50 protein-coding genes and 1 riboswitch (2 of these 51 only partly in view) are annotated in these 56717 nt (G+C 67.9%); of the genes, 21 read left to right on the top strand and 29 right to left on the bottom strand.

The genetic code is table 11. The features are described 5' to 3' along the window. Positions 1-276, top strand: partial view of a Glu/Leu/Phe/Val dehydrogenase dimerization domain-containing protein gene (locus tag BIZ42_RS04365; protein WP_026069816.1) — the 3' end only. Its footprint begins 822 nt before the window's first position; only the last 276 of its 1098 coding nucleotides appear in the window; its start codon lies beyond the left edge, outside the window; the stop codon is at positions 274-276. A gap of 77 nt (positions 277-353) precedes the next feature. On the opposite strand, the gene BIZ42_RS04370 is transcribed toward BIZ42_RS04365, so the two are convergent. Next, positions 354-3296, bottom strand: coding sequence for an autotransporter serine protease (locus tag BIZ42_RS04370; protein WP_070425653.1), 2943 nt, complete (start codon positions 3294-3296; stop codon positions 354-356). Positions 3297-3471: 175 nt separating this feature from the next. Between BIZ42_RS04370 and BIZ42_RS04375 the strand changes: the two genes are divergently transcribed. The 3 genes from BIZ42_RS04375 to BIZ42_RS04385 all read left to right on the top strand — a co-directional run bounded on the left by BIZ42_RS04375 (position 3472) and on the right by BIZ42_RS04385 (position 5670). Then, positions 3472-4647: a thiolase family protein gene (locus BIZ42_RS04375; RefSeq protein ID WP_019183429.1), complete on the top strand. Its 1176-nt coding sequence runs from the start codon at positions 3472-3474 to the stop codon at positions 4645-4647. Positions 4648-4771: 124 nt separating this feature from the next. Then, the gene (locus tag BIZ42_RS04380; RefSeq protein ID WP_019183430.1) at positions 4772-5113 is read left to right on the top strand and encodes a hypothetical protein; all 342 of its coding nucleotides are present in this window, start codon (positions 4772-4774) and stop codon (positions 5111-5113) included. Between the two features lie 152 nt (positions 5114-5265). After that, positions 5266-5670 (top strand): hypothetical protein, encoded by a 405-nt coding sequence (locus BIZ42_RS04385; protein ID WP_070425654.1) that lies wholly within the window; start codon positions 5266-5268, stop codon positions 5668-5670. A gap of 74 nt (positions 5671-5744) precedes the next feature. On the opposite strand, the gene BIZ42_RS04390 is transcribed toward BIZ42_RS04385, so the two are convergent. After that, complete coding sequence (locus tag BIZ42_RS04390; RefSeq protein ID WP_070425655.1) at positions 5745-7376, bottom strand: isovaleryl-CoA dehydrogenase; 1632 nt, start codon at positions 7374-7376, stop codon at positions 5745-5747. Between the two features lie 109 nt (positions 7377-7485). Between BIZ42_RS04390 and BIZ42_RS04395 the strand changes: the two genes are divergently transcribed. The 4 genes from BIZ42_RS04395 to pdeM are packed head-to-tail and all read left to right on the top strand — an operon-like array spanning position 7486 to position 13190. After that, on the top strand, positions 7486-8493 hold the full coding sequence (locus BIZ42_RS04395) for a ligase-associated DNA damage response exonuclease (RefSeq protein WP_046273294.1): 1008 nt from the start codon (positions 7486-7488) through the stop codon (positions 8491-8493). Further along, complete coding sequence (locus BIZ42_RS04400) at positions 8490-10094, top strand: ATP-dependent DNA ligase (protein ID WP_070425656.1); 1605 nt, start codon at positions 8490-8492, stop codon at positions 10092-10094. The genes BIZ42_RS04395 and BIZ42_RS04400 overlap by 4 nt, the downstream gene beginning before the upstream one ends. A gap of 14 nt (positions 10095-10108) precedes the next feature. Then, the gene (locus BIZ42_RS04405; RefSeq protein WP_070425657.1) at positions 10109-12556 is read left to right on the top strand and encodes a ligase-associated DNA damage response DEXH box helicase; all 2448 of its coding nucleotides are present in this window, start codon (positions 10109-10111) and stop codon (positions 12554-12556) included. Next, complete coding sequence (gene pdeM / locus BIZ42_RS04410) at positions 12546-13190, top strand: ligase-associated DNA damage response endonuclease PdeM (RefSeq protein WP_070425658.1); 645 nt, start codon at positions 12546-12548, stop codon at positions 13188-13190. Before BIZ42_RS04405 ends, pdeM begins: the two co-directional genes overlap by 11 nt. A 44-nt stretch (positions 13191-13234) precedes the next feature. Here the strand turns inward: pdeM and BIZ42_RS04415 are convergent, their stop codons facing one another. The 8 genes from BIZ42_RS04415 to BIZ42_RS04450 all read right to left on the bottom strand — a co-directional run bounded on the left by BIZ42_RS04415 (position 13235) and on the right by BIZ42_RS04450 (position 18992). Continuing rightward, on the bottom strand, positions 13235-13504 hold the full coding sequence (locus BIZ42_RS04415) for a hypothetical protein (RefSeq protein ID WP_019183437.1): 270 nt from the start codon (positions 13502-13504) through the stop codon (positions 13235-13237). A gap of 256 nt (positions 13505-13760) precedes the next feature. Next, complete coding sequence (locus BIZ42_RS04420) at positions 13761-15017, bottom strand: NAD(P)/FAD-dependent oxidoreductase (protein ID WP_070425659.1); 1257 nt, start codon at positions 15015-15017, stop codon at positions 13761-13763. Between the two features lie 63 nt (positions 15018-15080). After that, the gene (locus tag BIZ42_RS04425; RefSeq protein WP_019183439.1) at positions 15081-15287 is read right to left on the bottom strand and encodes a cold-shock protein; all 207 of its coding nucleotides are present in this window, start codon (positions 15285-15287) and stop codon (positions 15081-15083) included. Between the two features lie 88 nt (positions 15288-15375). Further along, positions 15376-16122, bottom strand: a complete 747-nt coding sequence (locus tag BIZ42_RS04430; RefSeq protein WP_070425660.1) for an S-methyl-5'-thioinosine phosphorylase — start codon at positions 16120-16122, stop codon at positions 15376-15378. After that, a complete protein-coding gene (locus BIZ42_RS04435) occupies positions 16122-16676 on the bottom strand; it encodes a hypoxanthine-guanine phosphoribosyltransferase (RefSeq protein ID WP_019183441.1) in 555 nt (184 codons plus the stop codon). The genes BIZ42_RS04430 and BIZ42_RS04435 overlap by 1 nt, the downstream gene beginning before the upstream one ends. Then, positions 16676-17683: a beta-N-acetylhexosaminidase gene (gene nagZ / locus BIZ42_RS04440; protein ID WP_019183442.1), complete on the bottom strand. Its 1008-nt coding sequence runs from the start codon at positions 17681-17683 to the stop codon at positions 16676-16678. The genes BIZ42_RS04435 and nagZ overlap by 1 nt, the downstream gene beginning before the upstream one ends. Before the next feature lie 67 nt (positions 17684-17750). Next, positions 17751-18443, bottom strand: a complete 693-nt coding sequence (locus tag BIZ42_RS04445) for a DsbA family oxidoreductase (RefSeq protein WP_070425661.1) — start codon at positions 18441-18443, stop codon at positions 17751-17753. 45 nt (positions 18444-18488) lie between these two features. Further along, the gene (locus BIZ42_RS04450; RefSeq protein WP_070427444.1) at positions 18489-18992 is read right to left on the bottom strand and encodes a CYTH domain-containing protein; all 504 of its coding nucleotides are present in this window, start codon (positions 18990-18992) and stop codon (positions 18489-18491) included. 80 nt (positions 18993-19072) lie between these two features. On the opposite strand from BIZ42_RS04450, the gene BIZ42_RS04455 reads away from it, so the two are divergent. Further along, positions 19073-19684: a hypothetical protein gene (locus BIZ42_RS04455; RefSeq protein WP_070425662.1), complete on the top strand. Its 612-nt coding sequence runs from the start codon at positions 19073-19075 to the stop codon at positions 19682-19684. On the opposite strand, the gene rlmD is transcribed toward BIZ42_RS04455, so the two are convergent. Next, positions 19685-21019, bottom strand: coding sequence for a 23S rRNA (uracil(1939)-C(5))-methyltransferase RlmD (gene rlmD, locus BIZ42_RS04460; RefSeq protein WP_070425663.1), 1335 nt, complete (start codon positions 21017-21019; stop codon positions 19685-19687). A gap of 137 nt (positions 21020-21156) precedes the next feature. Between rlmD and BIZ42_RS04465 the strand changes: the two genes are divergently transcribed. Next, a complete protein-coding gene (locus tag BIZ42_RS04465) occupies positions 21157-21891 on the top strand; it encodes a response regulator (protein ID WP_070425664.1) in 735 nt (244 codons plus the stop codon). 69 nt (positions 21892-21960) lie between these two features. Here BIZ42_RS04465 and recO read toward each other — a convergent pair whose 3' ends face one another. The 9 genes from recO to rpoE form a co-directional block, all read right to left on the bottom strand. Further along, on the bottom strand, positions 21961-22686 hold the full coding sequence (recO, locus tag BIZ42_RS04470; RefSeq protein WP_070425665.1) for a DNA repair protein RecO: 726 nt from the start codon (positions 22684-22686) through the stop codon (positions 21961-21963). Between the two features lie 31 nt (positions 22687-22717). Continuing rightward, positions 22718-23614, bottom strand: a complete 897-nt coding sequence (era, locus tag BIZ42_RS04475; RefSeq protein WP_019183449.1) for a GTPase Era — start codon at positions 23612-23614, stop codon at positions 22718-22720. Next, entirely contained in the window at positions 23611-24291 is a 681-nt protein-coding gene (rnc, locus tag BIZ42_RS04480) for a ribonuclease III (RefSeq protein ID WP_070425666.1), read from the bottom strand. Before rnc ends, era begins: the two co-directional genes overlap by 4 nt. Continuing rightward, positions 24281-24664 (bottom strand): DUF4845 domain-containing protein, encoded by a 384-nt coding sequence (locus tag BIZ42_RS04485; protein WP_046273302.1) that lies wholly within the window; start codon positions 24662-24664, stop codon positions 24281-24283. Before BIZ42_RS04485 ends, rnc begins: the two co-directional genes overlap by 11 nt. A 32-nt stretch (positions 24665-24696) precedes the next feature. Beyond that, positions 24697-25491, bottom strand: coding sequence for a signal peptidase I (lepB, locus tag BIZ42_RS04490; protein WP_019183452.1), 795 nt, complete (start codon positions 25489-25491; stop codon positions 24697-24699). Between the two features lie 100 nt (positions 25492-25591). Continuing rightward, positions 25592-27382 (bottom strand): translation elongation factor 4, encoded by a 1791-nt coding sequence (gene lepA, locus BIZ42_RS04495; RefSeq protein WP_070425667.1) that lies wholly within the window; start codon positions 27380-27382, stop codon positions 25592-25594. A gap of 167 nt (positions 27383-27549) precedes the next feature. After that, positions 27550-29076 (bottom strand): DegQ family serine endoprotease, encoded by a 1527-nt coding sequence (locus BIZ42_RS04500; protein ID WP_019183454.1) that lies wholly within the window; start codon positions 29074-29076, stop codon positions 27550-27552. A gap of 84 nt (positions 29077-29160) precedes the next feature. Next, positions 29161-30063, bottom strand: coding sequence for a sigma-E factor negative regulatory protein (locus BIZ42_RS04505; protein ID WP_070425668.1), 903 nt, complete (start codon positions 30061-30063; stop codon positions 29161-29163). Further along, complete coding sequence (rpoE, locus tag BIZ42_RS04510) at positions 30060-30680, bottom strand: RNA polymerase sigma factor RpoE (RefSeq protein WP_019183456.1); 621 nt, start codon at positions 30678-30680, stop codon at positions 30060-30062. The genes BIZ42_RS04505 and rpoE overlap by 4 nt, the downstream gene beginning before the upstream one ends. A gap of 238 nt (positions 30681-30918) precedes the next feature. On the opposite strand from rpoE, the gene BIZ42_RS04515 reads away from it, so the two are divergent. The 4 genes from BIZ42_RS04515 to BIZ42_RS04530 all read left to right on the top strand — a co-directional run bounded on the left by BIZ42_RS04515 (position 30919) and on the right by BIZ42_RS04530 (position 35534). After that, on the top strand, positions 30919-32982 hold the full coding sequence (locus BIZ42_RS04515; RefSeq protein WP_070425669.1) for a 3-hydroxyacyl-CoA dehydrogenase NAD-binding domain-containing protein: 2064 nt from the start codon (positions 30919-30921) through the stop codon (positions 32980-32982). Positions 32983-33141: 159 nt separating this feature from the next. Beyond that, on the top strand, positions 33142-34005 hold the full coding sequence (locus BIZ42_RS04520; RefSeq protein WP_070425670.1) for a pirin family protein: 864 nt from the start codon (positions 33142-33144) through the stop codon (positions 34003-34005). Positions 34006-34118: 113 nt separating this feature from the next. After that, entirely contained in the window at positions 34119-34841 is a 723-nt protein-coding gene (gene aqpZ / locus BIZ42_RS04525; protein ID WP_019183459.1) for an aquaporin Z, read from the top strand. A 231-nt stretch (positions 34842-35072) separates the two neighbouring features. After that, a complete protein-coding gene (locus BIZ42_RS04530) occupies positions 35073-35534 on the top strand; it encodes a hypothetical protein (RefSeq protein ID WP_070425671.1) in 462 nt (153 codons plus the stop codon). Positions 35535-35658: 124 nt separating this feature from the next. Here the strand turns inward: BIZ42_RS04530 and BIZ42_RS04535 are convergent, their stop codons facing one another. Then, positions 35659-36510, bottom strand: a complete 852-nt coding sequence (locus BIZ42_RS04535) for a pirin family protein (RefSeq protein WP_070425672.1) — start codon at positions 36508-36510, stop codon at positions 35659-35661. Between the two features lie 227 nt (positions 36511-36737). On the opposite strand from BIZ42_RS04535, the gene BIZ42_RS04540 reads away from it, so the two are divergent. Both BIZ42_RS04540 and BIZ42_RS04545 read left to right on the top strand, forming a co-directional pair. Beyond that, positions 36738-38819 (top strand): carbon starvation CstA family protein, encoded by a 2082-nt coding sequence (locus BIZ42_RS04540; protein ID WP_070425673.1) that lies wholly within the window; start codon positions 36738-36740, stop codon positions 38817-38819. Further along, the gene (locus tag BIZ42_RS04545) at positions 38819-39043 is read left to right on the top strand and encodes a CstA-like transporter-associated (seleno)protein (RefSeq protein WP_070425674.1); all 225 of its coding nucleotides are present in this window, start codon (positions 38819-38821) and stop codon (positions 39041-39043) included. The genes BIZ42_RS04540 and BIZ42_RS04545 overlap by 1 nt, the downstream gene beginning before the upstream one ends. A gap of 120 nt (positions 39044-39163) precedes the next feature. On the opposite strand, the gene BIZ42_RS04550 is transcribed toward BIZ42_RS04545, so the two are convergent. From BIZ42_RS04550 to BIZ42_RS04565, 4 genes are all read right to left on the bottom strand, one after another. Continuing rightward, the gene (locus tag BIZ42_RS04550) at positions 39164-39754 is read right to left on the bottom strand and encodes a dihydrofolate reductase family protein (RefSeq protein ID WP_315985449.1); all 591 of its coding nucleotides are present in this window, start codon (positions 39752-39754) and stop codon (positions 39164-39166) included. A 52-nt stretch (positions 39755-39806) separates the two neighbouring features. Next, positions 39807-41057, bottom strand: coding sequence for a DUF819 family protein (locus tag BIZ42_RS04555; protein ID WP_019183465.1), 1251 nt, complete (start codon positions 41055-41057; stop codon positions 39807-39809). Positions 41058-41171: 114 nt separating this feature from the next. Continuing rightward, the gene (locus BIZ42_RS04560) at positions 41172-42503 is read right to left on the bottom strand and encodes a HAMP domain-containing sensor histidine kinase (protein ID WP_070425676.1); all 1332 of its coding nucleotides are present in this window, start codon (positions 42501-42503) and stop codon (positions 41172-41174) included. Next, positions 42490-43191, bottom strand: coding sequence for a response regulator transcription factor (locus tag BIZ42_RS04565; RefSeq protein WP_070425677.1), 702 nt, complete (start codon positions 43189-43191; stop codon positions 42490-42492). The genes BIZ42_RS04560 and BIZ42_RS04565 overlap by 14 nt, the downstream gene beginning before the upstream one ends. A 130-nt stretch (positions 43192-43321) precedes the next feature. Between BIZ42_RS04565 and BIZ42_RS04570 the strand changes: the two genes are divergently transcribed. The 4 genes from BIZ42_RS04570 (at position 43322) to BIZ42_RS04585 (ending at position 49719) form a co-directional block, all read left to right on the top strand. Continuing rightward, on the top strand, positions 43322-45031 hold the full coding sequence (locus tag BIZ42_RS04570; protein ID WP_070425678.1) for a glycosyltransferase family 39 protein: 1710 nt from the start codon (positions 43322-43324) through the stop codon (positions 45029-45031). Between the two features lie 101 nt (positions 45032-45132). Then, the gene (locus BIZ42_RS04575) at positions 45133-45903 is read left to right on the top strand and encodes a phosphatase PAP2 family protein (RefSeq protein WP_172838031.1); all 771 of its coding nucleotides are present in this window, start codon (positions 45133-45135) and stop codon (positions 45901-45903) included. Beyond that, positions 45900-47552 (top strand): phosphoethanolamine--lipid A transferase, encoded by a 1653-nt coding sequence (locus BIZ42_RS04580; protein ID WP_070425680.1) that lies wholly within the window; start codon positions 45900-45902, stop codon positions 47550-47552. Before BIZ42_RS04575 ends, BIZ42_RS04580 begins: the two co-directional genes overlap by 4 nt. A 172-nt stretch (positions 47553-47724) precedes the next feature. After that, positions 47725-49719: a M2 family metallopeptidase gene (locus tag BIZ42_RS04585; RefSeq protein WP_070425681.1), complete on the top strand. Its 1995-nt coding sequence runs from the start codon at positions 47725-47727 to the stop codon at positions 49717-49719. A gap of 141 nt (positions 49720-49860) precedes the next feature. Here the strand turns inward: BIZ42_RS04585 and BIZ42_RS04590 are convergent, their stop codons facing one another. The 3 genes from BIZ42_RS04590 to BIZ42_RS04600 form a co-directional block, all read right to left on the bottom strand. Continuing rightward, the gene (locus BIZ42_RS04590; RefSeq protein ID WP_070425682.1) at positions 49861-50271 is read right to left on the bottom strand and encodes a hypothetical protein; all 411 of its coding nucleotides are present in this window, start codon (positions 50269-50271) and stop codon (positions 49861-49863) included. An 80-nt stretch (positions 50272-50351) separates the two neighbouring features. Then, positions 50352-51245: a siderophore-interacting protein gene (locus BIZ42_RS19965; protein WP_070427445.1), complete on the bottom strand. Its 894-nt coding sequence runs from the start codon at positions 51243-51245 to the stop codon at positions 50352-50354. Between the two features lie 157 nt (positions 51246-51402). Next, positions 51403-52626 (bottom strand): multidrug effflux MFS transporter, encoded by a 1224-nt coding sequence (locus BIZ42_RS04600; RefSeq protein ID WP_070425683.1) that lies wholly within the window; start codon positions 52624-52626, stop codon positions 51403-51405. A gap of 294 nt (positions 52627-52920) precedes the next feature. Further along, positions 52921-53022, top strand: a riboswitch (glycine riboswitch). 88 nt (positions 53023-53110) lie between these two features. On the opposite strand from BIZ42_RS04600, the gene gcvP reads away from it, so the two are divergent. Further along, positions 53111-55990: an aminomethyl-transferring glycine dehydrogenase gene (gene gcvP, locus BIZ42_RS04605; protein ID WP_172838032.1), complete on the top strand. Its 2880-nt coding sequence runs from the start codon at positions 53111-53113 to the stop codon at positions 55988-55990. Between the two features lie 173 nt (positions 55991-56163). Here the strand turns inward: gcvP and BIZ42_RS04610 are convergent, their stop codons facing one another. Next, positions 56164-56717, bottom strand: the final stretch of a protein-coding gene (locus tag BIZ42_RS04610; protein ID WP_167390317.1) for an amino acid permease. The gene runs 847 nt beyond the window's last position; only the last 554 of its 1401 coding nucleotides appear in the window; its start codon lies beyond the right edge, outside the window; its stop codon occupies positions 56164-56166.

A 56717-nucleotide genomic window follows, 5' to 3' on the forward strand; every position in this document is an offset into this window, starting at 1 on the left:
CGCGGCATCCTCTATGCACCGGATTACGCGGTCAACGCCGGTGGCGTGATGAACGTTTCGCTGGAGATCGACGGCTACAACCGTGAGCGCGCGATGCGCCTGATCCGCAGCATCTACCACAACCTCGGCCGCATCTTCGCGCTGTCGCAGAGCGAGGGCATCGCCCCGCAACGCGCCGCCGACCAGATCGCCGAGTCGCGCATCCTCTCCATCGGCAAGCTGAAAATGCCGCTGGGGCGCAGCACGCCGCGGCGGGGCACGCTGCGCGGCAACTGAGCCGGCGTGACAAACGAAGAGGGCGCGATCATCGATCGCGCCCTCTTTTTTCATACACCTCGCAGTGAGACCGGCCGTCAGAACCCGGCCGAGTAGCGCAGCTGCACCTGGCGCAGATCGCCGCGCGGGCCGAAGCGCTGGTCATAGCCGAACGCCAGGCGACTGCTGCGGCTCAGCCACGACTCCACCGAGAGCCCGAACAAGCCGCCCGAGCGGGCCGGCTGCAGGCCTGCCAACGGTGCCCAGGCCTCCACGCCGACGAAGCTCGCCTGCGGATCCAGCCCGGTGCTGGACAGCAGTTGCTGCCACTCCGCGTAACCGCGCAGCGACCAGCTGCCCCAGCGCGTCTCCGCCCGCAGGCCGGCCAGCGCCTGGCTGCGGCTGGCAACGTTGCCTTCGGCGCGCAGGCCGAAGCCAAAGCCGCCGTCCTCGCTGAAGCTGTCGCTGTCCACGCGGGCATATTCCGCGCCCAGGTAGGGCGTCAGCCCCGCCCCCGCCGAGCCGAAGCGGTAGCCGGACTCCATGCTGGCGGTGCTGAAGTGGCCGCCGTAACGCGCGTTGACGCCGTACTGCCCAGCGCCCAGCAGCAGTTGCCGGTCGATGTTGCGGGTGAACTGACCGACCCCGACCTGGCCGATGGCATAGCCGTTGCCGACATTCCAGCCGGCATATACCTGCGCCTGCGACTGACGATCGCGGCCACGGTCACCGCCCCAGTCACGACTGCTGTTGCTGCGCGTCTCGCCGAAGGCGACGCCCATCATGCCGCTGCTGCCCAGGGCCAGATCCTGACCCATCATCCAGCCTTGGGTCTGCGCCCCCGTGCCGGCGAAGCTGCCCTGCCCCGCCTCGCCCAGCGCGCTGTGCCATGCGCCGCGCAGACGGGGCGTGGCCATCGCTGCATCCAGACGCGCCGACAGACCGCGACGGTTCATGTCGATCGCATCGAACGTCATCGCAGCGGCCAGCCCGTGCGCCTTGCCGGACAGGCTGTCCAGCGTCTGGCTCAACGCCTGGTCGGTGGGCGTTTGTTGGATGGCCCCCGCCGCTGCGGTCAGGTCGGGATCCAGCACGATCGCGGTCGAGGGTGCCGACGGCTGCAGGCGCGCATCGAGCGCCTGGAACGCCGCTTCCACACGTGCGGCCGAGGCCAGTGTGCCGACATCGGACGTGCGGGCCGCTGCAGCAGTGGTGACCGACGTAGGCTCCACGTCCAGATACACGCGGTTGGGGTCGTAGTGCACGGTCGCCTGCAGCAGTGGCAACGTGGCCGCATTGAAGCCCAGCGAGGAAAACTGCCCGTTGACGCCCCCGTCGGCCACCAGCACCTCATGCTCCCGCCGTGCGACGTAGCCCTCCGCCAACCCATAGACGAACAGTCCGCCATCCAGCGTCGCCCGGCCGCCGATGTGGAGCGGATCGGTGCCCAGCAACATCCAGAACTCACCCGTCGCGCTCTGGATGAAGTTGCCGTTGAGGGTGCTGTTGGCGTGGTCGCGGTTGAACAGGATGCCGTTGTTGTACAGATCGCCGTTGTACTGCGTGGCGATCCGCGGGTTCGCGTTGGAGTTGATCTGCATGACGCCGTTGTTGGTGATCGTCCCGTTGGTGATCACATCCCAGGCGTAAAGATAGGAGTCGGCGTCCACCACGATGTCGGATTGATACAGGTCGTTGATGGCTACGGTCGCCCCGCCGGTGATGCGCAGTTGCCCGGCATTGCGGTTCTCCCCGCCGAGCGTCATGCCCGGATCATCGATCCCGTCGACCACGTTGCCACCGCCGTCAACGACCACCCCGCCCGCGCCCGACAGGCCTCCCCACCAGACGGTGTAGGCGGTGCCGAGCGCCGCATGGAAGTCGCCCCAGTCCAGCCGACCCGGCCCGCGCACGGCGCGACCCACGTTGAGCAGGCCATGCCCGAAGACCGCATCGGTACCGGCCGCGCCCAGGTCGGTCGCGGTGCCCAGCAATACCTGCCGGACCTGGTCCGTGGTCAACGTCGGGAAGGCTTCCCAGACCAGCGCGGCGGCCCCGGAGACCAGCGGCGCCGCGTAAGAGGTGCCAGACCCGTACAGCAACGGACCGCCAGGGTTCTTGGGATCGAGGAAGACGGCCGTGCCTGGCGCGGCCAGGCAGTAATTGGCTGCCACACCACAGGCATTGGCGTAGGACGCGAGGGTATCGGGCTTGTTGGTGTCCACGGCGGTCACCGCAAGCCACCCGCGCTCCAGATCCGCCGCCGGCCGGGTATTGCCCGGGCCCGGCTGGCTGGGCAGTGCGGCCATGCTGGACGGATTGGCGCGGCTCTCGTTGCCTGTCGCGAACACCACCAGGCCGTTGTGGCCAACGATGAACGGGCGATACTCCGCGGCGATCGGTGCGGTGGCGGCCGTGTTGGTCCAATACAGCCCGCCCCACGAATTGTTCATGATCCGCACACCGTCGGTGATCAGATCCTGGTGGACGCCGGCCAGACCGAGCGCGCCGGTCACTTCGTTGCCATTGCCCGAGCCATCGTCGGCAGGCCGCTTGTCGGCGATGATCCGTGCCGAGACGATCAGCGCCTCCGGCGCGACGCCGCCCGGCCAGGCGCCGAACGCGCGTCCCGCCGCCAGCGAGGCCACCGTCGTGCCATGGCCGACCACGTCATCGATGTTGAGATTGTTGACCAGCGGATCGATGTAGGCGCGGCTGGACACCACCCGCCCGGACACCGCCGGATGGGTGCGGCTTACGCCGGAATCGACAACGCCGATGCGGATGCCCTTGCCGGTGAACTGCGCATCGCGCGCATTGATCACCGTCAGGTGTGCATCGACGGCCGGAGGCGGAGGCGTTACCGGTGGCGTTACGGGCGGCGTTGTGGGGGGCGTCGTTGGCGGCGGCGACGGGGGCGTGGTCGGGGGCGGCGACGGCTCCAGATCCCCCCGGACATTGCTGCCACCACCTCCGCAGGCACTCAGTGCCAATGCCAATGCCGCGGCCAAGGCCGACCTGCCGATCACAACCTGCTTCATCCCTGTTCCCCTAGTGAATGGACCTTCCCCACCTGCCTGCCCCCGGGCAGACACCGGCAGTCAATGCCGACCCTCTATACTGGGCCGACCCCCACGCAGTCTGCCGGGAAATGCGTCGGCTTCCAACGCCCGCGTTCCCATTCCGCTCTTAGCTCACGCACCAAAGAGATTGCACATGTCCAACATCGTCATCGCCGCCGCCAAGCGCACCGCCATCGGCTCCTTCCTGGGCCAGTTCAACGGCGTGCCCTCCCCGACCCTGGGCTCCACCGTGATCGCTGCGGCCCTGGAGCAGTCCGGAGTACCGGCCGCGGATGTTTCCGAAGTGATCATGGGCTGCGTGCTGCCGGCCAACCTCGGCCAGGCGCCGGCCCGCCAGGCCGCGATCGCCGCCGGGATTCCGGTGTCCACCGGCGCCACCACCCTGAACAAGGTGTGCGGTTCGGGCATGAAGGCCATCATGCTGGGGCATGACCTGATCAAGGCCGGCTCGGCCAGCATCGTGGTCGCCGGCGGCATGGAATCGATGTCCAACGCCCCGCACATGATCCCCAACTCGCGCACCGGCAACCGCTTCGGCAACTTCCAGGCCGTGGATCACATGGCCCACGACGGCCTGGTCAACGCGTACGACGGCAAGGCCATGGGCGAGTTCGCCGAATGCACCGTGGAGAAGTACCAGGTCAGCCGCGAGGACCAGGATGCCTTCGCGATCGAGTCGGTCCGCCGCGCGCAGGCCGCGCAGGCCAATGGTGCCTTCGATGGCGAAATCGTCGCGGTCAAGGTCAGCACCCGCAAGGGCGAGGTCGAGTACGCGCAGGACGAACAGCCCGGCCGCTCGGACATCGCCAAGATTCCGACCCTGCGCCCGGCCTTCAAGAAAGACGGCACGGTGACCGCCGCCAGCTCCTCGAGCATCTCCGACGGCGCCGCTGCCGTGGTGCTGCTCTCCGAGGACGATGCCGCCGCCCGCGGCCTGCAGCCGCTGGCGCGCATCGTCGGCCACGCCACCCACTCGCAGGCGCCGGAGTGGTTCACCACCGCGCCGATCGGTGCGATCCAGAAGCTGATGGACAAGACCGGCTGGACGCTGGACCAGGTGGACCTGTTCGAGATCAACGAAGCCTTCGCCGTGGTTGCGATGGCGCCGATCCGCGAGCTGGGCATCCCGCACGACAAGGTCAATGTCAATGGCGGGGCCTGCGCATTGGGCCATCCCATCGGTGCCTCGGGCGCACGCTTGGTGGTCACGCTGGTGAACGCGTTGCGCACGCGTGGGGCCAAGCGCGGAATTGCTACCCTGTGCATCGGCGGCGGCGAAGCGACCGCCATCGCTATCGAATTGATTTGATTTGGTTTAACGCGCATTTCTCAAAACTGAATGCGCGATCGCTTGACAGCCAATCGTGGCTTGTCATCATGTTGCCGGGCGCGCAATAGCGCGTTGCCTAATCTAACGACGAGGATTCACAACAATGAGCATCAACAAGCTGCTGATCGCAATGGCCCTGGGCCTGGCTCTGACCGCCTGCTCGAAGCAGGAGCAGGCTGCTGACGCCGCCGCTTCGGCCAACGAAGCCGCCGCTGACGCCCAGGCCGCTGCTGACCAGGCCGCTGCTGCTGGCGCCCCGGCTGCTGACGCTGCCCAGGCTGCTGCTGACACCGCCACCACCGCTGCTGACGCTTCGGCTGATGCCGCTGCCCAGGCTGCTGGCGCTGCCACCGACGCTGCTGCTGAGCAGGCCAAGGACGCTGCCAAGACTGCGGAAAACACCGCTGAGCAGGCCAAGGACGCTGCTGAAGAAGCCAAGAAGTAATCACTTCTTTCTTCAAGCAAGTCTGAAGAAGCCGCTGGTTCGCCAGCGGCTTTTTCTTTGGGCGCGTTTTGGTGGCCGTGCCGCCACCCACCGGTTCTTCACAGGCGCATGAATAGGCTGGCCTCCCATCCATCGCCGTTCTGGAGCGCCACATGAAGATCCGTCCGCTGACCACCTCCCTGCTGGCCGCTTCCCTGCTGCTCGGCCTGGCCGCCTGCAAGGGCCCGGAAGCCGAACAGGCGCGCCGTGATGCCGCCCAGGCCGCCGACAGCACCAACGCTGCCGCCCGCGAAGCCGTCGACAAGGCCGCTGCGGCGACCCGCAGTGCCGCCGACGATGCCGCCGCCGCCTCCGAGCGCGCTGCCGCCGATACCCAGCAGGCACTCGACCGTGCTGCCGCCGCCACCTCCGAAGCCGCCGGCGAAGCCAAGGTCGCGGCCAAGGATGCCGCGGCCCACGCAAGCGATTCCACCGCCGATGCCGCGCAGAAGGTCGCCGACAAGGCGCGCGACGTGGCCGATGATGCCAAGAAGAACGCCAACGAAGCCAAGCGCTGAATCGGCGTTACGCACCGCCACAGCGTGGTGACCAACGCCCCCTCTCCGGAGGGGGCGTTTTCATTGGCGGCCGCTTACGGCAGAGCGCGGCCCAGCACGGCCGCGAAGTCCCCGTCGGCCGGCAGCGTGCCGAAGGCCATCCCATGCTCGGCCCCCAGCCGTGAGCGGATGAAGGCGGACGCGTTCGGGCTCTGCGCGCGCAGCAGCACCGCGGCCTGCAACAACAGCGCCAGGCGCTCGGTGACCCGGCGTGCCTGCGCCTGCTCTGGTGGCACCGCCAACTGCGCCCGCAGTGCCCGCAACGCGGCGTCATAGAGGGCATCGGTCCCGGCCACCGCGTCCAGCTCAGCCTGCAGCGCCTGCAGTACCTGCGGCTCGCGCGACAGCGCACGCAGCACGTCCAGGCACTGGATGTTGCCGCTGCCTTCCCAGATCGAATTCAACGGCGCCTGCCGGTACAGCCGCGGCAGCATCGACTCCTCCACATAGCCCGCGCCGCCCAGGCATTCCTGCGCTTCGTTGACGAACACGGCAGCCCGCTTGCACACCCAGTACTTGCCCACCGCCGTGGCGATGCGAGCGAATGCCGCCTGCTGCGGATCGCGTTCGGCCTGGTCGACCGCACGCGCCACGCGCATGGCGAACACGGTGGCCGCTTCGGATTCGATCGCCAGGTCGGCCAGCACATTGGCCATCAGCGGATGCTCGCTCAACCGCGTGCCGAAACTGCTGCGGTGCCGGGTGTGGTGCAGTGCCTGCGCCAGTGCCATGCGCATCTCCGCCGCGGCACCAAGCATGCAGTCCAACCGCGTCATCATCACCATGCCGATGATGGTGGCCACTCCACGCCCTTCCTCGCCCACGCGCTGCGCCCAGGCCCCACACAGTTCCACCTCGCTGGAGGCGTTGGACCAGTCGCCAAGCTTGTCCTTCAGGCGCATCAGACGGAACGCGTTGCGGTTGCCGTCGGCCAGGCGCCGCGGCATGAGGAAACAGCTCAGCCCACCCGGCGCCTGCGCGAGCACCAGGAAGCCATCGGACATCGGCGCGGAGAAGAACCACTTGTGCCCGATCAGCGCATGGCTGCCATCGGCCTGCGGCTCGGCGCGGGTGGTGTTGCTGCGCACATCAGAACCGCCCTGCTTCTCGGTCATGCCCATGCCCAGGGTGATCCCGGCCTTGTCGGCAATCGGGACGTCACGCGGGTCGTAGTGCGGGGCCGCCGCCTTGTCCGCCCATTCGGCGAGCGCCGGCGCCTGGCGCAGCACCGCGACCGCCGCATGGGTCATCGTCAACGGACAGCTGGTGCCCGCCTCGGCCTGGTGATGCAGGTAGCTCAAGGCAGCGCGCGCGACATGCGCGCCGGGGCGGCCGTCGTGCCAGGACAGCCCCGCCACGCCATGCGTCTTGGCCGTGCTCATCAACTCGTGGTACGCCGGATGGAACTCGACGGTATCGATGCGGTGGCCCTGCGCGTCGTGCGTGCGCAGACGCGGGCGGTCGCGGTTGGCATCGAAGCCGAGCCGGTACAGCGCATCGCCGGCGAGGCCGCCGTAGCGCGCCAGCGGGCTCACGAAAACGCCACCTCCCTCGCGCTGGACGGCATCGGCCAGTGCATTGTCGTCGGCCCAGAGATTCCGGCCTCCGAAGGGCGGCGGCTGGTTGCTCACCTCGTGCGTCTCGAACGCGGGCCAGGCAGACGTCATCTCGGCGACCTCCTTGCAGACAGATGCACCGATTCTGCCGCATCCCCGTGCAGGCCGCCGTTCATGCGGATTCTCACCTCCTGCACGAGCGCGGCGGCACAGTGCAGGCATGAACGCCGATGCCGACAACGACGACCTGGTGGTGCTGCGCCCGGAGGGGCTGTACTGCCCGGCCGGTGATTTCCATATCGACCCGTGGCGGCCGGTGCCGCGCGCGGTGATCACGCATGGCCACGGCGACCATGCGCGCAACGGCATGGGTCACTACCACTGCACCACGCAGACCCTGCCGATCCTGCGTTGGCGGCTGGGCGATGTGGACTGCACCGCGCACGCCTATGGTGAACGCTTCACCCTTGGCGACACCGAGGTCTCCCTGCACTCGGCCGGGCATGTGCTCGGCTCGGCGCAGGTGCGGATCGCGCATGCGGGCCGGGTGTGGGTGGCCTCGGGCGACTACAAGCGCCAGCACGATCCGAGCTGCGCGCCGTTCGAGGTGGTGCCGTGCGATACCTTCATCACCGAAGCAACCTTCGGCCTGCCGGTGTATCGCTGGCCGGACACCGCACAGGTCGCCGCGGACATCGTGGCCTGGCGGCGGGAGTGCGAAGCGCGTGGCGAGGCAGCCGTGCTGCTGTGCTACGCACTCGGCAAGGCGCAGCGGATCCTCGCCGAACTGCTGCCGCTGGAAACGCAACCGGCGTTGCTGCATGGGGCGATCGCCACGGGCGTGGCGGTCTATCGCGAGGCGGGAATCCCGATGCTGGCCACCGAACCGGTCAGCGAGCAGGAACGCGGGGCGGCGTTCGCCGGCAAGCTGATCCTGGCGCCGCCCTCGGCGGCGGGCAGCGCGTGGATGCGCCGTTTCAAGCGCGCGCAGCTGGGCTTTGCCTCCGGATGGATGCGCGTGCGCGGCAACCGCCGCCGGCGAAACTACGATCGCGGTTTCGTCGTCTCCGATCACGCCGACTGGCCTGACCTGCTGCGCACCATCGCCGAGACCGGTGCGCGCCGCGTCATCGCCACCCACGGCAACACCGACGCGCTGATCCGCTTCCTGCGCGAGCGTGGCGTCGCCGCCGAGGCCTTCGCCACCGGCTACGGGGACGAAGAATGAAACGCTTTGCCGCGCTCTACAGCGAGCTGGACCGCAGCACCGCGACCGGCGACAAACGCGCCGCGCTGGTGCGCTACTTCCAGCAGGCCCCCGCGCACGACGCCGCATGGGCCCTGTTCCTGCTGGCCGGCGGCAAGGTCACCAGCGCGCGACAGAAGATCGCCGGCAACGCCGAGCTGCGCGCGTGGGTGGCCGAGTTGTCCGATGCGCCCGCCTGGCTGGTCGACGACAGCTATGACCAGGTTGGCGATCTGGCCGAGACGCTGACCCTGCTCATGAATGATCCGGCGCAGGCCGGCGCGGATATCGGGCTGGCCGACTGGATCGAGCAGAAGCTGCTGCCGGTGGCCAATCAGCCCGAGCCGGTGCGTCATGCCGCCGTCACCGGGGCGTGGCAACAGCTCGCCTTCGATGAGCGGCTGGTGTTCAACAAGCTGCTGACCGGCGCGCTGCGGGTGGGCGTGTCACAGCGGCTGGTGCAGCAGGCGCTGGCCGAATGGTCGGGCATCGACATCGCGCGCATTGCCCAGCGCATGCTCGGCAGCTGGGTGCCCGCGCCGGGCCTGCTGGCCGCCTTGTTGTCCCCCGAAGAGCGCCCCGAGGATCGCCAGCAGCCCTACCCGTTCTTCCTGGCCTCGCCGTTGGAGGCGGAGGTCGACACGCTGGGCCCGATCGACGACTGGCTGCTGGAATGGAAGTGGGATGGCATCCGCCTGCAGGTGCTGCGCCGCCAGGGTGAGGTCGCGCTATGGTCGCGTGGCGAGGAGCGGCTGGACGGTCGCTTCCCCGAGATCGAGGCGGCCGCGATGGCGTTGCCCGATGGCTGCGTGATCGATGGCGAGCTGCTGGCCTGGGCGGACGGCGACGATCTGCCGCTGCCCTTCACCGCCCTGCAGACCCGCATCCAGCGACTCAAGCCCGGCCCGAAGACACTGCGCGATACGCCGGTGCGCGTGCTTGCCTACGATCTGCTCGAGCTGGGCGGTGAAGACCTGCGCGCCCTGCCCCTCTCGCAACGGCGCGCGCGCCTGGCCGAGGTACTGGCCACGCTGGACGACCCGCGCCTGCGGCTGTCACCGGCGCTCAGCGTGGCGGACTGGCACGCGGCGGCACTGCAGCGTGACCTGGCCCGCGAGCGTGGCGTGGAAGGGCTGATGCTCAAGCGCGCCGAGTCGGTTTACCAGGCCGGGCGCCGGCGCGGCGACTGGTGGAAGTGGAAGATCGCGCCGCTGACCATCGATGCGGTGATGATCTACGCCCAGTCCGGCCATGGCCGGCGCAGCACGCTGTACACCGATTACACCTTCGGCGTGTGGGATGGCCAGACGCTGGTGCCGGTGGCCAAGGCGTACTCGGGCCTGGATGACAAGGAAATCCTCGCGCTGGACCGCTGGATCCGCGCGAACACGATCGAGCGCTTCGGGCCGGTCCGCAGCGTCCGTGGCGAGCAGGTGTTCGAGCTCGGCTTCGAGGCGGTGAACCGCAGCAAGCGCCACAAGTCCGGCATCGCGGTGCGCTTTCCGCGGATCCTGCGCTGGCGGCATGACAAACCCGCCAGCGAAGCAGACACGCTGGCCCAGCTGCAGGCACTGGCGCGGTGACGCGACGGGAGGCCATGGCCCGCCTGACAGCGTGGTTCGCCAGCCGGGGCTGGGCGCCGCTGCCGTTCCAGAAAGCGATGTGGAAGCATTACCTGGCGGGCGACTCGGGCCTGCTGCACACACCCACCGGTAGCGGCAAGACGCTGGCGATGTTCGGCGGGCCGCTGCTGCAGGCGCTGCACGATCCGCCACCACGCACCACGCGTGGCCGTGCCAAGACACCGGTGCCGGTCCTGCAGGTGCTGTGGATCACCCCGCTGCGGGCGCTGGCCGCCGATACCGCGCGCGCGCTGCGCGAGCCTTTGGACGCCCTCGGGCTGGACTGGCAGGTCGGCCTGCGCACCGGCGATGCCAGCGCGCGCGACAAGCGACTGGCGCGCGAGGGTCGGCTGGATGTGCTGGTGACCACGCCCGAGTCACTGGCCCTGCTGCTCAGCTACCCCGACACGATGGCCCGCCTGCAGCACCTGCGCTGCGTGGTCGTGGATGAATGGCATGAACTGCTGGGCAACAAGCGCGGCGTACTGCTGCAGTTGAATCTGCGTCGCCTGCGCGACGCCCTGCCCGCCCTGCAGGTATGGGGGCTGTCGGCCACGCTGGGCAATCTGGAGGAGGCGCGCGAGGTGCTGTTGCCCGACGTGCCCGACGCGCCGCTGGTGGCCGGCGCACGCCCGCGTCCAGTCAGCGTGGAAACACTGCTGCCGGCGCAGGGCGAGCGTTTTCCCTGGGCCGGCCACCTGGGCTTGTCGCAGCTGCAGCGCGTGCTGGAGAAGCTGCTCACGGTGCGCACCAGCCTGTTGTTCACCAACACCCGCGCCCATGCCGAACTCTGGCACCAGGCACTGGCGGCAGTGTGGCCGGAAGACCCGGATACCCTCGCACTGCATCATGGCTCACTGGACCCGGCGTTGCGCCGCGCCGCCGAGCAGGGCCTGCGCGAAGGCCGCCTGCGCTGCGTCGTCGCCACCTCCAGCCTGGATCTCGGCGTCGATTTCCCCAGTGTCGACCAAGTGCTGCAGATCGGCAGCCCCAAGGGCATCGCGCGGCTGCTGCAGCGTGCCGGGCGCGCCAGGCATCGCCCCGGCGAATCCGGGCACATCGTGTGCGTGCCCTCGCACGCGCTGGAGCTGGTGGAGTATGCCGCCGCGCGTCGCGCGCTGGCCCAGGGGCACATCGAAGCCCGCCGGCCGCTGCGATTGTCGCTGGATGTGTTGGCGCAGCACGCGGTGAGCTGCGCGTTGGGCGGCGGCTTCGCTCCGGACGCGCTGCTGGAGCAGGTGCGGCGCACGCACGCGTTCGCCGGGCTGGACAGCACGCACTGGGAGGCCGTGCTCGAGTTCATCGTGCAGGGCGGCCGCGCGCTGTCGCAGTACCCGGACTTCCACAAGGTGGTGCGCGATGACGATGGCATCTACCGCGTGCACGACCGTCGCGTCGCGCTGCGGCACCGGCTGTCGATCGGCACCATCACCAGCGATGGCAGTGTCATGGTGCAGTTCCTGCGCGGCGGCCGGCTGGGTGCGGTGGAGGAGCAGTTCCTCAGCCGGCTGCGCCCCGGTGATCGCTTCCAGTTCGCCGGTCGCCTGCTGGAACTGGTGCGGCTGGAGAACCTGACCGCGTATGTGCGCCTGGCCCGGGGCGGCGATGGCGTGGTGCCGCGCTGGCAGGGCGGCCGGCTGCCACTGTCCGACGCGCTGGGCCATGAAATGGAAACGGTGCTGGCCCGCCCTGCCGACAGCCCGGAGATGCGCTGGCTGGCGCCGCTGCTGGCCCTGCAGACGCGCCTGTCCGCACTGCCCGGTCCGGAGCTGCTGCTGGTGGAACACGTGCGGCGTCGCGATGGCCAGTTCGTCTTCGTGTATCCCTTCGCCGGTCGCCAGGTCAATGAAGGGCTGGCCGCGCTGATGGCATTGCGCTGGACGCGGCAGCACAGCAATACCTTCGGCTACGCGGCCAACGACTATGGCTTCGTGCTCGCACCGGCGCGCCCGGTCGAACTCGATGCAGCGCGCGTGCGCACCCTGCTGGCACCGGAGGGACTGCTCACCGATCTGCGCGAGAGCCTCAACCTGGGTGAACTGGCGCGGCGCCAGTTCCGCGATATCGCGCGGGTGTCAGGCATGCTCGTACCTGCACTGCCCGGCCGCACACCGCGCAGCCTGCGCCAGCTGCAGGCCTCCAGCGGGCTGCTGTACGACGTGCTGCGACAGCACGATCCGGACCACATCCTGCTGACGTTGGCCGAACACGAAGTGCTGCACGATCAACTCGATCTGGCAAGCCTGGCGCGTGCGCTGTCGAGGTGTCAGGCCCGCACGCTGAGCGTGCAGCATCCGACCAGCCTGGGACCGTTGTCTTTCCCGCTCTGGGCGGAACGGTTGCGCGGCCAGCTCAGCAACGAAGACTGGAAGACCCGCGTCCTGCGCGCCGCACAGCAACTGGAGAAGCGCCATGGCGCCTGAACTGCCGATCACCCTCGCCGGCGAAAGCGTCCATCTGCTTGGCGCGCGTGCGCTCTACTGGCCGGCGCGCGATGCACTGTTGATCGCCGATCTTCACCTGGGCAAAGCCGATCTGTTCCGGCGTTCTGGCATCGGCCTGCCCAGTGGGGGCACCTCCGATGACCTGCAGCGTCTGGGCGCGGTGGTGCAGCAGCGCGCCATCCGCCATCTGTGGATACTCGGCGATGTGCTGCATGGCGCTGCGCACCGCGCTGCGTGGTACCGCCAGTGGCAGGGATGGCGCGAGCAGCATCCACAGCTGTGGATCGGCGCACTGGAAGGCAATCATGACCGTGTGCTGCCCAAGGCCGACCTGGGCATCGAACTGCTGGGCGAGCGTATCCAGGAAGGACCGTTCCTGCTGCGTCATGCACCGCAGCCGCAGCCAGGGCTGCATGTGCTGTGTGGTCACCTGCATCCGCTGGCCCGCTTGCCCGGCATGCAGCGGCGTTGGCCAGCGTTCTGGATGCGCGATGGAATGACGATATTGCCGGCGTTCTCGGGCTTCACTGCCGGCATCGCACCGGTACTGGCCTCAGGCGAACGGCTGGTGGCCTGCGTCGAGGACCAGGCCATCGCGTTGCCGGCGCGCTGATCGGGACAGCGCGCGACGTCGGTGACGCAGCTACCTTGCCTGCATCAGGCAGCGGAGGCCAACAAGCTGGGCATCAACCGGATATCCGGTGCATTCGGATTGGGCCGCACCGGTTGCCGCTGGATCGCGGTCAACATCTCATGGGCAGCGCTGCGGATGCGCGGGTGGTGTTCCGGCGCAGCGTGCGTGATGAGGCTGGTCACATGGAACTCGAACACGTCTTCCATCACGTCCGGCTGATCCTCATGCAGCATCTGCAGCAGTCCGCGCAGTTTGCGGATTTCACTTTCCAGAGTTTCGGCCGAGAACAGCATTTCAATCTCCTTGGGTTGCGATCGGTCCACCGGACCGTAGGTCGCAAACGCAGCCCCACCCTACCACCCCGCAGTCGCGGGGCTCCAAGCGATCAGGCATCGGACAGCGCGTCCGTGGAAGCAGCAGGTCGCGCATGGATGAACCACATGCACGCTGCGTTTGCCTGAGTGTTGTCCCACGTGGGCGGTGAGTCCACCGTCAATGGATGTTATTCACGCCTTCACATCCGCTGCGATGCACTGCTACGCGGGGTTATCAGCAGATGCCGTCGCGCTCGCGCATGTCCTGCAGCCCGTGCATCGCCTGCATGAACGCGGGCGACAACGGCAGTCTGCCGAGCCAGCCGCGCTGCGTTCCGCTGAGGACGCGGAGCATGTGTCCACGCCCGCCTGGGATGCGGCCCATCGGCTGGAACAGCACATCGCGGGCGCGCGCCAGGCCATCCCGTTCGGACTGGAACAACGGCGTCAGCCAGCGGCTCCAGTACTGGTAGATCGCTACATGCGCGCGGCGCTGTGCCTGGTAGGCCTGCAGCGCATTGTCGCAATCAGCGTGCGCGCGCAGTGCGTCGCGCAATGCCAGTGCGTCCATCAGCGCCATGTTCACGCCCTGCCCGAGCTGGGGACTCATCGCGTGGGCGGCGTCCCCCACCAGCACCAGCCGCTCGCGGTGCCAGCGCGAGAGCACCGCGTCGCGATACCCGGCGCGAGCCAACTGTGTGGGTTCACACACGCCCGCCAACCGCGCGTGCGCCTGCGGCCACAACGTAGCGATCTCATCCAGCCAGCGCGCCATGCCGTCCCGCTCCCACTGGGCGAACCGGTCGCGTGGCAGGCTCCAGAAGAAGCTCAACTGCGGCACATCGTTGCCGGGTCGCGTGCCCACCGGCAGCAGCCCGATCATCTTGCGCGCCGCCACATAGCGTTGGCGCAGCTCATCGATGTGCGGCCAATCGCCGCGCGGCAGCAGGCACCATAGCGCGCCCCACGGGTATTGGCGGTCAAGCGATGTGCCCTGCACCTGCGCGCGCAGCGACGAGGCCGCGCCATCGGCGGCGATCACCAGATCATAGGGGCCATGCCAGCGCCCCTGTGCGTCACGCACGCGCCCCTGCGCGGTGTCCACCTCGACGATGGACGTAGCGGGCTGCAGATTGTCCGGCTGCTCCCACGCATCAGCCAGCAGCGAGAACAGCGCGCCGCGCTGCATGCCCACGCCGTGCAGCGCTGGATTCAAGTCGGCATAGCGCATGTCCATCACCGTGCGCCCGCAGGGGGTTTGGCCGTGCAGGCGGCGCACGGGGGCACCGTGCTGCATCACCGCAGGCAGCAGCCCCATCTGCCAGAGCACCTCCAGCCCGGTCGGCTGGAGCAGGAAGCCGGCCCCGACCGGACCGGGCCGCGCCGCGCGCTCGAACACGTGCACCTGGTGATGGTCACGTGAAAGCAGGATCGACAGGGCCTGGCCAGCGGTGCCGTAACCGACGATGGCGATGGTGCGACGAGGGGTCATGGGGGACTCACTGATGAAAAAAAACCCCGCCGAAGCGGGGTTTTCAATGCGCAGCCGAGAAAATCACTCAGCCGGCACGATGTTCGAGGCTTGGGCGCCCTTCGGGCCCTGGGTCACGTCATAGGTGACCTTCTGGCCTTCCTGCAGACTGCGGAAGCCCTTGGAGTTGATCGCGGAGAAGTGCGCGAAGACGTCGGCGCTGCCGTCCTCCGGCGAGATAAAGCCAAATCCCTTGGCGTCGTTGAACCACTTGACGGTACCGTTCGGCATGGTAATGCGAGACCTTCTTCTATGAATGGGTGGTGTACGCTCAACCAGCGCACTGGCGGAGTATGCAAACCTTGTACGGTAATGACAATCACCCCCGTGCCAATTCACCGATCAATTCGGGCAGGCCGGAGGAGGCGGCGTCCACATTGGCCAGCACTTCGGCCATCGTGATTTCATCGCCATCGCCACAGCCGGCGGCCCAGTTGGCCACGATCGCCAGGCAGGCGTAGTCCAGGCCGAGCTCGCGGGCCAGGCTGGCTTCGGGCATGCCGGTCATGCCGACCAGATCGCAGCCATCGCGGCGCATGCGCGCGATTTCCGCATTGGTTTCCAGCCGCGGGCCCTGGGTCGCGCCGTAGCAGCCACCGTCCTGCAGGCGCACGCCGGTCACCTTCGCCGCGGCCAGCACCTTGCTGCGCAGCATCGGCGTGTACGGGTGGCCGAAGTCCACGTGCAGCACGTCGGTGCCCGGCTCTTCGCACAGGGTGGAGATGCGGCCCCAGGTGTAATCGATCAGCTGGTCCGGGCAGGCCAGCACGCGCGGGCCGAACAGTTCGGTGATGCCGCCGACCGTGTTGAGCGCGAGCACACGCTGCGCGCCGATCTGCTGCAGCGCGGCCAGGTTGGCGCGGTAATTGATCTTGTGCGGCGGCAGCGAGTGGCCTTCACCATGGCGGGCCAGGAAGGCCACGCGCTGACCCAGCAGCGTGCCGACGCGGATCGGGCCGGACGGCGTGCCGTAGCGCGTCTGGACCTGGTGGCTGCTCACATCGTCGAGCTGGGCCAGCTTGTAGACGCCGGTGCCGCCGATGACGGCAAGGGAAATGTGTTCCATCATTCCTTCATCGCGTAGATGGCCGGCACGCAGCGCAGCGTTTCGTTGACGTCCATCCCGAAACCGAACACATAGCGGTCCGGCAGGTCGATGCCGGCGTAGTCGGCCTTGACGTCCGGCAGCGCGCGGTCGTGCAGCTTGACCGTCAGCGCGGCGATGCGCACGTCGGTGGCGCCCTGCTCCAGGCACCAGGTGCGCACGCCCTGCAGCGTGTAGCCCTCGTCGAGGATGTCATCGACCAGCAGCACGCGGCGGCCGAACAGCGCGGTGGCCGGCTTGTGCTTCCAGACCAGGTCGCCGCCGGTGGTTTCACCGCGGTAGCGGGTGGCGTGCAGGTAATCGAACTGCACGTCCTGGCCGCGTGCGCCCAGTTCCAGCGCGAGCTGGCCGGCGAACGGCAGCGCGCCGTGCATGATCGACAGGAACAGCGGGACCTCGCCCTTGTAATCGCGCGCGATGGCGTCGGCGATGCCAGCGATGGCCTTGTCGATGGTGGGACGGTCGACCAGCAGGTCGGCCTGGGCCAGGGCCTGGGAAATGGTGAGGTTGGGCATCAGACGGTTCTTCCAAGGGTGTCAAGCAAACGGGATTGGGTGGTGCCGTGGCGGGAATCGGCCAGCAGGCCGTCCCAGCCCAGCGCGCCGCGACCGATCAGGCCGAGCAGCGCAGCGGTGTTGAGGGTGCGACCTTCGACGGCGCGCAGCGATTCTTCCACCAGTTCGGGGTGGCAGACCAGCACCACGTCGCAACCGGCGTCCAGGTGTGCATCCACGCGCGCCTTCACGCCACCGGCGGCGAATGAAGCGGCCATGCCGATGTCGTCGGAGAAGACCACGCCGCGGAAGCCCATCTGTTCGCGCAGGATCTGCTGGATCCAGCGTGGCGAGTAGCCGGCCGGCTCCGGCGCGACCTGCGGGTAGACCACGTGGGCCATCATCACCGCATCGGCGCCGGCGGCGATGCCGGCCGCGAACGGGATCAGGTCCAGCGCGCGCAGTTCATCGAGCGAGCGCGGGTCGCTGGCGTCGTGGAAATGGGTGTCTTCCAGCACGGTGCCGTGCCCGGGGAAATGCTTGAGCGTGGCGGCCATGCCAACGCTGTGCATGCCGCGCACATAGGCGGCAGTGAACGCTGCGACCACCTGCGGGTCCGCGCTGAAGGCGCGATTGCCGATCGCCAGGTTGCCACGGCCCAGATCGACGACGGGGGCGAAGCTGAGGTCCACGCCACTGGCGCGCACTTCACTGGCCATCAGCCAGGCGTGCTGCTCGGCCAGGGCCAGCGCGGCCTCGCGATCGGAGGCATACAGCGCATCGAAGCCCTGCAGCGGCGGCAGCGCGCTGTAGCCCTCGCGGAAGCGCTGCACGCGGCCGCCTTCCTGGTCCACGCAGATCAGCTGCGGGCGCGGCGCGGCGGCGCGGATGGCCGCCGAGAGCTCGGCGATCTGCTCGCGCGAGGCGAAGTTGCGCTTGAACAGGATGACGCCGGCCACGGCGTCGTGCTGCAGCCACTCGCGTTCCTGGGCGGTGAGTTCGGTCCCGGCAACGCCGATCACGAGCATGGGGTGTCTCCAATACGGGGCGCCACCATGGCGCACTGCCGCATTGTCGCAGAACCCGCGCGCAGCGTCAGACCTCGCAACCGTCCGGGCCGCAGCCATCGCCGTGCCCCGCAGGGGCTGCAGGCGTGCGTTCGGCCGCGATCTGGCGCAGGGCCTGGGCGAACGCCTCCGGTGGCTGGGCCCCCTGGATGGCGTATTTATCGTCGATCACGAAGGTGGGCACGGACTGAATGCCGAAGCGCTGCGCCTGCGCCAGCTGCGCCTGGATCTCCTCCAGCCCCTCCTCTCCTTCCAGCAGCGCGGTGATGCGCTCGGCCTGGAGCCCGCCGGCGGCGCCGGCGGCGATCAGGGTCTGGGGGTCGGCCAGGTTGCGGCCCTCCACGAAATGCGCGCGGAACAGTGCCTCGCCGACCTCGGCCTGGACGCCTTCACGCCCGGCCAGCCACATCAGCCGGTGCGCCGGCAGCGTGGTCACCCGGACCTGGCCCTGGTTGAAATCCATCGGCAGGCCCTCGGCGCGCGCCGCGGCCTGGGTCTGGGTCAGGATCTGTTCGGTGCGCTCGGCACTGCCGAACTTGGCTGCGTACGCCTGGCGCAGCGGTACCGGGGCCGTGCCGGCGTCGGGATCGAGCAGGAACGGGTGCCAATGCACCTCCACCTCGGGCGCGTCATCGCCGAGCAACGCCAGTCCCTGCTGGAACCGGTGCTTGCCGATCCAGCACCAGGGACACACCACATCCGACCAGATATCGATTTTCATCTGGCCAGATTGTGGGCGGAAAGGCCGCTACACAAGGGCCGCGGATCAGCCGCGTTCAGCGCTGGACCAGCGTGAAAAGGGGTGCGCTGCCAGGGCCAGGTTGTAATAGCGCACCTGGTCGGTGACTTCCTCGCCTGCCCACTCGGGCAGCCTGACCGTCTGCTCGGCGTGCTCGAGCTCCACTTCGGCCACCACCAGCCCGGCGTTCTCGCCGAGGAATTCGTCCACCTCCCAGAGCAGCCCGTCGTGCTCGACCAGGTGCCGGCGCTTGTCGATCAGCCCGCCGACGCACAGCGCCAGCAACGCGCGCGCATCCTCCACCGGGATCGGATAATCGAACTCCTGCCGGGTGTGCCCGATCTCGCGCGACTTCATGTTGAGGAAGGCCTGCGCGCCCTGGATGCGCACGCGCACCGATGCCTTCTGCGCGCCGCTCTCCAGCGAGGCGGCGTCGTTGAGATAGCCCTGTGCCATCGGGATCACCGCGTGCGCAGCGGTGCGCCAGCCCTCACCGGTGACGCGGTATTTGCGTTCGATTTCAATGCCCATCCGCACAGTATGCGGCGATCGCGGCACCGCGGCCACGGCGTGCTTCTATACTGCCCGGCTGCCTTGCAAGGATGCCCCCGATGAAACCGCTCTTCCCCGCCCTGCTGATGACCCTGCTGCCGTTGGGCGCGCTCGCCGCCTCGCCGCCCACGCCTGCACAGATCGAGGCGGCGGTGATGGCCATGGTCGAGGCGGAAAAGACGCCGGCCGCCTCTACCCAGGATCTGCTGCTGCAGTCGATGTTCACCCCTCGCCGGTTCGAACATGGCCCGTGCTGGGCAAGCACCACGCTCGCCGGTGCATACGACTGCCTGGTCGGCATGGAGATCGGCCTCAAGAACCGCTACCGCATGCTGCGCTTCGTTCCACAGGGCATGGGCTGGGCGATGCAGCGCGCCGATGTCGACGCGCCGGTGCCCCCGCGCGAACGTGTCCGCGAGCTGCTCAATGCGCAGCTCGATCGCCGTGCCGCATCGATCGACGATGCCGCCACCCGCGAGGAACTGCGCGCGTTCCAGCAGCGCCTGCAGATCTTCGCGATCGACGACTGCGAACTGCGCAGCACCCAGGCGCCGGAGATCCGCTGCAATGTCACCGCCGGGGATGCGACCGGGCGCGGCACCGAACCGCAGACCTATGTGTTCGACGCACACGGCCAGTGGCAGAACGCCGCGCCCGGGGACGGGCGCTGATCAGCGCTTTTCGAACACCGCGATGCTTTCCACGTGCGCGGTGTGCGGGAACATGTCCATCGCGCCGGCCGAGACCAGGGTGAAGCCCTGCTCGTTGACCAGGTAGCCGGCATCGCGCGCCAGCGAGCCCGGATGGCAGCTCACGTAGACGATGCGCTTGAACTGCTTCAGCGGCAGCTGCTGCAGCACTTCGATGGCGCCCGAGCGCGGCGGATCCAGCAGCAGCTTGTCGAAACCCTGGCGCATCCACGAGGCCTGGCGCTGGTCCTGGGTCAGATCGGCGGCATGGAACTCGGCATTCTCCAGCCCGTTGCGCACCGCGTTCTCACGCGCACGCGCCACCAGGCCGGCATCACCCTCCACGCCGACCACGTTGCGCACGGTGCGCGCCAGCGGCAGGGTGAAATTGCCCAGCCCGCAGAACAGATCGAGCACGCGCTCGTCCGGACCGGCATCGAGCAGGGCCAGCGCGTGCGCGATCATCTGCACGTTGAGCTTGGCATTGACCTGGATGAAATCCAGCGGGCGGAACGCCAGCTCGACATCCCACGGCGCCAGCTTGAACGACAACGGCACCTCGGCCGGCCACAGCGGCTGCACCGACTCCACGCCACCGGGCTGCAGCGAGATCGCAAAACCGTGTGCCTGGCCGAAGGCGATCCACGCGGCACGGTCGGCATCGCTGAGCGGCTGCATATGGCGGATGGTCAGCATGATCGCGTCATCGCCGGCGATGAATTCGATCTGGGGAATGTCGCGTTTGCCGTCCAGGGTCTCGATGAACTCGGAGAGCACGCCGACCTTCATCCCGATTTCCGGAATGACGGTCAGGCACTGGCTCAGGTCCGCGACGAAACGCGGGTCCAGCTCGCGGAAGCCGACCAGGGTCTTGTCCTTCTTCTCGACGCGGCGCACCGAGAAGCGGCCTTTGCGGCGGTAGCCCCAGCTGTCGCCCACCAGCGGCGGCAGCACCGTGCCCGGGGTGACGTGGCCGATCCGGGTCAGGTTGTCGATCAGCACCCGCTGCTTGGCCACGATCTGCTGCGACTCTTCCAGGTGCTGCAGCACGCAGCCGGCACAGACGCCGAAATGCGGGCAGCGCGGGGTCACCCGCTGCGGCGAGGCCTGGACGACCTCGATGGTCCGGGCTTCATCGAAATGACGATTGCGCGCGGTCGGCTCGGCGGTCACCACCTCACCGGGCAGCGCGCCGGTGATGAAGGTGACCTTGCCACCCTCGCCGTCGCGGCGGGCAACGCCACGGCCATCATGGCTGAGGTCGAGGATGTCGGTCTGGAAGGGAGTACGGTCGAGGCGGGAGCGGGTTCGGGCCACGTGGCAACAGGCTGCGGGCAAAAAGGGTGCGTATTGTCGCAGATACCAACTGCCAACTGACTTGCCGCCCGCTGAAACCGCTTGCAGGCGGGGACTTCGCGTTTAATATGGGCGCAGCTGACATGGAGGCAGCCCCAATGCAGATGACCCCGAGGGATCCCATGCCCCGATTCCTGCTCGTCGAGGACGACACCATCAGCCGCGGCTTCTTCAAGGCCGCGCTGGAAACCCTGCCGGCGCAGGTGGATACCGCCGATTCCCTGGCCACGGCCATGGACCGCGCCCGTGGCAACCAACATGATCTGTGGCTGATCGACGTCAACCTGCCCGATGGTAACGGCACCCAACTGCTGCAGGAGCTGCGCCGCTCGCGGCCGGACACGCCGGCACTGGCACATACCGCCGATGGCGACACCTCGATCCATTCGCGGCTGCGCGATGCCGGCTTCAGTGAGACCCTGGTCAAGCCGCTGAGCCGTGAGCACCTGCTCAAGGCCGTCCGCCGCGCGTTGGTGCATACCGCTGGCAGCCTGTCCGCCCCGGTGCTTGCCGACGCCGAGGAGGTGGAGGGCGAGCGCCAGGACTGGGACGAAACCACGGCCCTGGCCGCGCTGAACGGGCAGCGCCACCACCTCATCGCGTTGCGCGAGCTGTTCCTGGCCGAGTTGCCCGGGGTTCGCGACGCGGTGGCCCAGGCCCTGCGCGAGGACGATGTGCGGGCCCTGCGCGGCCAGCTGCATCGGCTGCAGGCCAGCTGCGGATTTGTCGGCGCCGCGCGCCTGGCCCGGGCGGTCCGCCAGCTGCACCAGGCCCCGGACTCCACCGGGGCGCAGAGCCGCTTTCGCGTGGCGGTCGACGCCCTGCTGCAGTGAGCACGGGCGGCAGCGCGTGCAGCGTTGCCGCGTGAGTCCCCCCGAAACGGCGCCGCGGGCCGCCTGCGCTCAGGTGCCCCGTCGCGCCAGGTCCTCCAGCATTTCCCAGGATTTCAGCCCTCGCCCGCCCAGGTGGTGCATCAGCACCGCGCGCATCGGCCGGCGCAGGCTGCCCAGATCCTCGGGCCCGGGCAGTTCATCGGCGGCCAGCGCCAGCAACGCACTGCCGGTCGCGGTGCCACGGCGCTGATCCACACCGCGGTCGCTGAGCAGCCGGCGCGGCCCCTCCTGCGGGTCCAGCTCATACCGTGCGGCCGGGTCGACCGGCGCCTCATCGCTGCCGTGCAGCAGATCGAAGCCGAAGCCCAGGGCCGCCAGCAGGTCGCGCTCGAAACGGCGCAGGGTCCAGGCCAGCGGCTCGCCATCGCGCAGCCGTGCGCGGACCTGCGCGTAATGGTCGTAAAGCTCGGGCAGCGGGTCCTGGCGGGGCGCCAGCCGCATCAGCAGTTCGTTGATGTAGAACCCGGCCAGCATCGCCTGGCCGGTCAGGCGTGGCGCAGCGTCCAGGGCCTCGGCCCCGCGCAGCTGGGCCAGCTCGCCCCGCTGCACGGCGGTCAGGCGGATCCACTGCAATGGCTGCAGGGCCGCGCGCAGCGCCTGGCTGCGCGGGCTGGATACGCCTCGGGCAAGCACCCCGATCCGGCCGTACTGCTCGGTCAGCACCTCCACGAGCAGACTGGTTTCCCGCCACGGGCGGGCATGGAGCACAAACGCCGGCTCATCCTCGATGCGCATGGTTCAACCGCCCGGGGTTGGAGGGGCCGGCTTATTCGTAGCCGAACGCCTTGAGCGCGGCTTCATCGTCGGACCAGCCTTCGCGCACCCGGACCCAGGTTTCCAGGAAGACCTTGGCGCCGAACAGACGTTCCATCTGCAGGCGGGATTTGGCGCCGATCTCCTTCAGGCGGGTGCCGGCCTTGCCGATCACGATCGCCTTCTGGCCTTCGCGCTCGACCCAGATCACCGCGCCGATGCGCAGCAGGTTGCCATCCTCGACGAAGCGCTCGATCTCGACCGTGGTCGCATACGGCAGTTCTTCGCCGAGCTGGCGCATCAGCTGCTCGCGCACCAGCTCACCGGCGAGGAAGCGCTGGCTGCGGTCGGTGATCTCGTCCTCGCCGAACATCGGCGGGGCTTCCGGCAACAGCTTCATCAGGTCGCGGACCAGCGATTCCAGGCCATTGCGCTTCTGCGCCGAGATCGGGTGCACCGCGGCGAACGTGCGGCCCTCGGTGACCTGCTGCAGGAACGGCAGCAGCGCGCCCTTGTCCTTGAGCCGGTCGATCTTGTTGACCACCAGCACCACCGGGATCCCCGAGTCGCTGAGCACGTTGAAGGCCAGCGTGTCTTCCTCGTCCCAGCGGCCGGCTTCGATCACCAGCATGCCCGCGTCCACGCCCTCGAGCGAGCCGCGCGCGGCGCGGTTCATCACCCGGTTCATGGCGCGCTTCTGCGCACGGTGCAGGCCGGGGGTGTCGACCAGCACGATCTGCCCTTCCGGGTAGCTGGCAATGCCGAGCAGCCGGTGCCGCGTGGTCTGCGGCCGGTTGGAGACGATGCTGACCTTGGCGCCCACCAGGGCGTTGGTCAGGGTGGATTTGCCGACGTTGGGGCGACCGATGACGGCCACGCTGCCGGAACGATGGGGGGTTGCTTCGTTCACTTGGAATCCAGTTGCTCGAGGGCGGCGGCAGCCGCCTGTTGTTCGGCCAGCCGTCGCGAGGCACCTTCGCCTTCGGTGCTGACAGCGGGGTCGGTTACGCCGCAGCGTACCCGGAAGGTCTTGGCGTGATCGTCACCCGATTCTGACACCAGCTCATACAGGGGCAATGCCTTCTGCCGCGCCTGCAGCCATTCCTGCAGCCGGGTCTTGGGGTCTTTCTCCGGCTTGCCGGTGGCCGGCAGGGCGTGCATCGAGGCGGTGAACCAGGGCAGCACCACGGTCCGGCAGGCGGCGAAGCCGGCATCGAGGTAAATCGCGGCGACGACCGCTTCCAGCGCATCGGCCAGGATGGAGTCGCGGCGATGGCCGCCGGTCTTCATCTCGCCCGGGCCCAGGATCAGGCGCTCGCCCAGGTGCAGCTCGCGCGCGATCACCGCCAGCGCGCCCTCGCGCACCAGTTCGGCACGGGCGCGGGTCAGCGCGCCCTCGTCGGCCTTGGGCCAGCGTTCGTAGAGCGCCTGGGCCACCATCATGTTGACGATGCTGTCGCCGAGGAATTCCAGCCGCTCATTGTTGGGCGTGCCGGCACTGCGATGCGTCAGCGCCTGCTGGAGCAGGCCCGGATCGTTGAAGGCGTGACCGATCAGGTCACCGCGTTGGAAGGTCTTAGTCGGCACCGCGGAGAGTCAGATCCTGGTTGGTGTCAAATTTGCCCACCACGTCGAGATTGCCGATCAGCTCACGGCGCACTTCGTAGTTGACCTTCAAGTTCCAGCCGCCGTCGATGCGGTCGAACTTGATATCGGAGGGCTTGAGATTCTCGGAATAGCTCATGTGGATGCGCTTGAAGAACAGCTCCTGGACCCTGGCCGGCTCCATGTTGGCCACCCCCGGCTCTTTGGCCAGGCTCTTCAGCGCCGTGCGCACGGCGTAATACTCCTGGTACATCGGGAACAGCTTCATCCCGATGTACAGGAAGAAGGCGACCACGATCAGCACCACCAGGAACGAGGTCAAGGTGATGCCGCGCTGCGATGTCATGTTCTTCATTGCGTTCTCCCCAGATACGCGTGTGCCATCAATCAATGGATACCCGTGCCGATCCGCGACGGCTCGAAACCGTCCTTGCAGAACCAGCCCGAGCAGTTCAGCCAGATCAGGAAGGCCTTGCCGCGCAGGTTTTCCTCCGGCAGCAGGCCCCAGAAGCGGCCGTCGTCGCTGTTGTCGCGATTGTCGCCCATCACCAGGTACTTGCCGGCCGGAACGGTCCACTGGCCTTCGCCACGGGCGTAGTCGGTCTCCAGCACCGTATGGGTGCGGCCCGGCAGGTGCTCGACCAGCAGCGAGCTGCCCTCGCCCTGGCCGTTGTGGCCGGCATACAGGCCCTTGTTGTCGTATTTGACCGGCTCACCGTTGAGGATCAGGCCATTGCCCTGGAACTCGATCTGGTCGCCCGGCACGCCGATCACGCGCTTGATGAAGTTCTCACCCTTGGCCGGATCGTTGTCCGAGTGGCCCGGGAAGTGGAACACCACCACGTCGCCCCGCTTGGGCTCGCCGAACGGGATCACCTTGGCGTTGTTCAACGGCAGGCGCAGGCCGTAGGAGAACTTGTTGACCAGGATGAAATCGCCGATCAGCAGGTTGGGCATCATCGAGCTGGACGGGATCTTGTACGGCTCGGCGATGAAGCTGCGCACCACCAGCACGATCGCCAGCACCGGGAAGAACGCCCGGGCGTAATCGACCACCACCGGCTCGGTGTCCAGCAGGCCGGCGCGCTGGGCGCGGCGCTTGGCGAAGTACAGCTTTTCAGCCAGCAGGATCAGGCCCGAGGCCAACGTCAGTACGACCAGGAGGAACTCAAACAATTTCATGCAGTGTCCTTGGGAACGATTGCAGCGGTGTGGTGTGCCCCTGCGCGTCCGGCGACACCGATCCGGTGCCGCCCGCCGCTGCCGGGAAAGCCATCCGGCCTTACTTGTCCATCTGCAGCACGGCCAGGAAGGCTTCCTGCGGGATTTCCACGCGGCCGACCTGCTTCATGCGCTTCTTGCCTTCCTTCTGTTTCTCGAGCAGCTTCTTCTTGCGCGAAACGTCGCCACCATAGCACTTGGCCAGCACGTTCTTGCGCATCGCCTTGACCGTGGTGCGCGAGATGATCTGCGAGCCGACGGCGGCCTGGATGGCCACGTCGAACATCTGCCGCGGGATCAGTTCCTTCATCTTCTCGCACAGCTCGCGGCCGCGGCGATCGGCATGGCTGCGGTGCACGATCAGCGACAGCGCATCGACCTTGTCGCCGTTGATCAGCACGTCCACGCGGACGAACGGACCGGCATCGAAGCGCACGAAGTGGTAGTCCAGCGAGGCATAGCCACGGCTGACCGACTTGAGCTTGTCGAAGAAGTCCAGCACCACCTCGGCCATCGGCAGTTCGTAGCTGATCTGCACCTGGCTGCCCAGGTAGTTGATGCCAAGCTGGCTGCCGCGCTTTTCTTCGCACAGCTTGATGATGTTGCCGATGTACTCCTCGGGGGTGAGCACGTTGGCGCGGATGATCGGCTCGCGGATCTCATCGACCTGGTTCACCGGCGGCAGCTTGGCCGGGTTGTCCATGTTGATGATGGTGCCGTCGGTCTTGAGCACTTCATAGACCACGGTCGGCGCGGTGCTGATCAGGTCCAGGTTGTATTCGCGTTCCAGGCGCTCCTGCACGATTTCCATGTGCAGCATGCCCAGGAAGCCGCAGCGGAAGCCGAAGCCCATCGCCTCGGAGCTTTCCGGCTCGAAGCGCAGCGCGGCATCGTTCAGGCGCAGCTTGTCCAGCGCTTCGCGCAGGTCCGGATAATCCTCGGCATCGACCGGGAACAGGCCGGCGAACACGCGCGGCTGCATTTCCTGGAAGCCCGGCAGCGGCCTGGCGGCCGGGTCGGCGGCCATGGTCAGGGTGTCGCCGACCGGCGCGCCGTGCACGTCCTTGATGCTGGCCGTGACCCAGCCCACTTCACCGGCGCGCAGGGCCGGCAGCACCTTGCGCTTGGGAGTGAACACGCCGACGTTGTCGACCTGGTGGTTGCGGCCGGTGGACATCACCTGCAGCTTGTCGCCCGCCTTGATCTGGCCCTGCATCACGCGCACCAGCGAGACCACGCCCAGGTAGTTGTCGAACCACGAGTCGATGATCAGCGCCTGCAGCTTGTCGGTATCACGCGGCACCGGCGGCGGAATGCGATGCACGATCGCCTCCAGCACGTCCTGCACGTTCAGGCCGGTCTTGGCGCTGACCGGCACGGCATCGGTCGCGTCGATGCCGATCACGGCCTCGATCTCGGCCTTGGCGCGCTCGATATCGGCGGTGGGCAGGTCGATCTTGTTGATCACCGGCACCACTTCCAGCCCCTGCTCAACGGCCGTATAGCAGTTGGCGACGGACTGCGCTTCCACGCCCTGGGCCGCATCGACCACCAGCAGCGCGCCTTCGCAGGCGGCCAGCGAGCGGCTGACTTCATAGGAGAAGTCGACATGCCCGGGGGTGTCGATGAAGTTCAGGTGGTAGGTCTGGCCGTCTTTGGCGACATACGGCAACGAGACCGACTGGGCCTTGATGGTGATGCCACGCTCGCGCTCGATCGGGTTCGAGTCGAGCACCTGCGCCTCCATCTCACGGGCCTGGAGGCCACCGCAAAGCTGGATGATGCGATCGGCCAGCGTGGACTTGCCGTGGTCGACGTGGGCGATGATGGAGAAGTTGCGGATGAACCGCATCGAATCAGAAGACATAGGTGGCGGCGGCGCGTCGCGTCGTCAGGATGACTGCGGATTATCGCATGGCCGGCCCGGTCCCGCGTGGGCCCGGCGGCGATTGTCGCCAACGGCCCCCTGGAAACGACCGGGCCCGCCGAAGCGGGCCCGGAAACACAGGCGGGGCGGGCTTACTGCCCGGCCTTGACCGCCACGAAGGCACTGTTGCCGTTGGCGCGGACCAGCAACATGACCACGTCACCCTTGCTGTAACCGCCCAGCGCCTTGTTCAGCGCGGCGACGCTGCCGACCGGGGTGCGGCCGACCTGCAGCACCACCAGCCCCGGCGACAGGCCGGCATCACGCGCCGACTGGCCGTTGACCCGGGTGATCCGCACGCCCTCGCCGGCCGACAGGCCCAGCTGCTGGCGCTGCGCGGCGGTCAGATCGGCCACGTCCAGCCCCAGCAGGGCATTGGCACCGGTCTCCGGCTTGGCCGCTTCCGCGGCCGGACGGGTGGCGCCGCGCTCGGCGTCTTCGGCCAGTTCGGTCAGGGTGGCGGTGATTTCCCGCTCCTTGCCGTCGCGCAGCACGCTCAGGCGGACCTTGCTGCCCGGCGGCAGCGCGCCGATGGCCGGCGGCAGATCACTGAAGGTATTGATCGGGCTGCCATTGACCGAGCGGATCACGTCACCCGGTTCGATACCGGCCTTGAGCGCCGCGCTGCCCGCGACCACTTCGTTGACCAGCGCGCCGCGGCTGTCCGGCAGGCCCAGCCCTTGCGCCTTGAGGCTGTCGATCGGCCCGACGGCCGCGCCCAGCTGGCCCCGGCTGACCCGGCCGGTCTTCTTGATCTGTTCGACCGCGCCCATGGCCAGGTCGATCGGGATCGCGAAGCTGATGCCCATGTAGCCACCGGACGCGGAGAAGATCTGCGAGTTGATACCGACCACTTCGCCGCGGGTATTGAGCAACGGGCCACCGGAGTTGCCCTGGTTGATGGCCACGTCGGTCTGGATGAAGGGCACATAGCGCTGGTCCGGACCGCCGGTGCTGCGCCCCACCGCGCTGACCACGCCGGCGGTCACCGAATTGTCCAGCCCGAACGGCGAACCGATCGCGACCACCCACTGGCCCGGCTTGAGCGTATTGGAATCGCCCACGCGCACCGTCGGCAGGTTCTTGGCGTCGATCTTGAGCAGGGCGACGTCGTACTGCTGGTCGCTGCCCACCACCTTGGCGGTGAACTCGCGGCGATCGCCGAGCTTGACCTTCACTTCACTGGCATCGGCAACGACGTGGTGATTGGTCAGCACGTAGCCATCGGCGGAGATGATGAAGCCCGAGCCCATGCCGCGGCCGCGGATGCTCGGCGTGCCGTCATCGGGGCCGTCGGCGCCCTGCCCCGGCATCTGGAAGTCCGGACCGAAGAAGCGGCGGAAGAATTCGGGCATGTCCTGGTCCGCCGGACCGGCCATGCGCGCCTGGCGGTTGCTGCGCACGATGGTGGTCTCGACATTGACCACGCCCGGACCGACCTGTTCGACCAGGTTGGTGAAGTCAGGCAGACCGCTGACCAGCTGCGGCGCCGGCGCCCGCGGAGCGGCGGCCGCCGCCGGGGCGGCAGCGGTGGCCGGCGACGGCGACTGGGCGCAGGCCACCAGTGGGAGCGTCATGGCGATCAGCGCCAGGGCGTGGGTACGGATACGGGCGGTCATCAGACACGAACCTCCGGGTCAGGAAAGAAAGGGGGGGGAACGCTCCGGCGCACGGGCCGGAGCGGAGCGTCGCCGCGACGATGCTCAGTCGCGGTGCCGGCGTGCGGGTTCGGCCGTTTCGGCTGACTCCTGCAGACGCGGCTCGAAGGGATAGAACGCAGCCTGCGGCGCCTGGGTGGAGAAGCTCGCATTGAGCGCCCCGCCCGCAGCCGGGGCCAGGCTGGACCGCGGCCAGGGCTTGGCCTGCAGGTTGCCGACCTCACCGAACGGGAACTGCCGCACGGTCGCCGCCGGCATGGCCGGGGTCAACGGCGCCTGGCTGGCAACCGCCCGCTGCGGTTCGGCACTGCGTTCGGCGGCGCTGCCACGCGCGGCCTGCTGGGTACGCGTGGCGCTGGCGCTGGCGCGGCGTGCGGTGGCCACGTCCTGGCGGCGGCTGGCCGCCGCCACCGCAGCCGCCGGCACCGCAGCCACGGCGAGTGCCTGTTCGGCGGCCGAGGCTTCGGTAACCGGTGCGGCCGGCAGTTCGGCCTGGCTGGCGATGATGGTGGTCGGCGCCTCCAGCGGGGCCTGGGCGGGCAGCTGTTCGCGCGTCATGAACATCGCCACCGCGGCCACGGAGGCGGCCAACGCTGCGCCACCGCCCCAGCGTCGCCAGCTGCCGCGCCGTTGCGCCTGCTCCGGGCCACGCTCCACCCTGGCCTGCATCGCCGGGGCGGGCTCTACGGCCACGGACGCGCGCACACGCTCGGCGAAATCGACCGGGGCCGGTGCGCAGGCCTGCCCGCGCAGCACATCGCCCAGCATCTGCCAGCGTTCGTTGCAGCTGGACAAGGCCTCATCGTGTTCCAGCCGACGCAGCATGAAGCGCGCTTCATCGGCCGACAGTTCACCATCGATCAGCGAGGACAGCTGCTGACGGTAATGGGCGTCGAATTTATCGGGGGACGCGCCCCGGGAAGCATCATTGGACATATCGTGGCTCATGCGCGGCTCTTCTCGCGGGTGGCGCTGCCCACATCGAGCAGCGGCCGAAGTTCAGTGTCGATCGCCTCGCGGGCACGGAAAATCCGCGACCGCACGGTGCCGATCGGGCACCCCATCTTCTGCGCGATTTCGTCGTAGCTCAGGCCCTCCACCTCGCGCATGGTGATGGCTGACCGCAGTTCTTCAGGCAGCGCGGACACTGCCTTCATCACCGTCTGTTCCAGTTCCTGTCGCATCAATTCGCGTTCGGGCGTGTCGGTGTCGCGCAGGCGGGTGCCGCTGTCGTACTGCTCGGCGTCCCCGATTTCGATGTCATCGGTGGGCGGGCGGCGGTTGTGCGCGGCGAGATGGTTCTTGGCAGTGTTCACGGCAATCCTGTGCAGCCAGGTATAGAACTGGGCGTCGCCGCGGAAACTGCCGATCGCGCGGTACGCGCGGACGAACGTGTCCTGGGCGACGTCCTGACATTCACTCCAGTCCGCGATGTAGCGCCCGATCAGCGCGATGACCCGATGCTGGTACTTGCGCACCAGGACATCGAACGCCGCGCTCTCGCCACGCTGCACACGTCGGACCAGCTCCAGGTCCAGCTCCTGTGGTGTTTCAACCTCGGCCATGGGGGGCCGCACTCCTATCAGCCCAACCGACGTCGGGCAATGAGACTGCCAATCCCGGGAAAAGTTCAGCGCTCGATCACACGGCGCCGCACCAGCTTTTAACCACCGTTCCGTTAAGGTTTCCGATCCAGGCAATGAATCGACGGTATCTCTCCCCCAGCTATAGGGATTTGACGGGGAGGAAACAACCTCTGGATCATAGCCCCCTTCTCCATACACAACCGGATGGAACGTTCCCATGCTCTCAGGCTTCGATGGGCTCCGCTTCTCGCATTGGCACCCGCAGATCCGTGACGATGGCGTCGTGGTGCTCAGCCTCGACCGCCAGGACAGCAGCGTCAATGCCATGTCGCAGGACGTGCTGCTCGAACTGGGCGACCTGATCGAGCGGATCGCGATGGACCCGCCCAAGGCGGTGGTGATCCAGTCGATCAAGGCGGCCGGCTTCATCGCCGGGGCGGACCTGAAGGAATTCCAGGCGTTCGACCGCCGCGGCACCGTCAATGACGCGATCCGCCGTGGCCAGAGCACCTACCAGAAGCTGGCCGAACTGCCCTGCCCGACCGTGGCGGCGATCCATGGGCATTGCCTGGGCGGCGGCACCGAGCTGGCGCTGGCCTGCCGTTACCGCGTGGCCTCCAATGATCCGTCCACCCGGATCGGCCTGCCGGAAACCCAGTTGGGCATCTTCCCGGGCTGGGGCGGCAGCTCGCGCCTGCCGCAGCTGGTCGGCGCGCCGGCGGCGATGGACATGATGCTGACCGGCCGCAATCTGTCGGCCTCGGCCGCGCGCAACATCGGCCTGGTCGACAAGGTCGTCGCGCCCGCCGTGCTGCTCGATACCGCGGTCTCGCTCGCACTGAAGGGCACCACCCGCCCGTTCAAGCAGCGCGCGACGGCGTGGATCACCAACACCTGGCTGGCGCGCAGGCTGCTCGCCCCGCAGATGGCCAAGCAGGTCGCCCGCAAGGCGCGCAAGGAGCACTACCCGGCGCCGTACGCGCTGATCAACACCTGGGCGCGCACCGGTGGCAGCCCGATCCAGACCCGCCTGGATGCCGAGCGTCGCGCGGTGGTCAAGCTGGCCGGCACGCCGACCGCACGCAACCTGATCCGCATCTTCTTCCTGACCGAACGCCTGAAGGCCCTGGGTGGCAAGGACCATGGCATCCAGCACGTGCACGTGGTCGGTGCCGGCGTGATGGGGGGCGACATCGCCGCGTGGTCGGCCTACAAGGGCTTCAACGTGACCCTGCAGGATCGCGAGCAGCGCTTCATCGATCCGGCCATGGAACGCGCGCAGGCGCTGTTCGCCAAGCGGGTGAAGGACGAGAGCAAGCGCCCGGCCGTGGCCGCGCGGTTGAAGGCCGATCTCGCGGGCGAGGGCGTGGCGCTGGCCGATCTGGTGATCGAAGCGATCATCGAGAATCCGGAAGCGAAGCGTGATCTGTACCAGTCGCTGGAGCCGACGATGAAGGCCGATGCGCTGCTGACCACCAACACCTCCTCGATCCCGCTGGACGAACTGCGCGACCACATCCAGCGCCCGGCGCAGTTTGCCGGCCTGCATTACTTCAACCCGGTCGCGCAGATGCCGCTGGTGGAAATCATCCACCACGACGGCATGGCCCCGGAAACCGAGCGTCGCCTGGCGTCGTTCTGCAAGGCACTGGGCAAATTCCCGGTGCCCGTCGCCGGTACCCCTGGCTTCCTGGTCAACCGCGTGCTGTTCCCGTACATGCTCGAAGCCGCCACCGCCTATGCCGAAGGCGTGCCCGGGCCGGTACTGGACAAGGCCGCGGTCAAGTTCGGCATGCCGATGGGCCCGATCGAACTGCTCGATACCGTCGGTCTGGACGTGGCCGCAGGCGTGGGCAAGGAACTGGCGCCCTTCCTCGGGCTGCAGGTGCCGGCTGCCCTGGCGACGGTGGAACAGGGCAAGCGCGGCAAGAAGGACGGGCAGGGCCTGTACAAGTGGGAGAACGGCCGGGCGCAGAAGCCGGACGTCCCCGCCAACTACGAGATCCCGGCCGATCTGGAAGACCGCCTGATCCTGCCGCTGCTCAACGAAGCGGTGGCCTGCCTGCACGACGGCGTGGTTGCCGATGCGGACCTGCTCGATGCCGGCGTGATCTTCGGCACCGGCTTCGCCCCGTTCCGCGGTGGCCCGATCCAGTACATCCGCGCCACCGGTGCCGATGTGCTGGTCGAACGCCTCAAGGTGCTGCAGCAGCGCTACGGCGGTCGCTTCGCCCCGCGCCCGGGCTGGGACTCGCCGGTACTGCGTGAGCCCGTGATCTGAGGCGCGATGATGTGATGTGACAACGCCACCGTGAGGTGGCGTTGTCGTTTGTGCTGCCGTCCCTGTGCGACCAGAACAACCTGTTACCGATACAGGCCTCCCGCCCCCACACCCCGCATGCGATCCTCCCGCTCTGTCCCCGCCAGCGAGACCGCCCGCATGACGACCATCATCGCCCCCCGCATCCATGACATCGGTGGCCTGCAGGTACGCCGCGCCGTGCCGACCCTGCAGGCGCGCAGCGTCGGTCCGTTCGTCTTCGTCGACCAGATGGGCCCGGCCGTGCTCTCCCCCGGCACCGGCATCGACGTGCGCCCGCATCCGCATATCGGCCTGGCCACCGTCACCTTCCTGTGGTCCGGCGCCATCGGCCACCGCGACACGCTCGGCTCGGACCAGGTGATCCGCCCCGGCGACGTCAACTGGATGACCGCCGGCCGCGGCATCGCCCATTCCGAACGCACGCCCACCGTCGAACGCGAGCACGACCATCCGCTGCACGGCATGCAGACCTGGCTCGCGCTGCCGAAGCAGTTTGAAGAGACCGACCCCGCGTTCTACCACCATGCCGCCGCCACCCTGCCCCAGCAGCGCCGCAACGGGGCCTGGCTGCGTGTCATCGCCGGACGCGCGTACGGCGAAGAATCGCCGGTCAAGGTCTTCGCCGATACCCTCAACGTTGCCATCGATCTGGATGCCGATGCGGAAATCGATCTCGATACCGGCCACGCCGAGCGCTCGCTCTACATCCTGGAAGGCCAGGCCCAGCTCGATGGCGTGGATGTTCCCGCCCAGCACCTGATCATTCCCGAGCCCGGTGCCCGCGGCCGCCTGCGCGCCAAGACCCCGATCAAGGCGATGCTGATGGGCGGCGAACCGCTGGATGGCCCGCGCCACCTGTGGTGGAACTTCGTGTCCAGCTCCACTGAGCGTATCGAGCAGGCCAAGCACGATTGGGAATCCGGGCGTTTCGGCACCATCCCCGGCGACGACAAAGAGTTCATTCCGCTGCCCACGTACTGACCTGCGCACCGCCATCGACCGTTCGTCGGGCATTGACGCCATCGTCACCCCGATGAACCCCGATTCAGCTACGTTGCGCCTGCCCACCCCGGGCATACACGTGGAGCACGTCGATGAGCATGGGCAAACGTCTGGCCGCCGAGTTCCTGGGCACGTTCTGGTTGGTATTGGGTGGGTGTGGCAGCGCCGTGCTGGCCGCCACGTTCGGCGGCGATGGCAATCCGCTGGGGATCGGCTTTCTGGGCGTCGCGCTGGCCTTCGGCCTGACCGTGCTGACCGGCGCCTACGCGTTCGGGCACGTGTCCGGCGCGCACTTCAATCCGGCGGTCAGTGTCGGCCTGTGGGCTGGCGGCCGCTTCCCCGCGCGCGAGCTGCTTCCTTACATCGTGGCGCAGGTGCTGGGCGGCGCACTGGCCGGCTTCATCCTGCTGCAGATCGCCTCCGGCGCGCCCGGTTTCCAGATCGATGGCAGCCAGGCCGGCGCATTCGCCAGCAACGGCTATGGCGCACTTTCGCCGGGGGGCTACAGCGTCGCCGCCGCCGCCCTCTGCGAAGTGGTGCTCACCGCATTCTTCCTGATCGTGATCATGGGCTCCACCCATGGCAACGCACCGGCCGGCTTCGCCCCGATCGCGATCGGCCTGGCCCTGACCCTGATTCACCTGATCAGCATTCCGGTCACCAACACCTCGGTCAATCCGGCGCGCTCCACTGCCGTAGCCCTGTTCGCCGGCAGCGGCGCACTGGGCCAGCTCTGGCTGTTCTGGCTGGCGCCGCTGCTGGGCGGGCTGATCGGCGGCACTCTCTACAAGTGGATGGGCACCGCGCCGCGCTGATGCTCAGGGCCGGGCGGGCAACCCCCGCCCGGCCGCTGACAAAGGAATCAACTGAAACCGTTATTTGTACACTGAGTCACATTCCGTTAAGGTCCCGAGCACTCGTCCGACACTGACGGCAGCGAGTGATCCGGTAGGCGCGCGGGGAATGCGCCACCACGGCCTGGGTTGTCGACGGCCACCGGAACGGCTGTCAGCGACGGACGCGATCATCGACCTTTGGGGGAATGCATGAACGTCCTGCGCGCTGTCGTGTGTGTGTGTCTGCTGGTGTCTGCCGGCGCCGTCGCGGCGCAAGCGACCAGCGAATGTCCGTCCCTGCCCGCCAGCAGCGGCCTGAACTGGCAGCAACTGGCCCAGCGTGACCTGATCCTGTGCAGGGCCAGCACCGCCGATGGGCGTGAAGTGCTCAGCCTGACCTTGAGCGCACGCAATCCGGAGCTGCCGTTGAACCGTGCGCTGCGCCAGGAAAAAGGCAGCTTCGCCGGTGAAACCCTGTACTGGTACCAGCCCGACCTGGGCGGCCAGAAGCCGCCGGGGTATGAAACCCGCCGCATCACCGTGGTCAAGTTCGACAGGAACCGCTTTGCCCAGATCGCGCTGTATGCCGGTGACGCCAGCGAACTCGGCTCGCTGCAATCGTTGGCGCAGGGCATGAGCCTGACGCCCTCGGCCGTCGCCGCCGGGCGCTGAGCACGAGGCCGGGACGGTGCACCGCACTCATCCCGCCATCCACGGTAGCGCCGGCCGCTCGCCGGCGCCTCCCACACCGTCAGGTGTCATGCGTTTGTCGGCCAGCGGGCGGTGCCAACGCCCCTCAGAAGCGGCCTTCCTGGAAATCCACGAAGGCCTGCATCAGCTCCTGCTTTGTATTCATCACGAACGGCCCATGCCGCATGACCGGCTCGCGCAGCGGGCGGCCCGCCACCAGGATCAGGCGCGCCCCGGTTTCACCGGCACGCAGGACCAGCTGCTCGCCGCCGCCCAGCACCGCCATTTCCTGGCGGGCCACCGGGCGCGCATCGTCGCCTTCGCCGATCTCCAGCCCGCCTTCGAATACGTAGGCGAACGCGTTATGGCCATCGGGCAGCGTGTAGCGCCAGCCCGCGCCGGCATCCAGCGTGATGTCCAGGTACACCGGATCGGTGGCCGGCTGCACGATCGGCCCGACCGTGTCGCCCACCTGGCCGGCGATGACCTTCACCTGCACGCCCCCGGCCGGTGCCGTCACCGGAATATGGTCCGGCGCGAACTCCTGGTACTTCGGCTCGGTCATCTTCTCGCGTGCGGGCAGGTTCACCCACAGCTGGAAGCCGCGCATCTGCCCCGATTCCTGCTCGGGCATCTCCGAGTGGATCAGGCCGCGGCCGGCGGTCATCCACTGCACGCTGCCCGGCGTGAGCAGGCCCTCGTTGCCATGGTTGTCCTTGTGCCGCATGCGGCCATCGAGCATGTAGGTCACGGTCTCGAAACCACGATGTGGGTGGCTCGGGAAGCCGGCGATGTAGTCCTCGGCGCGGTCGGTGCCGAATTCATCCAGCAGCAGGAACGGGTCCAGGTCGGGCAGCGAGGGGCCGCCGATCACGCGCGTCAGGCGCACGCCGGCGCCATCGGAGGTGGCCATGCCACGGATGGTGCGCAGCACGCGCACCGGGGTTGGGCTGCTCATGATGACTCCAGGATCGGTGAACTGCCTACAAGATGGGCGCGCCGGCCCCGCCGGCCAACCGCCACGCCCGCAACCAATTGTTCCAAGCGTGGTGTTCCGATGACGTGCACGGGCACGCACCGCGCCCACCCTACGACCAAAGTACTAGCGGCAAGCCCCCGCCATTGCATTGACCCCGTCAGTGCGAGGGCGGACTCTTACGACGATCTCCAGGGAGACGCAATCTCATGAAAGGTTTTTCGAAACTGGGTTGGGCAGTCATCGCACTGCTCGGCGCCTTCTGTCTAGGCACCGTCGCGCTGCGCCGCGGTGAACCCATCAATGCACTGTGGATCGTCGTCGCTGCGGTCTCCATCTATCTCATCGCCTATCGCTTCTACAGCCTGTTCATCGCCGACAAGGTGATGCAGCTCGATCCGACCCGGGCCACGCCCGCGGTGATCAACAACGACGGTCTGGATTACGTTCCGACCAACAAGCACGTACTGTTCGGCCACCACTTCGCCGCCATCGCCGGTGCAGGCCCGCTGGTCGGCCCGGTGCTGGCCGCGCAGATGGGCTACCTGCCCGGCCTGCTCTGGCTGGTGGTGGGCGTGGTCGTGGCCGGCGCGGTGCAGGATTTCATGATCCTGTTCCTCTCCAGCCGCCGCAACGGCCGCTCGCTGGGTGACCTGGTGCGTGAGGAAATGGGGCCGGTGCCCGGCACCATCGCCCTGTTCGGCGCCTTCCTGATCATGATCATCATCCTGGCGGTGCTGGCGATGGTGGTGGTCAAGGCGCTGGCCGAAAGCCCCTGGGGCATGTTCACGGTCATCGCGACGATGCCGATCGCGATCCTGATGGGCGTGTACATGCGCTACATCCGCCCGGGCAAGATCGGTGAGATCTCCGTGGTCGGTCTGATCCTGCTGCTCGCCGCGATCTGGTTCGGTGGCAAGGTCGCCGCCGACCCGGTCTGGGGCCCGGCCTTCACCTTCACCGGTATCCAGATCACCTGGATGCTGATCGGCTACGGCTTCGTCGCCTCGGTGCTGCCGGTGTGGCTGCTGCTGGCCCCGCGCGATTACCTCTCCACCTTCCTCAAGATCGGCACCATCGTGGCGCTGGCGATCGGCATCCTCATCGTCATGCCCGAGCTGAAGATGCCGGCCCTGACCCAGTTCGCCGCCAGCGGCGACGGCCCGGTCTGGAAGGGCGGGATGTTCCCGTTCCTGTTCATCACCATCGCCTGTGGCGCGGTCTCCGGTTTCCACGCACTGATCGCTTCGGGCACCACGCCCAAGCTGCTCGCCAATGAGCGCCACATGCGCTACATCGGCTACGGCGGCATGCTGATGGAATCGTTCGTCGCGGTGATGGCGCTGGTGGCCGCCTCGATCATCGACCCGGGCATCTACTTCGCCATGAACGCGCCGGCCGCCGTGATCGGCCCGGATGCGGTCTCCGCTGCGGCCTACATCAGCAATACGTGGGGCTTCATCATCACCCCCGAGCAGCTGGAGGCCACGGCCGCAGCGATCGGCGAGCCGACCATCCTGCACCGCGCCGGTGGCGCACCGACGTTGGCAGTGGGCATCGCGCAGATCCTGCACGAGGCGATCCCGAGCGGCAGCAACGCGATGATGGCGTTCTGGTATCACTTCGCGATCCTGTTCGAAGCCTTGTTCATCCTCACCGCGGTCGACGCCGGTACCCGTGCCGGTCGCTTCATGCTGCAGGACCTGCTGGGCAACTTCATCCCGGCCCTGAAGAAGACCGAATCGTGGACGGCCAACATCATCGCCACCGCCGGTTGCGTGGCGCTGTGGGGCTACCTGCTTTATACGGGCGTGGTCGATCCCTTCGGCGGCATCCAGACCCTGTGGCCGCTGTTCGGCATCTCCAACCAGATGCTGGCCGGTATCGCGCTGATGCTGGGTACCGTGGTCCTGTTCAAGATGAAGCGTGACCGCTTCGCCTGGGTCACTGGTGTGCCGGCGGTGTGGCTGCTGATCTGCACCACCTATGCAGGGCTGATCAAGATCTTCGACAAGAACCCGGCGCAGGGCTTCCTGGCCCAGGCGCACAAGTACCAGGACGCGATCGCCACCGGCACCCTGACCGCCCCGGCCAAGACCGTCGGCCAGATGCACCAGATCGTGGTCAACGCCTACGTCAACACCGGCCTGACCGTGCTGTTCCTGTTCGTGGTGTTCTCGATCCTGTTCTACGCGATCAAGACCATCTTCATGGCCCGCCGCACGCCGCAGCGGACCGACAAGGAAACCCCGTACGTGGCACTGCAGCCGCACCAGATGGCGGACCTGTGATGAGCACCGAACTCGTCCCCGCCGGTCAGTACCAGGCCCATCGCCGCATCTGGCGGCGCCTGGTGCAGACCGCGCGGCTGTGCTGCGGCATTCCCGACTACGACAACTACGTCCGGCATGTGCTGGAAAATCATCCGGACCGCGTGCCGATGGACTACAAGACGTTCTTCCGCGAGCGCCAGGAGGCGCGGTACAGCGGCAAGAACGGGGGGCGCTGCTGCTGACGCCGCAGCGTCCGCACGGTCCCGGCCGGAGGTCGCGACAACGTTGCAACCAAACGGCGGCGCGAAAGCGCCGCCGTTTCTGTAGATGGCCCCAGGCCGGTGCCTGGCCGACCCTCGGCCCTAGCCAGCGCTGCCGATGGCGTAGCGCGTCTGCACGAATCCGAACGGGTACACCACGGTGGCGCGATGCGTCAGGAGCGCTTCGGCCCCGGCCTCGCCGAACAACCGCAGGCCACCACCAACCAGGACCGGAATCGTGGTCACGGTGATCTCCCGCAACAGGCCCTCGGCGAGGAAGGATTGCACCGTGCGTCCGCCATCGATGTAGAGTCGGTCCAGGCCACGCGTTGCCGCTTCTTCCATCAATGTGGACAAGGCCCCGGAATGCAGCCGCACCGAGTTTGGTGCCGCCTCCGGAACGGCCTGCAGGGTGTGGCTCAGCACATAGACCGGCAGATCCGCGTAAGGCCATTCGGGAAAGGACAGCACCTTCTCGAGGGTGCGCCGCCCCATCACGATCGCCTTGATCGGCACCATGTAGGCAGCGTATCCACAATCCTCACCGGCCGGCACGCTCTGATTGGCGTGGTCGAGCCAGTCCAGACTGCCATCCGCGCGCGCGATACAACCGTCCAGACTGACGGCAATGAACGAAGAACAATGAGGTGTCACACGTCTCTCCCAGGTGTGGCGCCGGCCCGGGGCCGGCACGACCGGACTGCGCGTCCCGGACGGGCCGGTACGCGCGCGATCATGATCCCGCTTACGCGCCCGCCATCCACTTCAGGATCAGGCCAGTCACATAGGCCAGCCCGGTACCGGTGGCGTAGCCCACGGTGCCCAGCAGCACGCCGACCGGCGCCAGGCTCGGGTGGAACGCCGCGGCCACCACCGGCGCCGAAGCGGCTGCACCGATGTTGCCCTGCGAACCGATGGCGAAGAAGAACAGCGGCGCGCGCATCAGCTTGGCCGCGATCCACAGCACCAGGATGTGGGTCAGCATCCAGATCGCGCCCAGCGCGAACAGCCACGGGCGGTCGAGCAGCGAGAGCAGGTCCATCTGCATGCCGATGCAGGCGATCAGGAAGTACAGGAACAGGGTGCCCAGGCGCGAGGCACCGGCCGATTCGAGCCTGCGTGCACGGGTGAAGCTCAGGCCCAGGCCGAGCGCGGTGGACAACAGCACCACCCAGACGAATGCGCTGTCCAGGCTGAACTGGCTGGCCCAGCTCACATTCGCCTTGAACCAGCCGCTCAGCGGTGCGGCGATGGCATGCGCCAGACCGACGCCACCCAGTGCCACGCCGACGATCACCATCAGGTCGGTGAGGCTGGGAATGCGGGCGTTCTGCGCCTCGTAGGCGGAGATCCGGGCCTTCATCTCATCGATGGCACGGGTATCGGCGCCATTGCGCGTATCGATCTGCTGGGCGCGGTTGGCCAGGAACAGCAGCACCGCCATCCACAGGCTCGCGCAGGCCACGTCGACCACCGCGAACTGGCCGAAGGTGGTGGCATCGGTGCCGAACACTTCGCGCATCGCCACCATGTTGGCGCCGCCGCCGATCCAGCTGCCGGCCAGGGCGGCCATGCCCTTCCAGGTATCACCGGCCACGGTGGCCGGGTGGATCCAGGACATCGTCTGGAACGACACGATCGCGCCGAGGATGATGCCCAGCGTACCGGCGCAGAACACCACCAGCAGTTTCGGGCCCAGCTTCATGATGCCCTTCAGGTCGATCGAGAGCGTCAGCAGCACCAGCGCTGCGGGCAACAGCACGTCACGGGCGATCGGGTTGTACAGCGAGGTGTTATGGCCGTCGATCAGGCCGGCGGTGTTGTAGATGGCCGGGATGAAGTAGCACAGCAACAGCGCCGGCACCCACGCGAAAATCTTCTTGAGGATCGGGGTCGGGCCACTGGCGGCCCAGAAGATCACGGCCAGGGTGGCGGCGATCAGGCCGAGGCCGACGATGTCATTGGTGATCAGGGCAGTACTGGGTTCGGTCGGCATCAAGCCATCCTCTGTCGATCGAAGGGATAAAAAAAAGCGCCGCATAGAGCGGCGCCTCCGGAGCTTAACATTGTCTTCACGACGCCACACTTTGCAGCGCAGCGCGCGGGCCGATCACGACGCGGGCAGCGATGCGCGTTCAGAGCGACCCGGCAGCGAAGCGCCCAGATCGAGGATCACACAGGTACCGCGCGGCACACAGGGCTGGATCTGCAGCGCCCAGCCCAGGTGCTCGCACAGCCGGGCGATCAGCTCCAGGCCGATGCCGCTCTGCTCGTTGCGATCGCCGCGCGCCATGCGTGCATGTACGGCGGCGATCTCTTCCGGGCTCATGCCCAGCCCGGGGTCCTGCAGCGTCACCACGGCCTGCCCGGAGACCTGGATGTGGATGGTGCCGCGACCGCTGTTCTCGATCGCGTTGCGCAGCAGATTGCCGATCGCGGCCTGGACCACGCCGAGCGGGGCGATGATATCCACGCGCGCAAGGCCGTCGATCTCGATGTGCAGGTCCTTGTCGCCCATCAGATGGCGATGGTCTTCGATGATGTCCGGCACCAGCAGGTCGAGCGGAATGCGTTCACCGAGCGCGGCCAGCCGGGCCGGGTCGCGTGCGAGCACCAGCAGCAGCTGGATCAGCTGCTCCACCCCCTGGGCCGTGCGGTGCACACGCTGCATCTGCTGGCGCGCACGCTCTGGAATGTCCGGCTGGCCCAGCGCCAGTTCCGAGGCCCCGGTGATCACCGCGATCGGCGTACGCAGTTCGTGGCTGGCGGTGCTGATGAAGACCCGCTCGCGCTCGACGAACTGTTCGTTGCGCGCCAGGTAGTCATTGAGCGCGTTGGCGATCACGTACAGCTCGGAGCTGGCGCGCGGGTCCACCTCCACCCGTTGCCCGGGCACCCCCGGGTGCAGATCGTCGATGCGCCGTGCCAGCGAGCTCAGCGGCCGCACCAGCCGGCCGACGCCGAAGGAGGCCATCAGCACGGTCACGATGATCATCAGCACGCCGGCCAGCAGCACCCAGCGCGTGGCGAACTGCTCCAGCTCGTGGAAATCGTTGATGTCCAGCACCAGCGCCAAGCGCCCCAGCTGGGTGGTTTCACGCACCATCACCGCGCTGGCGCGGCCGTTGACCTCCACGCCGTCGTGCAGCCCCGGGTGCAGCGTGCGCAGGCTGTCCGGCACCGTCGGGCTGCCGTTGATGTAGAACAGCCGCAGCGTGTCCGAATCCTGCCAGCGGTAGTGCGGCTCGTGTTCGATGTGGTTGACGATGCTGTCCAGCTCGGAGTTGAGCAGCGCCCGCCATGCCGAGTGTTCGGCGTGTTCGTGCACGTAGTTGCCCACGCTGAACACCGCCAGCGAAATCAGCGCCAGGTAGCCCAGCAGCCACCACACCATGCGCCGGTGCATCGGCGATGGCGTGGGCGGGCGCTTACGCCACTTCATCTGCACCGCCCGCCGCGGAAACGCCGAGGCGGTAACCGACCCGCGGCAAGGTGTGGATCAGCTTCTGCTGGAACGGGCCATCCACGCTGCGGCGCAGTTCGTACACGTGCGAGCGCAGCAGATCCCCGTCGGGCAGCTCGTCACCCCACAGTGCGAATTCCAGCTGCTGGCGGGTCACCGCGCCGGGGCTGGCGCGCATCAGCACCTCCAGCAGCTTGCGGCAGGCCGGATACAGGTGCAGCGGCTTGCCGTCGCGTTGCGCCTCCAGGGTGGCCAGATCCAGCTTGAGGTCGGCCACTTCCAGCAGCTTGCGCGGGTTGCGCCCTTTGGCGCGCACCATCAGCGCTTCAAGACGTACTTCCAGCTCGGGCAGTGCGAAGGGTTTGGTCAGGTAGTCGTCGGCGCCGGCGCGGAAGCCGGCGATCTTGTCGGGGAGTTCGTCGCGCGCGGTGAGCATGATCACCGGCACTTCCGAGCCGTGGTCGGCACGCAGCCGGCGCAGCACTTCGGGCCCTTCCATGCGCGGCAGCATCCAGTCCAGGATCAGGGCGTCATAGGGCTGCGACACGGCCAGGTGCAGGCCGGTCACGCCATCGGGCGCGACGTCCAGCACATGGCCCCGCGATTCGAAATAATCGAATAGATTGGCAACCAGCTGACGGTTGTCTTCAATGACCAGCAGCCGCATGGGAGACTCTCTTGACCGGTTGGGCGCATGGTAGCGGGAACCCTGTCGGAATCCGGTCGCAATGGGGGTGGTTACGACGCTTTTCCTACGCTGTCGGGGAGACAGTGGCCGTTTTGCCAAAGAGCCTGGCGTGACCGAATCCTTCTTCCTGCGGCGCTGGCCGCGTGTGCTGGTCTGCCTTGCCCTGTTGCTGGCCCTGGCGGCGGGCATCGGCCTGCGCCAGCCCTCACCGCCCGATGAACCCCGTTTCGTGCTGGCTGCACGGGCCATGGTCGCCTCCGGGCAATGGCTGCTGCCTCACCGTGGCAGCGAACTGTACGCGGAAAAACCGCCGGTGTTCATGTGGCTGCAGGCCGCCAGCCACCAGCTGTTCGGCGGCTGGACCATCGCCTTCCTGGTGCCTTCGCTGCTTGCCGCTCTGCTGACACTCTGGCTGACCTGGGACCTGGGCCGGCGGTTGTGGAACCGGCGTGTCGGCTGGTGGGCGATGCTCGCCTTGTTCAGCTGCCTGCAGTTCGGCCTGATGGCCAAGCGGGCGCAGATCGACATGGTGCTGGTGGCGATGACCACCCTGTCGCTATGGGGATTGCTGCGCCACCTGCTGGAAGGCCGCAACCGGCCCGCGCTGTGGCTGGCCGGCTTCGCCGCCGGGCTGGGCACGGTGACCAAGGGCGTGGGCTTCCTGCCCCTGCTGGTGCTGCTGCCGTTCGCCGCCTGGCGCTGGCGCGTGCGCGGCGCCAGGCGGCCGGCCGGCACTGCCCGCGACCTGTGGTGGCTGCTGCCGGCCTTCCTGCTCGGCACGGCGGTGTGGCTGGCGCCGCTGGGCGTGGCGCTGCTGCACTCGGCCGACCCGGCCCTGCACGCCTATGCGCGCGAGCTGCTGTTCAAGCAGACCGCCACCCGCTACGCGAACGCCTGGCACCACGTGAAGCCGGCCTGGTACTACCTGCAGGTCATGGCGACCTTGTGGCTGCCGGGCAGCCTGCTGCTGCCCGCCCTGGTTCCGGCATGGTGGCGCCGCCTCAAGCGCCTGGATGGACGCTGGTGGCTGCTGCTGGGCTGGGCCCTGCTGGTGCTGGTGTTCTTCAGCGCCAGCCCGGGCAAGCGGGAGGTCTACATCTTCCCGATACTGCCCGCGTTGTGCCTGGCCGCCGCCCCGCTGCTGCCCGGGCTGCTGCGCCGGGCCGGGCTGCGCTGGTTGCTGTGGGCCTATGTCGCCGTCCTCGGCGTGGCGGCGCTGTATGTCGGCACCCAGCTGTGGTCGGCCAGCGAATGGGCGCACGTGCAACTGGCGCGGCGCGCGATGCCCGATACGCTGCTGCCCGTGCTTGGCGGCTGGCTGATCGCCTTCGGCGTGGTGTTGCTGGCGCTGGCCCTGTGGTGGCGCCAGCGCCGGGCAGGCGCGCTGGTGGTCGCGGCGGCCTTCCTGCTCTGGAATCTGTACGGCTGGGTGCTGATGCCGACCCTGGACCCGTACAGCTCCGCCTCGGCGGTAATGCAGCGCGTCGGCCTGCGGATCGGGCCGGAGGCCGAGCTCGGCGTGGTCGCCTGGCGCGAACAGAACCTGTTGCAGGCCGACCGCCCGGTGACCGATTTCGGCTTCAAGACCCCGTGGGACCAGCAATGGCAGGCCGCAGGGCCGTGGCTGTCACAGGCGCCGCGCCAGCGCTGGCTGCTGGTGCTCGATGAAGCGATCAGCCCGTGCGTGGACCCGGCGGCGGTGATCGAGATCGGCAGCGCCAACCGCAACCGGTGGCTGTTGTTCCCGGGTACTGCCTGGCAGGCCGACTGCCATGCCGCCGTCACGGCCACCGACACCGCGCAGGACGAGGAAGACTGAACGGCAGGCCGCGCTTAACCGGCGGCCAACATCGCTCCGACCGGTCTCCGACACTGCGCTGACGACCATGGCGCCGGAATCTTCCGCCGGCCCCTTTGTCCATGTTCCCAGCGTCCAGCGTTGCCCTTTCATCCACGTCGGCCACCGCGCTCACCCCACGCTTGCTCCGCGGCCACCTCTGGGTACCGCTGGCGCTGGCGCTGCTCGCCAGCGCGATGCTGATGGGCGCCGGTGGCGACCAGTGGCTGGCCGATCGCCTCTATCGACTCGAAGGGCAGCAGTGGGCGCTGCAGAACGCCTGGGTCACCACCCACCTGATCCACCAGGCCGGCAAGTGGACCAGCAATGTGGCGGCGCTGGTCGCGATCGTGCTGTGCTTCCACGCCTGGCGCACCGAGCGCGCACCCGCATGGCGCTGGCCGCTGCTGTATCTGGTGCTGGCCGTCGCGCTGGGCACCGGCGTGGTCTCGCTGCTCAAGTCGCTGACCAACATGGATTGCCCGTGGGATCTGGCCCGCTATGGCGGCACCCGGCAGTTCATCGGCTTGTTCGCAACACGCCCACCCGGGATGCCGCGTGGGGTGTGCTTTCCAGGCGGGCATTCCAGCGCGGGGTTTGCGTGGGTCAGCCTGTACTTCTTCGCGCTGATGGTGCACCCGGCCTGGCGCTGGCGCGGCCTGGCCGTCGGCCTGCTGGCTGGCGGCGTGTTCGGCGTTTCGCAGCAGCTGCGCGGTGCGCATTTCCTGTCGCATGACCTGTGGACGCTGGCCATCTGCTGGACGGTCTCGCTTGGCCTGTATCTGCTGATCGAACCGGTGCGGCTGCGCCAACGCGGCACGTCACCAGGCATCGCGCAGGGAGAAGTGGCATGAGCACCACCCTTCCGCGCGCCACGCGCTTGTCGGCGCTGGCCACCCTGCGTGCCTGGCGCCCGCAGTGCACCACCGAAACCCTGATCCTGCTCACCAGCATCTTCTTCGCGGTGGCCTGCAATGGCCTGTTCTGGCACAGCGCGATGGCCACGCATCCGGGCAGCATCGGCTTCGCTGTCTCGCTGTTGCTGTTCCTGGTGGGCGCGCACTGTCTGCTGATGGGGCTGCTGGTGTGGCGCTGGAACGCCAAGGTGGTGCTCAGCGTGCTGCTGATCGGTACGGCGCTGGCCGCGCACTACATGAGCAGTTACCACATCTATCTGGATGCGGACATGCTGCGCAACGTGCTGGCCACCGACCACAAGGAAAGCCGCGAGCTGATCACGCCCACCTTGATCGCGCCGCTGCTGCTGTTGGCCCTGGCGCCGATGCTGCTGCTGTGGCGCGTGCAGCTGCGCCGGCGCACGCTGGTCAGGGCGCTGCTGTGGCGCCTCGGTTTCCTGCTGCTGTCGGCCCTGATCGCCTTCGGCGGGGCGATGCTGTCCTTTCAGGAGATGTCCTCGCTGATGCGCAACCAGCGCGAAGTGCGTTATCTGGCAACCCCCGGCAACCTCCTGCTCGGCCTGCCCAAGGCGCTGCGCGGCGACAATCCGATCCAGCGCGCTCCGAAACTGCCGATCGGCACCGATGCCAAGGCCACCCCGCGTGCAGCCGGCAGCCGCCCGCGCCTGCTGGTGATCGTGATGGGCGAAACCGCGCGCGCGCAGAACTGGGGCCTCAACGGCTATGCCAAGCAGACCACGCCGGAGCTGGCCCAGGCCGGGGTGATCAACTTCCCGGACATGCATTCGTGTGGCACCAGCACTGAAGTCTCCCTGCCCTGCCTGTTCTCGGCGTACGGACGCCACGACTACGACGAGAAGAAGATCCGCGCGCACCAGTCACTGCTGCACGTGCTGGACCACGCCGGCATCGCCACGCTGTGGCGTGACAACCAGTCCGGATGCAAGGGCGTGTGCGAGGGCCTGGAGATGCAGGCGCTCGACGATGCCAAGCAGCCGAGCCTGTGCGCCAACGGGCGCTGCATGGACGAGATCCTGATCGACGACCTGGCCACCCAGGTCCGCGCCAGGCCCGGCGACCGCGTGGTGGTGCTGCATCAACTGGGCAACCACGGCCCGAGCTACTTCGAACGCTACCCGGCGCGCTTCCGCCGCTTCACCCCCACCTGCGACACCCCGGACCTGGGCAAGTGCAGCCGCGCGCAGATCACCAACAGTTACGACAACGCGCTGCTCTACACCGATCACCTGCTCTCGCGCACGATCGGCACGCTGAAGGGCATGGACGACTACGACACCGCGATGATCTACCTTTCCGATCACGGCGAGTCGCTGGGCGAGAAGGGCCTGTACCTGCACGGGGTGCCGTACGCGATCGCCCCGCAGGAACAGACCCGCGTGCCGATGACGATGTGGTTCTCCCCTTCCTTCGCAGCCAACCGCGGGCTCAACCTGGCCTGCGTGCGGGAGCGCGCGGGCAGGTACACCGACCACGACAATCTGTTCCCCTCGGTACTGGGGCTGATGCAGGTCAAGACCTCGGTGTATGAGCGTGGCCGGGATCTGTTTGCTGGGTGCGAGGTATAAGCAGGCTTGTCCCATGCGCACCGCCCCGTCTCACGGAGCACGGACGCATCGCCGTTGACCTTGACGTTGACGTTGGCGGTGCCAATCGAACCGCCTCTGCTGCCCTGCCCCTTGCGGTGCGCCCGGCGCTTCACTAGCCTTCGCCGGTCTGACACCACCCAAGGATGTGCCCGTGAACCACCGCCCGCTCCTGCTGGCCCTGGCAGTCAGTGCTGCCGCACTGACGCTGGCGGCCTGCCAGAAGGAACCGTCCCCCGCCGATGCACCGGCCACGGGCACCACCCAGTCCAAGGAAACCGCGGACCAGTTCATCGCCCGCGTCAACGCCGAGTACAAGGCCATGTACCCGGAAATGACCTCGGCGCAGTGGCTGTCGTCGACCTACATCAACGACGATTCCGAGCGCGTCGCGGCCAAGGCCAATGAACGCTGGCTCACCGTCCTCAACGGCTGGATCGCCCAGGCCGGCCAGTACGACGGCCAGCCCATGAGCGAAGACACCAAGCGCCAGATCCACCTGCTCAAGCTGATGACCTCCATGCCCGCCCCGCGCGACCCGGCCAAGCTCTCCGAGCTGACCCGCATCGCCAGCCGCATGGAGGGCGCCTACGGCTCCGGCAAGTACTGCACCGACGAGGCCAACCCGCAGAGCTGCCGCCAGCTGGGCGATCTGGAACAGGTGCTCGCGCGCAGCCGCGACTACGACAAGCAGCTCGACGCCTGGCAGGGCTGGCATGGCACCACCAAGCCGATGCGCGCCGACTACGAGCGCTTCGTCAGCCTGGTCAACGAAGGCGCCAAGGAAATGGGCTTCGCCGATGCCGGCCAGATGTGGCGCAGCGGCTATGACATGCCCGCCGACCAGATCGGCCCGGAAACCGACCGGCTGTGGGACCAGGTCAAGCCGATGTACGAGCAGCTGCACTGCTACGCGCGCACCAAGCTCGACGGCACGTACGGCAAGGACAAGGCCGAGGTCAACGGTGGCCTGATCGCCGCACACCTGACCGGCAACATGTGGCAGCAGGACTGGTCCAATCTGTGGGACCAGCTGGAACCGTATCCCGGTGCCGGCAACCTGGACATCACCGCCGCGCTGGAAAAGCAGTACCAGAGCAACCTGAGTGGTGCCCTGGCCAAGGCCGGCAGCGGCGCAAACGTGGAAGCGCTGTACAAGGCGCAGCGTGAGGCCGAACTGCGTACCGCCAAGCAGATGACCGAGCGCGCGCAGGACTTCTACGTCTCGCTCGGCATGCCGGCCCTGCCCAAATCGTATTGGGACAAGACCCAGTTCATCAAGCCGCTGGACCGCGACGTGGTCTGCCACGCCAGCGCGTGGGACATGAACATGGACGGCGACGTGCGCACCAAGATGTGCATCAAGCCCAACGAAGAGAACTTCACCACGATCTACCACGAGCTGGGCCACATCTATTACGACCTGGCCTACAACCCGCTGCCGCCGTTGTTCCAGGGCGGTGCCAACGATGGCTTCCACGAAGCGATCGGCGACACCATCGTGCTGGCGATGACCCCGCAGTACCTCAACTCGATCGGCCTGGTCGACACCCCGCAGGAAAGCCGTGAGGCGACCATCAACGCGCAGATGCGCATGGCCCTGAGCGGCGTGTCGTTCCTGCCGTTCGGCCTGATGATCGACCGCTGGCGCTGGGGCGTGTTCGACGGCTCGATCACCCCGGACCATTACAACCAGGCGTGGTGGGACCTGAAGGCCAAGTACCAGGGCGTGGCGCCGGCCACCGCGCGCGGTGAGGAATTCTTCGACGCGGGCGCCAAGTACCACGTGCCGGGCAACACCCCGTATACCCGCTACTTCCTGGCGCGCATCCTGCAGTTCCAGTTCTACAAGGGCCTGTGCGATGCCTCCGGTTACAAGGGTCCGCTGCACCAGTGCAGCTTCTACGGCAACAAGGAAGCCGGCCAGAAGTTCTGGGCCATGCTGAGCAAGGGTGCCAGCCAGCCGTGGCAGGCCACGCTGAAGGAGATCACCGGTGGCGACAAGCTCGATGCCGGCCCGATGATCGAGTACTTCACCCCGGTCAACGAATGGCTCAAGCAGCAGAACCAGGGCCAGATGTGTGGCTGGCAGGTGCCGGCGGCTACCGCTGCGGCGGCGCCGGCCGCAACCGCACCTGCGGCCCACTGACCGGTCGCGCTGGCCGCTGGTCCGCGCACCATGGCAAACGAAAAAGCCGGCCCTCGGGCCGGCTTTTTCATGGGAACCGATCGGTGCGCTTTGCCGGGCAACGCGCCGCCGACCAGCAGCAGGCCCTATGCGGCACCGCCATCACTCGGCCGGTGCATCTCCCTGGCGGGCACGCGGCTTCAGGCTCGCGGCCAGTTCCACCTTGAACTGGTCGAAGTCCATGCCGTCGGCCTTGGCCTCGGCATGCGCCGCGTCCTTGAGCGCATCCGAGTACACCAGGCGCACCGGGGTGCCCTGGCGTTCGTGCAGTTCAGCGGCCTGCATGATCAGGGCCAGCACCCGCGCCGCGCTGGGGGTCTGGCCGGCGATGCGGCCATCCATGCCCAGCACCCACTCGCCATCGCGGCGGACGATACCGGCCAGCAGCGTGCGCTGCTGGTCACGCAGCTCGGCATGCGGCTCAACCGGCGTGGCGTTGGCCTGCTCGCGGTTGGCGGCCTGGGTTTCGCGGCGCCGGCGGATGTCGCGGCGCAGTTTGGAGGTGGTCGACATGGGGAAATCCGGACTGCGGCAAAGCGCCAAGGATACCGCACGGGCCTTGGCGGGCCCGTGCTGGAGCCTGCGTGGCCAGTTCAATCGAGGACTTTTCCGCGCCGCCAATAGCCCATGAAGGTGATGGCCCGACGGTCGATCCCGCATGTCTTCACCAGATGCCGGCGGATCGCCATGACTGCCCCGGCTTCACCGGCGACCCAGGCATACAGCCCGTCCTGCTCGGCGCTGGCCTGCTCCCACAGGATGTCCTGGTCGATGTCGATCTCGGCCAGGGGCTGCTCACCGCCACCGATGCCGGACGGGCCGATCCGCGCCCGCACCGCGTCCTGCAGCCGCTGGCCATGCGCGGCGCCCTCGCGCGCGAGCCAGAACAGCTGCGCACCAAGCGGTGCCTGCAGCGGCAGCACATCCGCCTCGTGCTCGACCTCCAGGAAGGCCTGCACTTCCGGCGGCTGCGGCCACTGGGCCAGCGCCTCCAGAATGCCGGCCACGGCCGGCAGCGCGGTGTCGTCGGCGACCAGCAGCACCCGCTTCACCTGCGCCGGCGGTTTCCACTCGTACCCTTCGCTGCTGGCCTCGACCTGCGCGTCCGGCGCCAGCAGGCCGACCCGATCGCCGACGCGCGCCTGCATGGCCCAGCGCGAGGCGGGCCCGGTCGGGCCATGCAGCACGAAATCGACATCGACCTCGCCGGCGTCCGGGCGCAGCGCGCGGAGGGTGTAGGTGCGCATCGGCGCACGCTCGGCATCGGGCAGCGCGCGATAACGTGCGTACCAGTCCTCGCCTTGCGGCACCTCCGGTGCTGCCTGGCCGGGCAATGGGAAGAACACTTTGATGCGCTGGTCCGGTCCCTCGGTCTTCATGTTGGCCACGTCGGGCGCGGCGAAGACCATGCGGATCAGCGAGGGGGAGAGAACCGTGCGCTGCTTCAGCGCGACGTCGAACAGGCGGTAGGTCTGCTGTGCAGCCATGCAATCACCCTGGGTTGCGGCGGACATGGGGTCCGCAGGGGAGCGTAGTGGCTGTCGTGATGCACGAACTGGCTGGCGAGCGAACAGGATACGCCGCGGCGAAGCGTAAGCAACCGCGCCACGCCTGCATTCTGTGCAGGCGGGGCGTGCGTGTGGCTCACTCGATCGGCGTGAGCAGGTCGCGGCGGCGTTCGCAGTGCCGCTCCCAGTACCAGAAGCTGCCGCCGATGGCGAAGAAGCCTGCGTAGCCCAGGGCCAGATGCAGCGGGTTGCTGCTGAGCATCGGGGAGACCACGCCGGCCACCACGGTGTTGATCATCAGCTGGATGAACATCTGCATGGACGAGGCCAGGCCGCGCTGATGCGGATACATGTCCAGCACGGCCAGCGCCAGGATCGGGAAGATCAGCGCCATGCCGACACCGCCAAGGAAGATCGGCATCACTGCCCACGGCAGCGCGATCTGCGGCACCGACACCACGTAACCGACGTTCAACAGCGCCGAGACCGCACACAGCCCGAACCCGATCGCGATCTGCCGCTGCGCGGTGAGCCGGCCCGCCATCCGACCGGACAGGAACGAGCCCATGGTCATGCCGCCGATGGTGGGGATGAACAACCACGCAAAGCCGCCCTCGCCCAGTTGCAGATGCTGCATCACGAACACCGGCGCGGACGCGATGTACAGGAAGATGCCGGAGAAGTTGAAGGCACCGGCCGCGGCCAGACGGAGCAGGCGCGGGTTGGAGCCCATGCGGGCATAGCTGCGCAGCAGCGCGCGCATCGACAGCGGCGTGCGGGCCTCGACCGGATGGGTTTCGGGCAGCCACTTGCCGGTGGCCAGCAGCAGCACCACGCCGAACAGCACCAGGAACCAGAAAATCAGCGGCCAGTCGCCGCCACCGAGCAGGATCCAACCGCCGATGATCGGCGCGATCGCCGGTGCGACGCCGAAGATCATCGAGACCTGGCTCATCAACCGCTGCGCGTCGGCACCGTGGTACAGATCGCGGATCACCGCACGGCCGACGATCACGCCCACGCCGGCGGTCACGCCCTGCAGGGCGCGGAACACCAGCAGCGTGGTCATGTCGCGCGACAGCGCGCAGCCGATCGAGGCACCGATGAACAGCACCAGCCCGCCGATGATCACCCGCTTGCGGCCGAACGCATCCGACAGCGGGCCGTGCGCCAGGCTCATCAGGCCATAGAACAGCAGGTAGACGCTGATGGTCTGCTGCACTGCGACCTGGTCCACCTGCATGCGGTCGCCCAACAGCAGGAAGGCCGGGAATATGGTGTCGATCGAGAACGGACCGAACATCGCCAGGCCTGCGAGCAGCAGGGCCAGACGGCGGGTCGAGGGTGAGGCGGGCGTCATGCGGGCTTCCGTCAGCGGCCATGCGCACTGCACGGCGGGCGCCTGGCCCGGAACGGGCGGCGCCAGATGAATACGAGGATCCAGTGATCATAGGCCTTTGCCGCCCCCGGCACCATGCCCGGGCGCGCTTTCCCGGCGCTGCGCGGCCCCGTATTCATGTGCCGGAAAGGCCCAGTGGCCGAAAGCGCTGGGCTATAATCGCCTGGCTACATGGTGGGAGAAGCGGCGCTTTGTTTTGAAGCACCCGCTGCCGAAGGCGCAACGCCCGTAATCGCTCAGGCCCGATACCACCCGTACCAAAACTCTGGAGAGACCGGCGAGTGCCGGCGCCGAAGGGGCACGAAGCACGCCGATGCGCGCTTCCAAACTCTCAGGCAAAAGGACAGAGGGGCACCCAGGAAGACCGCAAGGTCCGGTGGATCGCTGTCGCCCGCGACGCGCCCTGGCCCGGCCGCCTTCCGAACGTGCGTGCCCACTCTCCGAGATGCCAGCCATGTCCCAGAACACCCCTACCCTGCGCGAGCTTGAACACAGCCACGCGTTCGTCGAACGCCACATCGGCCCCAACGACGCCGAAATCGCGCAGATGCTCGACGTGGTCGGCCACACCTCGCTGGACGCGCTGACCGATGCGATCGTCCCGGCCGGGATCAAGTCGCCGGCCCCGCTGGCCCTGCCCGAGTCGCTGACCGAAGTGCAGGCACTGGCCAAGATCCGCGCCATCGCCGACAAGAACCAGGTGTTCCGCACCTTCATCGGCCAGGGCTACTACGGCACGCTCACCCCGAACGTCATCCTGCGCAATGTGCTGGAAAACCCGGCGTGGTACACCGCCTACACCCCGTACCAGGCCGAGATTTCGCAGGGCCGCATGGAAGCACTGATCAACTTCCAGACCCTGTGCGCGGACCTGACCGGCATGGAGATCGCCAACGCCTCGCTGCTGGATGAAGCCACCGCCGCCGCCGAAGCGATGACCCTGGCCAAGCGTTCGGCCAAGTCCAAGTCCGATACCTTCTTCGTGCACGACGCGGTGCACCCGCAGACGCTGGAACTGCTGCGCACCCGCGCCGAGCCGATGGGCATCGTGCTGCGCGTGGGCACCCCGGCCGAGGCGATGGAAGCCGAGGCCTACGGCGTGCTGCTGCAGTACCCGGACACCTTCGGCCATATCGGCGACTACAAGGCGCTGGCCGATGCCGTGCACGCCCGTGGCGGCCTGGTCGCGGTGGCCACCGATCTGCTTGCACTGACCCTGATCGCCGCCCCCGGCGAATGGGGCGCGGACATCGTGGTCGGCAACTCGCAGCGGTTCGGCGTGCCGTTCGGCTTCGGCGGCCCGCATGCCGCCTTCATGGCCTGCCGCGACGCGTACAAGCGCTCGATGCCGGGCCGCCTGATCGGTGTCTCGGTCGATGCGCAGGGCAATGCCGCCTACCGCCTGACCCTGCAGACCCGCGAGCAGCACATCCGCCGCGAGAAGGCCACCTCCAACATCTGCACCGCGCAGGTACTGCTGGCCGTGATGGCCTCGATGTATGCCGTGTACCACGGCCCGGAAGGCCTGACCCGCATCGCCCGCCGCACCCACCGCCTGGCCAGCATCCTGGCCGCCGCGCTGCGCGGCGCCGGCGTGAATGTCGGCGAGCATTTCTTCGACACCCTGCACGTCAAGGATGTCGACGCCAAGGCGATCCACGCCAAGGCCGCCGCGGCGCGCATCAACCTGCGTGCGATCGACAGCGACGCGGTTGGCATCAGCCTGGATGAAACCACCACCCGCGCCGACATCGTCGCGCTCGGCCAGCTGTTCGGTGCCACCGTCGATGTCGATGCCCTCGACGCCGCCACCGCCGATGCCCTGCCGGCCGGCCTGGTTCGCACCAGCGACTTCCTGACCCACCCGGTGTTCAACACCCACCACAGCGAACACGAACTGCTGCGTTACCTGCGTTCGCTGGCGGACAAGGACCTGGCCATGGATCGCACCATGATCCCGCTGGGCAGCTGCACCATGAAGCTCAACGCCACCGCCGAGATGATTCCGGTGACCTGGCCGGAGTTCGCCAACATCCATCCGCTTGCCCCGGCCGACCAGGCCACCGGCTACAAGGAACTGATCGACGGCCTGGAAGCGATGCTGGTGGAATGCACCGGCTATGACGCGGTCAGCCTGCAGCCGAACTCCGGCGCGCAGGGCGAGTACGCCGGCCTGCTGGCGATCCGCGCCTACCACCGCTCGCGCGGCGAAGGCCATCGCGACGTCTGCCTGATCCCGGATTCCGCGCACGGCACCAACCCGGCCTCGGCGCAGATGTGCGGCATGAAGGTCGTGGTGACCAAGACCGACGCCAACGGCAACGTCGATCTGGACGACATCCGCATCAACGCGGAGAAGTACAGCGACCGCCTCGCCGCGCTGATGATCACTTACCCGTCCACGCACGGCGTGTTCGAGGAAGAGGTGGTGGAGATCTGCGAGATCGTGCACAAGCACGGCGGCCAGGTGTACACCGACGGCGCCAACATGAACGCCCTGGTCGGCGTGGCCAAGCCCGGCAAGTGGGGCTCGGACGTGTCGCACCTGAACCTGCACAAGACCTTCTGCATCCCGCACGGCGGCGGCGGCCCGGGCGTGGGCCCGTGTGCGGTCAAATCGCACCTCGCCCCGTTCCTGCCGAAGGTGCTTGGCGGCGAAGGCGATGTGGGCATGGTCAGCGCGGCCAGCTTCGGCAGCGCCTCGATCCTGCCGATCAGCTGGATGTACATCACGCTGATGGGCACCGCCGGCCTGCGCAAGGCGACCCAGGTCGCGCTGCTCAACGCCAACTACATCGCCAAGCGCCTGGCCCCGCACTTCAAGACCCTGTACACCGGCCGCAACGGCCTGGTGGCGCACGAGTGCATCCTGGACGTGCGTCCGCTGGAGAAGACCTCCGGCATCGGCGCCGAGGACGTGGCCAAGCGCCTGATCGACTTCGGCTTCCACGCCCCGACCCTGAGCTTCCCGGTCGCCGGCACGCTGATGGTGGAACCGACCGAAAGCGAATCGCTGCACGAACTGGATCGCTTCATCAACGCGATGATCCAGATCCGCGAAGAGATCGCTGCGATCGAAGACGGCCGCCTGGACCGCGAGGACAACCCGCTCAAGCACGCCCCGCATACCGCTGCGGTGGTGTCGGCCAGCGAGTGGGCCCACGCCTACCCGCGCGAGCTGGCGGCCTTCCCGCTGGCCAGCCTGCGCCAGCAGAAGTACTGGCCGCCGGTGGCGCGCGTGGACAACGTGTACGGCGACAAGAACGTGATGTGCGCCTGCATCCCGGTCGATGCGTACAAGGAAGACGAGGGCGTGGAGGTGTAGGTGTCGACCGTTGGTCGGCACGATGCCTGACAGGCGTACCGACCAACGGTCGGTACCTACCTTGATCGGCATGCATCTGGAATGAAAACGGCCCGCATCGCGCGGGCCGTTTTTTGTTGCGTGCCCTTGCGGGGTGTGCCGACCAACGGTCGGCACCCACCACCCGCCCGGGGTCAGTCGGCCCGGCGGCTGGCGCGCACGCGGCGGGCGACTTCGCTGCTGATGGCGATCACCGCCGTCAGCGCGGCCATCGACAGGAACTGCAGGCGCGTGTGCGACTCGGACAGCAGCAGGCCGAAGATCAGCGCCAGCACCCCCAACCCGATCACCGTCAAATATGGATACCCCGCCATCCGGAACGGCAAGCGGGTGCCGTCGCGGTTGGCACGGTGGCGCAGGATCAACTGCGACAGCAGCGAGATGGTCCAGACCAGCAGACACGTCGAACCCACGATGTTGAGCAGTACCGGCAGTACCTTGTCCGGGAACAGCAGCTCCATCACCGTCGCCGCAAAGCCGAAGAGCACGCTGGCCAGCACCGCGATGATCGGCACCTGGCGCGGATCGGTCCAGCCCAGCACGGCCGGCGCCTCGCGACGCTGGGCCAACGAGTACATCATCCGCGACGCGCCGTACAGATTGGCGTTGAGCGCCGACAACAGCGCGATCACCGCGATCAACGTGATCGCCGTGGCTGCGCCAGGAATCTTGGCCGCTTCGAGCACCG

It is taken from the genome of Stenotrophomonas sp. LM091 (assembly GCF_001806305.1).
Taxonomy (GTDB): Bacteria; Pseudomonadota; Gammaproteobacteria; order Xanthomonadales; family Xanthomonadaceae; genus Stenotrophomonas; species Stenotrophomonas bentonitica_A.

Coding starts and splice junctions, on each gene's coding strand:
- BIZ42_RS04485 (WP_046273302.1), bottom strand. CDS start 24,664: ATGAAGAACATGACATCGCAGCGCGGCATCACCTTGACCTCGTTCCTG.
- lepA (WP_070425667.1), bottom strand. CDS start 27,382: ATGCGGTTCATCCGCAACTTCTCCATCATCGCCCACGTCGACCACGGC.
- BIZ42_RS04520 (WP_070425670.1), top strand. CDS start 33,142: ATGACGACCATCATCGCCCCCCGCATCCATGACATCGGTGGCCTGCAG.
- BIZ42_RS04465 (WP_070425664.1), top strand. CDS start 21,157: ATGCAGATGACCCCGAGGGATCCCATGCCCCGATTCCTGCTCGTCGAG.
- BIZ42_RS04380 (WP_019183430.1), top strand. CDS start 4,772: ATGAGCATCAACAAGCTGCTGATCGCAATGGCCCTGGGCCTGGCTCTG.
- BIZ42_RS04370 (WP_070425653.1), bottom strand. CDS start 3,296: ATGAAGCAGGTTGTGATCGGCAGGTCGGCCTTGGCCGCGGCATTGGCA.
- BIZ42_RS04390 (WP_070425655.1), bottom strand. CDS start 7,376: ATGACGTCTGCCTGGCCCGCGTTCGAGACGCACGAGGTGAGCAACCAG.
- BIZ42_RS04590 (WP_070425682.1), bottom strand. CDS start 50,271: ATGTCGACCACCTCCAAACTGCGCCGCGACATCCGCCGGCGCCGCGAA.
- BIZ42_RS04430 (WP_070425660.1), bottom strand. CDS start 16,122: ATGGAACACATTTCCCTTGCCGTCATCGGCGGCACCGGCGTCTACAAG.
- BIZ42_RS04415 (WP_019183437.1), bottom strand. CDS start 13,504: ATGCTGTTCTCGGCCGAAACTCTGGAAAGTGAAATCCGCAAACTGCGC.
- BIZ42_RS04545 (WP_070425674.1), top strand. CDS start 38,819: ATGAGCACCGAACTCGTCCCCGCCGGTCAGTACCAGGCCCATCGCCGC.
- BIZ42_RS04530 (WP_070425671.1), top strand. CDS start 35,073: ATGAACGTCCTGCGCGCTGTCGTGTGTGTGTGTCTGCTGGTGTCTGCC.
- recO (WP_070425665.1), bottom strand. CDS start 22,686: ATGCGCATCGAGGATGAGCCGGCGTTTGTGCTCCATGCCCGCCCGTGG.
- aqpZ (WP_019183459.1), top strand. CDS start 34,119: ATGAGCATGGGCAAACGTCTGGCCGCCGAGTTCCTGGGCACGTTCTGG.
- BIZ42_RS04575 (WP_172838031.1), top strand. CDS start 45,133: ATGTTCCCAGCGTCCAGCGTTGCCCTTTCATCCACGTCGGCCACCGCG.
- gcvP (WP_172838032.1), top strand. CDS start 53,111: ATGCCAGCCATGTCCCAGAACACCCCTACCCTGCGCGAGCTTGAACAC.
- BIZ42_RS04505 (WP_070425668.1), bottom strand. CDS start 30,063: ATGAGCCACGATATGTCCAATGATGCTTCCCGGGGCGCGTCCCCCGAT.
- lepB (WP_019183452.1), bottom strand. CDS start 25,491: ATGAAATTGTTTGAGTTCCTCCTGGTCGTACTGACGTTGGCCTCGGGC.
- rpoE (WP_019183456.1), bottom strand. CDS start 30,680: ATGGCCGAGGTTGAAACACCACAGGAGCTGGACCTGGAGCTGGTCCGA.
- BIZ42_RS04395 (WP_046273294.1), top strand. CDS start 7,486: ATGAACGCCGATGCCGACAACGACGACCTGGTGGTGCTGCGCCCGGAG.
- BIZ42_RS04400 (WP_070425656.1), top strand. CDS start 8,490: ATGAAACGCTTTGCCGCGCTCTACAGCGAGCTGGACCGCAGCACCGCG.
- BIZ42_RS04565 (WP_070425677.1), bottom strand. CDS start 43,191: ATGCGGCTGCTGGTCATTGAAGACAACCGTCAGCTGGTTGCCAATCTA.
- BIZ42_RS04450 (WP_070427444.1), bottom strand. CDS start 18,992: ATGGGCATTGAAATCGAACGCAAATACCGCGTCACCGGTGAGGGCTGG.
- BIZ42_RS04600 (WP_070425683.1), bottom strand. CDS start 52,626: ATGACGCCCGCCTCACCCTCGACCCGCCGTCTGGCCCTGCTGCTCGCA.
- BIZ42_RS04540 (WP_070425673.1), top strand. CDS start 36,738: ATGAAAGGTTTTTCGAAACTGGGTTGGGCAGTCATCGCACTGCTCGGC.
- BIZ42_RS04425 (WP_019183439.1), bottom strand. CDS start 15,287: ATGCCGAACGGTACCGTCAAGTGGTTCAACGACGCCAAGGGATTTGGC.
- BIZ42_RS04375 (WP_019183429.1), top strand. CDS start 3,472: ATGTCCAACATCGTCATCGCCGCCGCCAAGCGCACCGCCATCGGCTCC.
- BIZ42_RS04580 (WP_070425680.1), top strand. CDS start 45,900: ATGAGCACCACCCTTCCGCGCGCCACGCGCTTGTCGGCGCTGGCCACC.
- BIZ42_RS04515 (WP_070425669.1), top strand. CDS start 30,919: ATGCTCTCAGGCTTCGATGGGCTCCGCTTCTCGCATTGGCACCCGCAG.
- BIZ42_RS04555 (WP_019183465.1), bottom strand. CDS start 41,057: ATGCCGACCGAACCCAGTACTGCCCTGATCACCAATGACATCGTCGGC.
- BIZ42_RS04500 (WP_019183454.1), bottom strand. CDS start 29,076: ATGACCGCCCGTATCCGTACCCACGCCCTGGCGCTGATCGCCATGACG.
- BIZ42_RS19965 (WP_070427445.1), bottom strand. CDS start 51,245: ATGGCTGCACAGCAGACCTACCGCCTGTTCGACGTCGCGCTGAAGCAG.
- BIZ42_RS04560 (WP_070425676.1), bottom strand. CDS start 42,503: ATGAAGTGGCGTAAGCGCCCGCCCACGCCATCGCCGATGCACCGGCGC.
- pdeM (WP_070425658.1), top strand. CDS start 12,546: ATGGCGCCTGAACTGCCGATCACCCTCGCCGGCGAAAGCGTCCATCTG.
- BIZ42_RS04405 (WP_070425657.1), top strand. CDS start 10,109: ATGGCCCGCCTGACAGCGTGGTTCGCCAGCCGGGGCTGGGCGCCGCTG.
- BIZ42_RS04420 (WP_070425659.1), bottom strand. CDS start 15,017: ATGACCCCTCGTCGCACCATCGCCATCGTCGGTTACGGCACCGCTGGC.
- BIZ42_RS04385 (WP_070425654.1), top strand. CDS start 5,266: ATGAAGATCCGTCCGCTGACCACCTCCCTGCTGGCCGCTTCCCTGCTG.
- BIZ42_RS04535 (WP_070425672.1), bottom strand. CDS start 36,510: ATGAGCAGCCCAACCCCGGTGCGCGTGCTGCGCACCATCCGTGGCATG.
- BIZ42_RS04455 (WP_070425662.1), top strand. CDS start 19,073: ATGAAACCGCTCTTCCCCGCCCTGCTGATGACCCTGCTGCCGTTGGGC.
- nagZ (WP_019183442.1), bottom strand. CDS start 17,683: ATGCTCGTGATCGGCGTTGCCGGGACCGAACTCACCGCCCAGGAACGC.
- BIZ42_RS04445 (WP_070425661.1), bottom strand. CDS start 18,443: ATGAAAATCGATATCTGGTCGGATGTGGTGTGTCCCTGGTGCTGGATC.
- BIZ42_RS04435 (WP_019183441.1), bottom strand. CDS start 16,676: ATGCCCAACCTCACCATTTCCCAGGCCCTGGCCCAGGCCGACCTGCTG.